54 protein-coding genes, 1 tRNA gene and 1 pseudogene (1 of these 56 running past the window's edge) are annotated in these 56951 nt (G+C 68.9%); 33 read left to right on the top strand and 23 right to left on the bottom strand.

Translation table 11 applies throughout. The annotated features are described in order from the left end of the window. Nucleotides 1-1375 carry the 3' portion of an NADP-dependent malic enzyme gene (locus Q0654_RS18255; protein ID WP_298856403.1) on the top strand. Its footprint begins 905 nt before the window's first position, so only the last 1375 of its 2280 coding nucleotides appear in the window; its start codon lies off the left edge, out of view; the stop codon is at nt 1373-1375. Between the two features lie 228 nt (nt 1376-1603). After that, nucleotides 1604-2086, top strand: a complete 483-nt coding sequence (gene bfr, locus Q0654_RS18250) for a bacterioferritin (protein WP_298856402.1) — start codon at nt 1604-1606, stop codon at nt 2084-2086. A 338-nt stretch (nt 2087-2424) separates the two neighbouring features. Here the strand turns inward: bfr and Q0654_RS18245 are convergent, their stop codons facing one another. The 19 genes from Q0654_RS18245 to Q0654_RS18155 form a co-directional block, all read right to left on the bottom strand. Then, nucleotides 2425-3879 (bottom strand): flagellar hook-length control protein FliK, encoded by a 1455-nt coding sequence (locus tag Q0654_RS18245; protein WP_298856401.1) that lies wholly within the window; start codon nt 3877-3879, stop codon nt 2425-2427. Then, nucleotides 3876-4313: a flagellar export protein FliJ gene (gene fliJ / locus Q0654_RS18240; protein ID WP_298856400.1), complete on the bottom strand. Its 438-nt coding sequence runs from the start codon at nt 4311-4313 to the stop codon at nt 3876-3878. The genes Q0654_RS18245 and fliJ overlap by 4 nt, the downstream gene beginning before the upstream one ends. 11 nt (nt 4314-4324) lie before the next feature. Next, the gene (gene fliI / locus Q0654_RS18235) at nt 4325-5638 is read right to left on the bottom strand and encodes a flagellar protein export ATPase FliI (RefSeq protein WP_298856415.1); all 1314 of its coding nucleotides are present in this window, start codon (nt 5636-5638) and stop codon (nt 4325-4327) included. Between the two features lie 44 nt (nt 5639-5682). Continuing rightward, nucleotides 5683-6375 (bottom strand): FliH/SctL family protein, encoded by a 693-nt coding sequence (locus Q0654_RS18230; protein ID WP_298856399.1) that lies wholly within the window; start codon nt 6373-6375, stop codon nt 5683-5685. Continuing rightward, on the bottom strand, nt 6372-7379 hold the full coding sequence (gene fliG, locus Q0654_RS18225; RefSeq protein WP_298856398.1) for a flagellar motor switch protein FliG: 1008 nt from the start codon (nt 7377-7379) through the stop codon (nt 6372-6374). The genes Q0654_RS18230 and fliG overlap by 4 nt, the downstream gene beginning before the upstream one ends. Further along, entirely contained in the window at nt 7372-9096 is a 1725-nt protein-coding gene (gene fliF / locus Q0654_RS18220; protein WP_298856397.1) for a flagellar basal-body MS-ring/collar protein FliF, read from the bottom strand. Before fliF ends, fliG begins: the two co-directional genes overlap by 8 nt. 16 nt (nt 9097-9112) lie before the next feature. After that, nucleotides 9113-9445, bottom strand: coding sequence for a flagellar hook-basal body complex protein FliE (fliE, locus tag Q0654_RS18215; RefSeq protein WP_298856396.1), 333 nt, complete (start codon nt 9443-9445; stop codon nt 9113-9115). 64 nt (nt 9446-9509) lie between these two features. Next, the gene (locus tag Q0654_RS18210) at nt 9510-10931 is read right to left on the bottom strand and encodes a sigma-54 dependent transcriptional regulator (RefSeq protein WP_298856395.1); all 1422 of its coding nucleotides are present in this window, start codon (nt 10929-10931) and stop codon (nt 9510-9512) included. Then, entirely contained in the window at nt 10924-11307 is a 384-nt protein-coding gene (locus Q0654_RS18205; RefSeq protein WP_298856394.1) for a response regulator transcription factor, read from the bottom strand. The genes Q0654_RS18210 and Q0654_RS18205 overlap by 8 nt, the downstream gene beginning before the upstream one ends. After that, entirely contained in the window at nt 11304-12761 is a 1458-nt protein-coding gene (gene rpoN, locus Q0654_RS18200; RefSeq protein WP_298856393.1) for an RNA polymerase factor sigma-54, read from the bottom strand. Before rpoN ends, Q0654_RS18205 begins: the two co-directional genes overlap by 4 nt. Nucleotides 12762-12992: 231 nt before the next feature. After that, on the bottom strand, nt 12993-13625 hold the full coding sequence (locus Q0654_RS18195) for a response regulator transcription factor (protein ID WP_298856392.1): 633 nt from the start codon (nt 13623-13625) through the stop codon (nt 12993-12995). Nucleotides 13626-14057: 432 nt separating this feature from the next. Continuing rightward, entirely contained in the window at nt 14058-14621 is a 564-nt protein-coding gene (locus tag Q0654_RS18190; RefSeq protein WP_298856391.1) for a PilZ domain-containing protein, read from the bottom strand. Further along, entirely contained in the window at nt 14618-14899 is a 282-nt protein-coding gene (locus tag Q0654_RS18185; RefSeq protein ID WP_298856390.1) for a hypothetical protein, read from the bottom strand. Before Q0654_RS18185 ends, Q0654_RS18190 begins: the two co-directional genes overlap by 4 nt. 59 nt (nt 14900-14958) lie before the next feature. Next, nucleotides 14959-15363 carry a flagellar export chaperone FliS gene (gene fliS, locus Q0654_RS18180; protein ID WP_298856389.1) on the bottom strand — a complete coding sequence of 135 codons (405 nt, stop codon included), beginning with the start codon at nt 15361-15363 and terminating at the stop codon, nt 14959-14961. A 17-nt stretch (nt 15364-15380) separates the two neighbouring features. Then, entirely contained in the window at nt 15381-16733 is a 1353-nt protein-coding gene (fliD, locus tag Q0654_RS18175) for a flagellar filament capping protein FliD (protein WP_298856388.1), read from the bottom strand. Nucleotides 16734-16753: 20 nt separating this feature from the next. After that, nucleotides 16754-17182 (bottom strand): flagellar protein FlaG, encoded by a 429-nt coding sequence (locus Q0654_RS18170; RefSeq protein ID WP_298856387.1) that lies wholly within the window; start codon nt 17180-17182, stop codon nt 16754-16756. 65 nt (nt 17183-17247) lie between these two features. Continuing rightward, a complete protein-coding gene (locus Q0654_RS18165; RefSeq protein WP_298856414.1) occupies nt 17248-18396 on the bottom strand; it encodes a flagellin in 1149 nt (382 codons plus the stop codon). Between the two features lie 257 nt (nt 18397-18653). After that, on the bottom strand, nt 18654-19088 hold the full coding sequence (locus tag Q0654_RS18160) for a hypothetical protein (RefSeq protein ID WP_298856386.1): 435 nt from the start codon (nt 19086-19088) through the stop codon (nt 18654-18656). 119 nt (nt 19089-19207) lie between these two features. Next, complete coding sequence (locus Q0654_RS18155; protein ID WP_298856385.1) at nt 19208-19657, bottom strand: RDD family protein; 450 nt, start codon at nt 19655-19657, stop codon at nt 19208-19210. 239 nt (nt 19658-19896) lie between these two features. On the opposite strand from Q0654_RS18155, the gene xerD reads away from it, so the two are divergent. The 26 genes from xerD to Q0654_RS18025 all read left to right on the top strand — a co-directional run bounded on the left by xerD (nt 19897) and on the right by Q0654_RS18025 (nt 49770). After that, nucleotides 19897-20874: a site-specific tyrosine recombinase XerD gene (xerD, locus tag Q0654_RS18150; protein WP_298856413.1), complete on the top strand. Its 978-nt coding sequence runs from the start codon at nt 19897-19899 to the stop codon at nt 20872-20874. A 140-nt stretch (nt 20875-21014) separates the two neighbouring features. Then, on the top strand, nt 21015-21752 hold the full coding sequence (locus Q0654_RS18145) for a thioredoxin fold domain-containing protein (protein ID WP_298856384.1): 738 nt from the start codon (nt 21015-21017) through the stop codon (nt 21750-21752). A 314-nt stretch (nt 21753-22066) separates the two neighbouring features. Then, entirely contained in the window at nt 22067-25939 is a 3873-nt protein-coding gene (purL, locus tag Q0654_RS18140) for a phosphoribosylformylglycinamidine synthase (protein WP_298856383.1), read from the top strand. Next, entirely contained in the window at nt 25939-26550 is a 612-nt protein-coding gene (locus Q0654_RS18135) for an exosortase H-associated membrane protein (RefSeq protein ID WP_298856382.1), read from the top strand. The genes purL and Q0654_RS18135 overlap by 1 nt, the downstream gene beginning before the upstream one ends. Before the next feature lie 178 nt (nt 26551-26728). Next, nucleotides 26729-28381 (top strand): type II secretion system ATPase GspE, encoded by a 1653-nt coding sequence (gene gspE / locus Q0654_RS18130; RefSeq protein WP_298856412.1) that lies wholly within the window; start codon nt 26729-26731, stop codon nt 28379-28381. A 176-nt stretch (nt 28382-28557) separates the two neighbouring features. Next, complete coding sequence (gspF, locus tag Q0654_RS18125) at nt 28558-29772, top strand: type II secretion system inner membrane protein GspF (protein WP_298856381.1); 1215 nt, start codon at nt 28558-28560, stop codon at nt 29770-29772. 5 nt (nt 29773-29777) lie between these two features. Continuing rightward, nucleotides 29778-30230: a type II secretion system major pseudopilin GspG gene (gene gspG / locus Q0654_RS18120; protein WP_298856380.1), complete on the top strand. Its 453-nt coding sequence runs from the start codon at nt 29778-29780 to the stop codon at nt 30228-30230. Between the two features lie 14 nt (nt 30231-30244). Next, a complete protein-coding gene (locus Q0654_RS18115; RefSeq protein WP_298856379.1) occupies nt 30245-30709 on the top strand; it encodes a GspH/FimT family pseudopilin in 465 nt (154 codons plus the stop codon). A gap of 421 nt (nt 30710-31130) precedes the next feature. Beyond that, entirely contained in the window at nt 31131-31490 is a 360-nt protein-coding gene (locus Q0654_RS18110) for a type II secretion system protein (RefSeq protein WP_298856378.1), read from the top strand. Then, on the top strand, nt 31487-32203 hold the full coding sequence (locus Q0654_RS18105; RefSeq protein WP_298856377.1) for a prepilin-type N-terminal cleavage/methylation domain-containing protein: 717 nt from the start codon (nt 31487-31489) through the stop codon (nt 32201-32203). Before Q0654_RS18110 ends, Q0654_RS18105 begins: the two co-directional genes overlap by 4 nt. Nucleotides 32204-32244: 41 nt before the next feature. Beyond that, nucleotides 32245-33114 carry a type II secretion system protein GspK gene (locus Q0654_RS18100; RefSeq protein WP_298856376.1) on the top strand — a complete coding sequence of 290 codons (870 nt, stop codon included), beginning with the start codon at nt 32245-32247 and terminating at the stop codon, nt 33112-33114. A 43-nt stretch (nt 33115-33157) separates the two neighbouring features. Next, nucleotides 33158-34285 (top strand): PilN domain-containing protein, encoded by a 1128-nt coding sequence (locus Q0654_RS18095; protein ID WP_298856375.1) that lies wholly within the window; start codon nt 33158-33160, stop codon nt 34283-34285. After that, on the top strand, nt 34282-34884 hold the full coding sequence (gene gspM / locus Q0654_RS18090) for a type II secretion system protein GspM (RefSeq protein ID WP_298856374.1): 603 nt from the start codon (nt 34282-34284) through the stop codon (nt 34882-34884). Before Q0654_RS18095 ends, gspM begins: the two co-directional genes overlap by 4 nt. Next, nucleotides 34884-35606 carry a hypothetical protein gene (locus Q0654_RS18085; protein ID WP_298856373.1) on the top strand — a complete coding sequence of 241 codons (723 nt, stop codon included), beginning with the start codon at nt 34884-34886 and terminating at the stop codon, nt 35604-35606. Before gspM ends, Q0654_RS18085 begins: the two co-directional genes overlap by 1 nt. A 100-nt stretch (nt 35607-35706) precedes the next feature. Continuing rightward, nucleotides 35707-37962 (top strand): type II secretion system secretin GspD, encoded by a 2256-nt coding sequence (gene gspD / locus Q0654_RS18080; RefSeq protein WP_298856372.1) that lies wholly within the window; start codon nt 35707-35709, stop codon nt 37960-37962. A 39-nt stretch (nt 37963-38001) separates the two neighbouring features. Next, on the top strand, nt 38002-38448 hold the full coding sequence (locus tag Q0654_RS18075; protein WP_298856371.1) for a hypothetical protein: 447 nt from the start codon (nt 38002-38004) through the stop codon (nt 38446-38448). A gap of 260 nt (nt 38449-38708) precedes the next feature. Continuing rightward, a complete protein-coding gene (locus Q0654_RS18070; protein ID WP_298856370.1) occupies nt 38709-40325 on the top strand; it encodes a hypothetical protein in 1617 nt (538 codons plus the stop codon). A 133-nt stretch (nt 40326-40458) separates the two neighbouring features. Then, the gene (locus tag Q0654_RS18065) at nt 40459-41604 is read left to right on the top strand and encodes a hypothetical protein (RefSeq protein ID WP_298856369.1); all 1146 of its coding nucleotides are present in this window, start codon (nt 40459-40461) and stop codon (nt 41602-41604) included. Between the two features lie 316 nt (nt 41605-41920). Continuing rightward, complete coding sequence (locus tag Q0654_RS18060; protein ID WP_298856368.1) at nt 41921-42922, top strand: peptidylprolyl isomerase; 1002 nt, start codon at nt 41921-41923, stop codon at nt 42920-42922. 22 nt (nt 42923-42944) lie between these two features. Next, nucleotides 42945-43736, top strand: a complete 792-nt coding sequence (locus Q0654_RS18055) for an ABC transporter permease (RefSeq protein WP_298856367.1) — start codon at nt 42945-42947, stop codon at nt 43734-43736. Continuing rightward, nucleotides 43733-44929, top strand: coding sequence for an ABC transporter ATP-binding protein (locus Q0654_RS18050; protein ID WP_298856366.1), 1197 nt, complete (start codon nt 43733-43735; stop codon nt 44927-44929). Before Q0654_RS18055 ends, Q0654_RS18050 begins: the two co-directional genes overlap by 4 nt. After that, entirely contained in the window at nt 44926-45801 is an 876-nt protein-coding gene (locus tag Q0654_RS18045) for a glycosyltransferase family 2 protein (RefSeq protein WP_298856365.1), read from the top strand. Before Q0654_RS18050 ends, Q0654_RS18045 begins: the two co-directional genes overlap by 4 nt. 20 nt (nt 45802-45821) lie before the next feature. Then, nucleotides 45822-46691 (top strand): class I SAM-dependent methyltransferase, encoded by an 870-nt coding sequence (locus Q0654_RS18040; protein WP_298856364.1) that lies wholly within the window; start codon nt 45822-45824, stop codon nt 46689-46691. Further along, nucleotides 46688-48532 (top strand): hypothetical protein, encoded by a 1845-nt coding sequence (locus tag Q0654_RS18035; RefSeq protein WP_298856363.1) that lies wholly within the window; start codon nt 46688-46690, stop codon nt 48530-48532. Before Q0654_RS18040 ends, Q0654_RS18035 begins: the two co-directional genes overlap by 4 nt. After that, a complete protein-coding gene (locus Q0654_RS18030; RefSeq protein WP_298856362.1) occupies nt 48529-49368 on the top strand; it encodes a glycosyltransferase family 2 protein in 840 nt (279 codons plus the stop codon). Before Q0654_RS18035 ends, Q0654_RS18030 begins: the two co-directional genes overlap by 4 nt. 30 nt (nt 49369-49398) lie before the next feature. Next, a complete protein-coding gene (locus tag Q0654_RS18025) occupies nt 49399-49770 on the top strand; it encodes a DUF971 domain-containing protein (protein ID WP_298856361.1) in 372 nt (123 codons plus the stop codon). 3 nt (nt 49771-49773) lie between these two features. Here Q0654_RS18025 and Q0654_RS18020 read toward each other — a convergent pair whose 3' ends face one another. From Q0654_RS18020 to thiS, 4 genes are all read right to left on the bottom strand, one after another. Next, nucleotides 49774-51603, bottom strand: a complete 1830-nt coding sequence (locus Q0654_RS18020; RefSeq protein ID WP_298856360.1) for an SLC13 family permease — start codon at nt 51601-51603, stop codon at nt 49774-49776. A gap of 72 nt (nt 51604-51675) precedes the next feature. Then, entirely contained in the window at nt 51676-52392 is a 717-nt protein-coding gene (trmB, locus tag Q0654_RS18015; protein WP_298856359.1) for a tRNA (guanosine(46)-N7)-methyltransferase TrmB, read from the bottom strand. Continuing rightward, nucleotides 52392-53192 carry a thiazole synthase gene (locus Q0654_RS18010; protein WP_298856358.1) on the bottom strand — a complete coding sequence of 267 codons (801 nt, stop codon included), beginning with the start codon at nt 53190-53192 and terminating at the stop codon, nt 52392-52394. Before Q0654_RS18010 ends, trmB begins: the two co-directional genes overlap by 1 nt. 66 nt (nt 53193-53258) lie before the next feature. Further along, nucleotides 53259-53459 carry a sulfur carrier protein ThiS gene (gene thiS, locus Q0654_RS18005; protein ID WP_298856411.1) on the bottom strand — a complete coding sequence of 67 codons (201 nt, stop codon included), beginning with the start codon at nt 53457-53459 and terminating at the stop codon, nt 53259-53261. Between the two features lie 116 nt (nt 53460-53575). On the opposite strand from thiS, the gene Q0654_RS18000 reads away from it, so the two are divergent. The 5 genes and pseudogenes from Q0654_RS18000 to Q0654_RS17980 form a co-directional block, all read left to right on the top strand. Then, nucleotides 53576-53649: transfer RNA gene (locus Q0654_RS18000), tRNA-Gly, on the top strand. A gap of 19 nt (nt 53650-53668) precedes the next feature. Next, complete coding sequence (locus Q0654_RS17995) at nt 53669-54112, top strand: RimK/LysX family protein (RefSeq protein ID WP_298856357.1); 444 nt, start codon at nt 53669-53671, stop codon at nt 54110-54112. Nucleotides 54113-54181: 69 nt separating this feature from the next. Further along, nucleotides 54182-55075, top strand: a complete 894-nt coding sequence (rimK, locus tag Q0654_RS17990; RefSeq protein ID WP_298856356.1) for a 30S ribosomal protein S6--L-glutamate ligase — start codon at nt 54182-54184, stop codon at nt 55073-55075. Between the two features lie 407 nt (nt 55076-55482). Next, a complete protein-coding gene (locus Q0654_RS17985; RefSeq protein ID WP_298856355.1) occupies nt 55483-56223 on the top strand; it encodes a hypothetical protein in 741 nt (246 codons plus the stop codon). A 36-nt stretch (nt 56224-56259) separates the two neighbouring features. Next, nucleotides 56260-56951 (top strand): annotated as a pseudogene (locus Q0654_RS17980) (TonB-dependent receptor); the annotation flags it as partial.

Below are 56951 nucleotides of genomic sequence, written 5' to 3'. Positions count from 1 at the left end.
CCCGGACTGCATCATCGCCACTGGCCGTTCGGACTACCCGAACCAGGTCAACAACGCGCTGTGCTTCCCCTACATCTTCCGCGGCGCGCTCGATGTCGGCGCCACCACGATCAACGAGGCGATGAAGCTGGCCTGCGTCAAGGCCATCGCTGAACTGGCGCGCAAGGAAGCCAGCGACCTCGGCGCGGCCTATGCCGGTGAGACGCCGAGCTTCGGGCCCGAGTATCTGATTCCGCGTCCCTTCGATCCGCGTCTGCTGGCCTCGCTGGCGCCGGCGGTGGCGCAGGCGGCGATGGAGTCGGGCGTGGCCACGCGCGCGATCGACCTCGACGCCTATCGCGAGAAGCTCAACACCTTCGTGTTCCGCACGGGCCTGCTGATGAAGCCGCTGGTCGAGCGCGCCCGCGCCAGCCTGCAGCGCGTGGCCTATGCCGAAGGCGAGGAGGAAGTGGTGCTGCGCGCGGTGCAGACCGTGGTCGACGAGCGCATCGCGCGGCCGATCCTGATTGGCCGCCCGGCGGTGATCGAGGCGCGCATCCAGCGCCTGGGCCTGCGCATCCGTCCGGGCGTGGATGTCGACGTCACCAACATCGACGACGACCCGCGCTTCAACGACTACTGGCAGCTCTACCACCAGATCATGCAGCGCCGCGGCGTAACGCCGGCGGCCGCGAAGGCGATCGTGCGCTCGCGCGCCACCGTGATCGCCGCGCTGATGGTCCGCCGCGGCGAGGCCGACGCCCTGCTCTGCGGCCTGGTCGGTCGCTACCAGAAGAAGGCCAAGCATGTGATCGACGTGCTCGGCACCGACCAGGGCGAGGACAAGGTCGCCGCGATGTCGGCGGTGCTGAACGACAAGGGCGTGTTCTTCTTCACCGACACCCACATGCAGGTCGACCCGACCGCCGACCAGATCGCCGAAGCGGCGCTGCAGGCGGCCTACCGGGTCAAGATGTTCGGCGTCGAACCGAAAGTGGCGCTGGTCAGCCACAGCAACTTCGGCACCCACGATTCGCCGTCGGCGATCAAGCTGCGCGAGGCGCTGAAGCGCATCCGCGTGCGTGCGCCCAAGCTCGAGGTCGAAGGCGAGATGCACGTCGACGCCGCGCTCAGCGAAGAGGTGCGCAACCATCTGTTCCCGGACTCGCGCCTGAAGGGCCGCGCCAATGTGCTGGTCTTCCCCAACCTCGACGCCGCCAACACCGCCTACAACCTGGTGCGCAGCATGACCGACGGCGTCGGCCTCGGGCCGATCCTGATGGGTGTCTCGCACAGCGCCCACGTGCTCACGCCCTCGGCGACCGTGCGACGCGTCGTCAATATGAGCGCGATCGCGGCGGTGGAAGCGCAGGTGCGGAGTGCGATGAGGGGGTGAGGAGCTGGGGTTCGGGATTGGGGATTCACAGCGCGCGCTCCCGCGGCTGAGATGCTGCTCGCTGGAGCGGTGATCGTCGAAGGCCTTCAGGCCTGACCGCCGTCCCGACCGTCGGCGAATCCCGAATCCCGAATCCCCAATCCCGGCTCTTGGCAAACGCTTCTCATCCGATCGCCTCCACGCCGGCTTGGGCATACTCCCCGGCATCGTGTGCGAGGAGACCGTCCGATGAAGGGCCATCCTGAAGTTGTCGACTACCTGAAGTTCCTGCTGCGCGGCGAGCTGGCCGCGCGCGACCAGTACCTGATCCATTCGCGTCGCTACGACGACCTTGGCCTCGCTGCGCTTTACGAGCGCATCAACCACGAGGCGGAAGAGGAGGGCCAGCATGCCGATGCCCTGCTGCGGCGGATCCTGTTCCTGGAAGGCGACCCCGACATGCGGCCCGATGCCTTCGAGCCGGGGCGCACGGTCGAGGAAATGCTGGAGCGCGACCTGCAGCTGGAGTACACGGTGCGCGGACATCTGGCCCGGGGTGTGGCCCTGTGCGAGCAGCACGGCGACTACGTGACCCGCGACATCCTGGTCGCGCAGATGAAGGACACCGAGGAAGACCACACGCGCTGGCTGGAGCAGCAGCTGCGGCTGATCCGCATGATCGGCCTGGAGCGCTATCAGCAGAGTCAGATTCGCGGTGGCAGCGCTGCCTGAGCGCGGGCTGCCGAGCAAGGCGCGTGAGAGCTGGCGGATGCGCTGCGCTTATCCGCCCTACGAGTTCGAATGACGCGATGCCTCCAACGAAGTCGACCACCGCGCTACGCGTAGGGTGGATAAGCAAAGCGCATCCACCGCAAATCGCGAGTGACGCGACGTGTTGAGAGAAGCGGCAGGCGGCTTCGCACGGGGTGCGTGCGCGGGATGGGGGAGAGTTGGACCGGGGCAGGTGCGGAGCTCCTGGTGGGCCAGGGCCCACCCTATGCTTCAGCCGATCCCGATCCCGATCCCGATTCTCGATCCCGATCCCGATCCCGGATCCCGGATCCCGGATCTCAGGCGAAATCGTCGATCAGGCCGTTGTGGTGGCGGATGGCCACCGCGGCGGGAGCTTCGGCTGCAACGCCCTCGTCCGATCCGCCCTTGGCTGCATCGCGCCGGGTGAAGCCCTCGCGCTGCTGCGGCGCGTCCTGGTAGGCGGCGCGCTCCTGTCCGACCTGGGCGTCGGCGAGGTTGAAGCCCTGTTCGGCGAGCAGTTCGCGCAGGCGCGGCACCTGGGTTTCGAGCAGGCTGCGCACGTCGGCGCTGCGGCTGGCGAACTCGGCGCGGATCTCGTCGCCGTTCATTTCCAGGCTGATCTCCAGCGGGCCGAGTTCGTCAGGCGACAGCTTCAACTCGGCGCGACCGACCTGCTGCGAAGCCATCCAGACCACCTGCTGGCTCAAGCTGGCACTGAACTGCGGCGAGCCGGGCTCAAGCCGTGCGCTGGGAAGGACCGGCAGCAGCGTCGGCGCCAGCGATTCGCGCGGGCTCGCGGCAAGTTCGGCGCGCTCTGCGCCCAGCGCTGCCTGCAGGACGCTGCTGGGCGCGCTGCGCGGAGAGGTGCGCGCCGGCAGCGCGTCTTCGCCTGTGTCCGGAAGCTGGCTCAGTCCCGCCAGATCGATGCCGGCTTCGCCCGCAGGCAGGGCCGTTGCGGCCCCTGCTGAAGGCGGTGTCAGGCCGGGCGTCTGCGGGTTGGCCGCGGCGCTGAAGTTGGCGCCGGGTCGCGGTGCTGCGGTGGTCGCGGTCTCGGCGGCGGCGAGCGCTTCCGCGCTGGCTGCCAGCGCTCCCGCGAGTGTCTGCGCTGCTGTCGACGCCGATGCTTCTGCTGCACCTGCAGCGCCGCCCGTAGCTGCTGCGGCCAAGTGGCCGTCGACGGCGTTGACCGCGGGAGCGCGCGCGAGCTGTGCGGCGATGGCAGCGGGCGAAAGCCGCGGGCCAGCGTCGCCCGTGGTTGCCGGGAAGGTCGATGGTGGGAGCATCGCCGCGGGATCCCCGCCTGCGCGAGGGTGACGCAACAAGGTGTCTGCTGGAACTTCTGTACCGACCTGCGCCGTGGCCAGGCGCTCGTAGGGCGCAGCGACGGCGCCAAGGCCCGGCAGTTGGGCCAAAGGCTCCGCCGTCAGCCCTGCACCCGCAGCGCCAGCCGAGCTCGCCTGCGCCTGTACGGCCATGCCGCCGAAGCCCAAGTCAAAGCCGGAAGCACTGCCCGGCAGCGCAGGCGGCAGCGGCGCAAGGCCCAGCGCGGCGAGCAGGGCTGGATCCGGACCCTCGGGCGCCGGCGTCTCCGCCTGTTCGACCGGCTGCGCGGCAGCAGTCGGCAGCGCGGTCGGCTCGGCCTGTGAAGTCGAGGGTTCGAGCTGGGCGAAGAGCGCAGCGAAGCCGGACGCCCCGACTGTCGATTCGGTGCGTGCGCTGGATCCGCGCGGGGCGCTGGCCGCTGCCGGGGCGGCCATGGGTGCGGCATTCATTCGGAACCTCCGCTGCCGCGCAGGTGCTGACGCACGGCGTGGTCGTCGAGTTCGCGCTGGGCGCGCTGGTTGTCGACATGGGCCTCGCGCTTGACGTACGCGGCCGAGAGTTTTTCGAGCACCGCCTTCTCGCGGCTGGCCAGCAGCAGCCGGGTGCGCTCCAGCTCGCAGTTCTCCTCGGCGCGGCGCACCGCCTGCTGCTGCTGCTTGAGCGCGTCATCGAGCTTGTCGAGGAAGGCGCGGCGGTTCAGCAGCTGCGCGGCGCTGGTCAGCTCGGCCGGCGGCTGCGCGTACTCGTGCGCGTACTTCGAGAGCTCGTCGAGGCGCTGCTGGTGCGTCGCCAGGTGCTTGCTGCGCTCGGCCAGCGCGCGTGCGCGCTCGGTCTCGCGGTCGGCGGCGATCTGCTGGATGGGGCGCAGGCGATTGCTGTCCATGAGCAGGTCCTCTAGCTACCTTCGTGGATCAGTTGCGAGAGTGCGGCGCGACTGCTGGCGATGTCTGCGGCGTCGGCCACATCCTGGTTGAGGAAGCGCATCAGCGCCGGCCAGCGCCGCAGGGCGTCGTCGACGCGCGGATCCGAGCCGCGCTGGTAGGCGCCGATCGAGATCAGGTCCTTGTGGCTGGAGTAGGCCGACATCAGCTGGCGCACCTGGCTGATCTGCGCGCGCCAGTCGGCGTCGGCGATCTCGCTGACCACGCGGCTGACCGAGCCCTCCACGTCGATCGCGGGGTAGCGCCCGCTCTCGGCCACCGCGCGCGAGAGCACGATGTGGCCGTCGAGGATCGCGCGGGCGGCGTCCGAGATCGGTTCGTGCACGTCGTCACCCTCGGTCAGCACGGTGTAGAAGGCGGTGATGGAGCCGCGTCCGGCCGCTCCATTTCCCGCCCGTTCGACCAGCTGCGGCAGGCGCGCGAACACGCTGGGCGGATAGCCACGGGTGGTCGGTGGCTCGCCCACCGACAGGCCGATCTCGCGCTGGGCCTGGGCGAAGCGCGTCAGCGAATCCATCAGCAGCAGCACGTTGCGGCCCTGGTCGCGGAAGTACTCGGCGATCGCGGTAGCGCGCCAGGCGCCGTGCAGGCGCGCCAGCGGTGGGCGGTCGGCGGGGGTGGCCACCACCACCGCGCGGTTGAGGCCCATCTGGCCCAGCGTGTTCTCGACGAAGTCGCGGACCTCGCGGCCGCGCTCGCCGATCAGGCCGACCACGACCACGTCGGCCGAGGTGTAGCGCGTCATCATGCCCAGCAGGGTCGACTTGCCGACGCCGGAGCCGGCGAACAGGCCGACGCGCTGGCCCCGGCCGATCGGGATCAGCGCGTTGATTGCGCGCACGCCGACGTCCAGCGACTGGTGGATGGGCTCGCGCTGCAGCGGATTGATGACCGGGCCGGTGAGGCTGACCGTGGCCTCGCAGCGCGGCTCGCCGCGGCCGTCCAGCGGCACGCCTTCGCCATCGATCACGCGGCCGAGCAGGGCATCGCCGACGCGCACGCCGGCGGCACCGCCGGGCACGGGGACCACGCGTGCGTTCGGCAGCAGGCCCTGCACCTCGGTGCTGGGCATCAGGAAGGTGCGATCGCCGGAGAAGCCGACCACCTCGGCCTCGACCCAGCTGCCGTCGGCGGTCTGCAGGCGGCAGCTGGCGCCCAGCGGCACCTCGCAGCCGACCGCTTCCAAAGTGAGCCCGACCACGCGCTTCAGGACACCCTCGCGGAGGAACTCGCGGGCGCCCGGAGGGGGCGGGCCATGCCGGCGCAGTCGGCTGGCGAGCCGGGCCTGGCGCTGCTGGCGCAGGCTGGCGCTCACGGCCGCGGCTCCGGCGGCGGAGTCGCGGGCTCGCCCTCCGCCTCGGCCGAGGCGTTCAGCAGGCGCGGCAGGATCTGCTCCAGTCGGCTGGCCAGGCGTGCGTCAAGGCGCACGTCCTCGGCGTGCACGCGCAGGTCGCCGCGGGCCAGGGCCGGGTCCGCCACCAGGCGGGTGCCGGTGGCCGCCGTCAGCAGCGGCTCGACCGCCTCCAGGTCTTCGGGGTGCAGGCGCACCTCCACGCTGCGCGGACGCTCGCCCAGGCTGTCGATCGCCTCGCGGGTGAGTGCGGCCAGCAGCTCCGGGTGCTCCCGGTAGTGCTGGCGCACCAGGGTGCCGGCGATCCGCGCAGACAGTTCCACCAGGGCCTGCTCGACCTCCTGGTCAAGTTCCGCCAGGGGGCGTGAGAACGCATCGAGGATGCCCTCCAGTCGCGCCTGCAGCAGGCGCATCTCGGCCTGCGCGGCAGCCAGGCCTTCCGCGCGCCCTGCCGCGTAGCCCTCCTCGTGGGCGGCACGCTGGATCGCCTCGATGTCCTCCAGCGAGGGGGGCGGCGGCAGCGGGGCGTCCTCCTCGGAGGTGGCCGGCCGGGACGGGTCGGCCGTTGGCAGGTCCAGCACCGGCATCTCCCAGCGCTGCAAGCCTTCGCCGCCAGGCGTGGGGCGGATCGGGCCCGCCGCCGCGGCGCTCACAGCAGCTCCTCGCGGCTGCCGCCGAGCTGGATCTCACCGGCGTCGGCCATGCGGCGGATGATGGTGAGGATCTCCTTCTGCGCCGCCTCCACCTCGGACAACTTGGCCGGGCCGCGCACCTCCATGTCCTCCACCAGCATGGCCGCGGCGCGCTGCGACATGTTCTTGAGGATCTTGTCCTTGACCTTGCCTTCGGCGCCGCGCAGGGCCAGCCCCAGCTTGTCGCCCTGCACCTCGCGCAGTACGGTCTGGATGGCGCGATCGTCGAGATCGGCGACGTTGTCGAAGACGAACATCAGTTCCTGGATCTTGTCGCACAGCTCGGGATCCACCTCGCGGATGCCGCCGCTGATCTGCTGCTCGGTGCTGGTGTCGAGGAAGTTGATGATGTCGGCTGCCACCTTGACGCCGCCGACCTGGCTCTGGTTCAGGCCCTGGTTGCCGGCGAAGCGCTTCTCCATGATGTCGTTCAGTTCGTTGAGTGCATTCGGCGGAATGCCCTCCAGCGTGGCGATGCGCATCAGCGCGTCCACGCGCGTGCGCGGCGGCAGCAGTTTGACCACGTCGGCGGCCTGGTCGCTTTCCAGGAAGCTCAGCACGATCGAGATGATCTGCGGATGCTCGTTGCGGATCAGGTCGGCGATCGAGCGCGGGTCCATCCACTTCAGGGTTTCCAGGCCCTTGCTGTTGCGGCCGAGCAGGATGCGCTCGATCAGGCCGCCGGCCTTGTCTTCGCCCAGCGCCTGCACCAGCACCTTGCGCACGTAGTCGTCGGCGCCCAGGCCGAAGGCGGTCTGGCTCTGCAGGTCCTCGACGAAGCCGTCGACCACCTCGATCACCTGGTCCTTGGTGACGTTGCTGATGGTCGCCATCGCCACGCCGAGCTTCTGCACTTCCTTGGCGCTGAGCTGGCGCAGCACTTCCGCCGCTTCGGACTCGCCGAGCGACATCAGCAGGACGGCGGCACGCTGGGTGCCGCTGAGCTTGTCGTTGTTGTCAGGCATCGGCGGCCACCCAGTTCTTCACCACCTGCGCCACGATCTTCGGATCTTGCGCGACCGTGCTGCGGGCAAGCTGAAGCTTCTCGTCCAGCGTGCGCGCCGAGGCCACCATGGCCTCGCGCTGCTCGCGGGTGTTGTTGACCTGGCCGGGCAGCATGCGCACGCCGGCCTCGTCCTCGCCGCCCTCGGTGTCGCCGCTCAGCAGGGGCAGGTCGCCCTCGTCGGCGGCGATCTCGTCGCGGCGGCGCGGCGCGGGGCCGAGCAGGGTGCGGATCACCGGCCGCACCACGAACAGGATCAGCAGGATCACCAGCAGCAGGCCGCCGCCGTACTTCAGCAGCGGCCAGAACCAGGGTTGCTCGGTCAGCGGCACGCTCATGTCCATGGGCGCCGGGGCCTCGCGCAGGAAGGGCGCGTTCATCACGCTGACCGCATCGCCGCGCGCGTCGTTGAAGCCGATCGCCTGCTTGACCAGCTGCTCGACCTGGGCGAGTTGTTCCGCGCTGAGCGGCTGCAGGGCGGGCAGGGCAGTGGTGGTCGCCGCGGCGGCGGCAGCCGGATCGGCGGCCGGGTCTGCCGCGGGATCGGCTGTGGGGTCAGGTGCGGCGACGGCGGCGGCCGGGTCCGGCACCGACAGCACGTGGTCGATCAGCACCGCGGCGGTGATCCGCTGCACGCGGCCGGTGTCGTTGCGGCTGTGGCTGACCGTGCGGTCCATCTCGAAATTGCGGGTGGCGCTGCGCGAAGCGCTCTGCGGACCTTCCGTGGCGGCGGTGGCCTCGGCGCCCGGCGGCGTATTCGATGTCGCCCCCGGCACGCCCTCGTTGGGCGGCGCGCTGCTGGTGCTCTCGGCGACCTGCTCGGAGCGCAGCTTGGCGGGGTCGGGCACGAAACTCTCGCGGGCTTCCTCGACCACCGAGAAGTCCATGTCGACGCTGACCTGGGCGCTGACCCGGCCCGGACCAGCGAAGGGCTCCAGCAGCTGCTGGATGCGCGCGACCAGGGTCTCCTCCAGGCGCCGGCGCTGCTCGAACTGCAGGGCCGCCAGCACGTTCGGGTCGTTGGGGTCGTTGTTGGTCAGCAGCCGGCCGGTCTGGTCGATGACGGTGACGCGCTCGGTGGCGAGGTCGGGGATGCTGCTGGCGACAAGGTGCACGATCGCCGCGACCTGGTCGCGCTCCATCTGGCGGCCGGGGTAGAGCTGCAGCATCACCGAGGCCGAAGCCGGCTGCCGCGCGCGGGTAAACGCGCTGGGCTTGGGCAGGGCCAGATGCACGCGGGCCTCGCGTACCGGGCGCAGCTCGCTGATGGTGCGGGCGATCTCCATCTCCAGCGCGTGCTGGTAACGCGCGCCCTCGACGAACTGACTGGTGCCGAAGCCGGGATTCTGGTTGATCGACTCGATGCCGGGGCGCGTGGTCTGCGGCAGGCCCTGGGTGGCCAGATGCATGCGCGCCTCGCGCACCCGCGCTTCCGGCACCTTGATGGCGCCGGTGACGGCATCGATCTCGTTGGGAATCTGCGCCGAGCGCAGCGAGCCCACCACTTCGGCGGCGTCGCGATCGGGCAGGCCCGAGTACAGGGTCACGTAGGTCGGCGACAGCGACCAGAAGAAGCCGGCGATGCCGAGCGCGACCGCTGCGGCCAGCGCCAGCAGCAGGCCGGCCTGGCGCACGGCCGGAATGTCCTTGACCTGGGAGAGCGTGATCTGGGTGTCCATGGCCGGGCGTCCGTGCTTACAGCGGCATGTTCATGACGTCCTGGTAGGCCTGGACCAGCCGGTTGCGCACCTCGACGGTGGCGCGGAAGCTGACCGAGGACTGCTGCGAGGCAAGCATCACCCGCACCAGGTCGACGTTGGGATCGCCCATCTCGAAGGCCTTCGCCAGCGCCGCCGATTCGTTCTGCTCGGCGTTGACCTGGCCGACCGCGCGCTTCAGCGTGTTGCCGAAACCGCCCTCGGCGGCTGCGGGCGCGGGCGTCTCGACCGGGTTGGGCCGCTGGGTCTGCAGCTGCCCCTGCAGACTGCGGATCTGCGAGAGGATGGCGTTGATGCTGGCGTCGCTCATGGAGGGCCTGGACCGTCCTGACGGGATTCAGGCCGATCGAGGCAAGAGCTGTGCCGCAGGGTTGTCAGGAATCTGGCGTCAAATTCAAGTCGCCGTCGCGACCGAGGCCGTACTTGCGCAGCTTCTCGACCAGGGTGGTGCGGCGCAGGCCGAGCAGCTGGGCGGCGTGTGCGACCACGCCGTCGGCGCGCTCCAGTGCCGCGCGGATCAGGCTCATCTCGATGCGCGCGATGTGGTCCTTCAGGTCGATGCCCTCGGCGGGCAGGGTGTCGACCGAGCTGGGACTTTCGTTGGCGATGGCCGCGTCGAGCTCGTTCTCTTCCGGCAGCTCGACGCCGTCGCGGTAGCGCGCCGGCAGGTCACGGGCGCGCACCAGGCCGCCGGGATGCAGCACGGCCAGGCGTTCGATCAGGTTGGATAGTTCGCGCACGTTGCCGGGCCAGGGATAGGCCTGCAGCACCTGCAGGGCCTCGGGCGACAGCCGCACGCTGCCGCGGCCGGATTTCTCCAGCTGCTTGGTCAGCGCGGCGACCAACTCGGGCAGGTCCTCGCGGCGGTCGCGCAGGGACGGCATCTCGATCGGGAAGACGTTGAGCCGGTAGAACAGGTCCTCGCGGAAGCTGCCCTTGACGATGGCTTCTTCGAGGTTGCGGTGGGTGGCGGCGATGACGCGCACGTTGCAGCGGATGGTGTCGCTGCCGCCGACACGCTCGAAGCTGCGCTCCTGCAGCACGCGCAGCAGCTTGACCTGCATCGGCATGCTCATGTCGCCGATTTCATCGAGGAACAGGGTGCCGCCCTCTGCCAGCTCGAAACGGCCCTTGCGCGCGGTGATCGCACCGGTGAACGAACCCTTCTCGTGGCCGAACAGCTCGCTTTCGAGCAGCTCGGCCGGAATCGCCCCGCAGTTGACCGCCACGAAGGGGCCGTTGCGGCGGGCCGAGCGCTCGTAGATGGCACGGGCGCAGACCTCCTTGCCGGTGCCGGATTCGCCGAGGATCAGCACGGTGGTATCGAAGCTCGCCACCTGCTCGACCATCCGCCGCAGCTTCTGCACCGAGGCGCTGCTGCCGGTGGGGCCGCCGCGCGGCACGCCGGCGTCGGCGATGTCCTCCATTTTCTTGATGGAGGCGCGACGCAGGTGCTCGACCAGCTGTGGCTGCTTGATCGGGTAGTCGAGCGGCCAGAAGTTGGCGTCGTGCAGGCCGAAGGCCTGCGGACCGTCGAGGTGATGCTCGGGCAGCGCAAGGATCGGCGGATGCAGCGGGTCGCGCTTCAGCCAGTCGAGAAAGGCTTTCCAGCTCTTGACGTCGGTGACCTCGCCGAGCACGACGGCCAGCCAGTCCTGCGGGTCGTGCCGCGACAGGTGCAGCTCGTCGGCGTCGGTGACGACGCGCGGGGTCAGATCCATGAAATCGAGGATGGTGCCGATGCGCTCGCCGCGGCCGCGGTCGGCATCGATCACCAGCACGCGTGACTCAGACATGGCCTCGCTCCCCGGCAAGCCGCGCCAGGATCGGCATGACCTCCTGGACGTAGTTGAGCTTGCTGATGAAGGCGTCGGCGCCGGCGCGGGCGGCGTGCTCGCGGTGTTCGGCGTCGTCGAAGTGGCTGGCGATCACGATGTAGGGCGGGGCGGTCTGCGCCTTGATCAGGCGCGTGGCCTGCAGGCCGCCCATCTCGGGCATGGCGAGGTCCATCAGCACCACCGCAGGCTTTAGCTGCTCGGTCTGCGAGATCGCCTCCAGCCCGTTCATCGCGCGGCCGACCACCTCCAGCCAACCGACGTTGCGGAAGTGCCGCATCGCCGCGTTGAGGAAGCCATCGTGATCATCGACCAGCAGGACGGTAAGGCGATTCATTGGGCGGTTCTCGTAAGGTGGGGGACGCGGGGCGCACGATGATCGCCCATGGCCTGCAGCCGGCGCTCCTTGGCGGCGCCGATGCCGAGCATTTCGCGGTATTTGGCGACCGTGCGGCGGGCGATGCTGACGCCCTGCCGGGCCAGCAGGCTGACGATGGTGTCATCCGCCAGCGGTGCCGAGGGGTTCTCCGCCTCGATCAGGCGCTTGACCATGGCGCGCACGGCGACGCCGGCGACCGAGGCGCCTTCCAGACGCACGGCGAAGAAGTACTTGAGCTCGAAGGTGCCGCGCGGGGTCTGCACGTATTTGCCGGTGGTGATGCGCGAGATCGAGGACTCGTGCATGCCGATGGCGTCTGCGACTTCGCGCAGGGTCAAGGGGCCCATGCCCTCCTCGCCGCGATCGAAGAAGTTGAGCTGGCGCTCGACGATCGCCTGGGTGGTCTTCAGCAGGGTGTCGTAGCGCATCGACAGGCCGCGGGTCAGCCAGCGCGCGTCCTGCAGCAGCTCGCGCATCTTCTTCGCGCCGGCGTCGTCCTGCGAGGCGCTTTCCAGCAGGGCCTCGCAGACCGGACTGATGCGCACCTTGGGGGCGGTCAGCGGGTTCAGGCTGACCACCCAGTTGCCGTTGCGCCCCTTGCGCACGATGACGTCGGGGACGACGTACTGCTGCGGCTCGGGCTGCGTCTGGCTGCCGGGCTTGGGGTCCAGCGCCATGATCAGGCGCTCGGCGCAGATGACCTCGTCGGCGCTGACGTCCAGCGCGTCGGCGATGGCGTTGTGGTCGTGCTCGGCCATCAGCTGCAGGTGCTCGGAGACGATGCGCAGGGCCAGGCCGTGGCCGGGCTCGTCATGGTCCCGCTGCTCCAGCTGCACCAGCAGGCACTCGCGCAGGTCGACCGCACCATAGCCGGCGGGCTCCAGCCGCAGCAGGCGCTGGCGGATGCCGGCCAGCCGCAGCGGGTCGATGCCGCGCGCGCGCGCGGCGGCGGCAAGGTCCTGCAGGGGCAGTTCGAGATAGCCGGCGTCGTCGACCTGGTCGATCAGCCAGGCGGCCGCTTCCAGTTCCTCGGGGGTGTGCAGCTCCAGACTGAGCTGCTCCAGCAGGCGCTGGCGCACGCCGCCGGTTTCCCGCGCCATGCAGCGCGCCAGCGGGTCGTCATCGTCGTTGCCGCTGCCGTTGACCCGGCTCAGCCCTGCCTCGATGAAGTCGCTGGGCAGGTCTTCGCGTGGGCCATCGAGCGCGTCTTCCAACTCGACCTGGGCGGCCTCGGCGGCGTCCTCCGCGGCTTCGTCGTCGACGTCGGTTTCCAGCAGAGGGTTCTCGTCGAGGGCGCGATTGACCTCGGCCTCCAGCTCGATCGCATTCAGGTGCAGCAGGCGGATCGACTGCAGCAGCTGCGGCGTCAGGCTGAGCGTCTGGCTGAGCTGCTGGCGCATGCCCTGTTTCATGGGAACCCCTCGAAGGTGTAGCGGCGCCCGACCAACGGGAACGTACTGAACATTCTCGGCGCGGAACGTCGGAAACTTAATCAGGGTGAGCCCTACACAGGTAGGGAAATCCCCCACAAAAACGGAATCCCGTCGTCGGATTCCGCGGCATCGGGGGAGTTTTGACGGAACATCCGGGCAGCAATGGGCCAGTCGGGGTCGGATGGGCGAGCCCGCGCCGGCGGACCGACATCAGGCGTCGAGCGCGCGCTGCACCGCGAAGCGCAGCAGCTCACTGGAGCGCCGGATTCCCAGCGTCTCCATCATCCGCGCACGATGCGTTTCGACGGTCTTCACGCTGATGCCGAGCAGGGCGGCGATCTCCTTGGTGACCTTGCCCTGCGCAAGCAGGCGAAGGATCTCGCGCTGCCGCGGCGGCAGCGATTCCAGGTCCTGCGCGCCGGGCACGCGCTGGTGGCTGTTGCCGAGCATGCGCGAGGAGATCTTCGGGCTGAGGAAGGTATCGCCGCGCAGGGCAGCACGCAGGGCGATCTCCAATTCGGCCGGCGCGGCTTCCTTGACCACGAAGCCGAGCGCGCCGCGCTCAAGCGCGGTGCGCACATAGGCGGGATCGGCGTGCATGGACATCATCACGATGGCCGTGTCGGGAAACAGGCGGCGCATGTCGATCAGCACGTCGAGGCCGTTGCGGCCCGGCATGGCAAGGTCGATCAGGGCGATGTCCGGTCGGTGGATGGCGGTGAGGTCGAGCGCCTCCTGGCCGTCCTGCGCTTCGGCCACGACCTCGATGTCGGGCTGCGACTCCAGCAGACGGCGGATGCCGGCGCGCACCAGGGTGTGGTCGTCGGCGAGCAGTACGCGCATGCGCAGGTCCAAGGGGGCGGGAGCGGTTGGGGGAAACTTAGCGCAGTGCGCCGGACAGCGAAAGCGTGCGTTGGTTCGCGGATCGCGCTGGATGGACTTCGCGTTGCGCGGGTTCCGAGGAATCGCCGCGGAGACGGGTGCAGGGCGCGATGTAGTCGTAGGGCGGACAAGCGCAGCGCATCCGCCAGCGATGGCGAGGGATGCGCCGGATCTGGCGCTTTCGAAGCCTGGGGCCGGGTGCTGGCACATGCGCTGTGCTTACGTACCCTACGCGGACGGCGCGCTGCGGCTTCGCTGGGTGCAAGGCGTCGATCGAGGTCGTAGGGCGGATAAGCGCAGCGCATCCGCCGGATACTCGCCACGCGCAAGGCTGGCCGCCCTGCATCACCCGCAAGCCTGACCCAATCGAAGGGGCCGAACCGCAGAGGGCAATCAGGCGCCACGCCGGCTGGCTGCGATCTGCCGGCGATGCTGGCGGAACAGGAAGCGCTCGAGCGCGGCCTCGAGGCCACAGGTATCAGGCGGGAACGCGAGCCACAGTTCGTGCTGGCCATCGGCGCCTTCGACACCGGCCAGCACCTGCACCGGCAGGCGCAGGGGCAGGCTCAGTCCGGTCGGCAGCTGCAGGCTGAGCAGATGGCGGCTGCCGACGACGCGGGCCTGAGCCACGCTGATCTGCGCGCCCAGCCGTGACCAGCGTACCGGCCGCGGCGGCGACTGCGGTTGTTCAGCGGCCAGCATCCGGCCGAGCAGCTCCAGGGCGAGGTCGACTTTGGCTTCGATCCGCAGCAGGGCAGCATCCTGCGGCGCGTGCTCCGGGTCCTCGGGGGTGGCGGTCTCTGCCAGGGTGGCGCTGCGCAGCAGGCGTTCGGCCATGGCCTGGTGGCGCTGGATCTCCGCCACGGTCTCGGGGCCTGGCGTCAGGGTGCAGGCCAGCTCGTCGCGACAGACCAGCGCCTGTCCAAACAGCTGCAGCTCGGCCTCGTCCGGGCTCATTCGCCCTGGTCCTGCAGGTAGTGATGCAGCGCGCTGTGGTGGCGACGCTGCTCGCCCAGCTGTTCGCCCAAGCGGTCGCGCACCGACAGCAGCAGCGAATGCACCTGGTGCTGCCGCGCGAGCAGGCGGCGCGCCGCCGTTTCGTCGATGGGCTCGGGGCTGGCGAAGGCGGCGCGCACTGCACGATCGTGCTCGGCCAGGGCGGCTTCGGCGCCCTCGATATCGCCGTGCTCCAGGCGCTGTGCCAAGGCTTCGAAGCGTTCGAGGATCTCGCGCATGGGGCGTCTCCGGGGTGCGTGCCGGGGCGGCAGGCTTCGACGCCAGCGAAGGCTCGGCGTCAGCCGGCCTTCTGCTGCAGCTCGGGCGGGATCGCCGCCCAGGCGGCCTGGACTTCCGCCAGAAGGCCGTCCACTTCGCTGAACGCGCCGGGGTCGTTGGCGGCATTGCCCTCGACCAGGCGGCGGGTGGCGTAATCGTAGAGCGCATCAAGGCTGGCGGCCACGTCTCCGCCCGCACTGTGGTCGAGCGAGCCGCGCAGGCTGTCGATGATCGCGCAGGCGCGGCTGATCGCCTCGCCCTTGGCGGCGATGCGGCCCTCGCTCATCGCGGCCAGGGCCAGCGCGATGCGTTCGCGGGCGCCGCTGAGCAGCAAACCGATCAGTTTGTGAGGGCTGGCGTCGATCACCGAACCTTCGAGGCCGGTGCTGCGGTACTGCTTCAGATAGGCCTGTGCGCCGTGCATGGGGATGTCCTCGTGGTTTAGCGGGCGGCAGACGGCAGCTGGCTGAGCTGGTTGGCCAGGAAGCTGCTGGTGCCCTGCAGCTGCGCGACGATCTTTTCCATCGCCGTGAACTGTGCCAGGTAGGTTTTCTGTACGCGCTCCATGCGGACGTCCAGGGCCTCGCGCTGGCGGGTCACGTCATTCAGGCGATCATTGATCGCTTTGTTGCGGCTGGTGATGACGCCGTTGGTGCCGGTGAAGCTGTCGACCAGATCGGCGACGCGCTTGCCTGTGCTGCCATCGCCGCTGAACAGCTTGGCCACGGCCTGCGGGTTGGCGTTCATCGCGGCATCGAATCGCGCGGCATCCAGCTTCAGGCTGCCGTCGGCCTGGAAGGTGATGCCCACCGAGTTCAGCGATTCGAAGCCGACCGGCTGGCCGGGCACGCTGGCGCCGATGGCATTGCGCAGCTGGCTGACCAGGGAGCGCGGCAGCGCATCGCCGGTCAGCGGCGAGGTCACGCCGGTCTGCGGATTGGCCAGGGTGGCGACCTTGACCGTGCTCATCACGCTGTTCACGGCGGTGACGAAAGCCTCGGCCTGCTTGCGCGCCGCGCCGTCGTCGCGGCCCACGGTGAGCGTGGTGCGGGTCGTGGCCGGATCGGTCTCGGACTTGGTCGCGGTGAAGCTCACGCCCGGAATCACCGAGGCGAAGGTGTTGCTGTTGGACGAAGCCAGGTTGCCGTCGACGCGCACCTGCGCATCGGCGGCCGCCGCGTTGACGGTGAACGCCGTGGCGAAGGCATCAAGATCGCCCGTGCCGCTGATCGACACGGCTTTGGCTGCGCCGGTCTCGCGGCCGGTCAGCACCAGGCGCACGCCGTCGTCGGTGGTGACCAGGCTGGCCGACACGCCGGCGTTGTCGCTGGCGTTGTTGATGGCGTCGCGCAGGCCTTCAAGGGTGATCGCGCCGCCGCTGGCATTGACCGTGAAGTTTGCGCTGCCGACGTTGAGCGTCAGGCTGCCGCTGCCCAGCGAGGTGCCTGCTGTGGCCTGCGCCGTCGAACTCAGCTTGCCGGCGCGGGCCAGGCTGACGACTTCGATGTCGTAGCTGCCCTGCTGGGCCTGTGGGCCGGCCGTCGCGCTGAGGTAATTCGCATTGCTGAGGCTGACGGTGCGCGCGCCGAAGCCGCTGGCCGTGCTGAAGGCGCTGGCTGCGGTCTTGAGCTGGGCCAGCACGCTGCTGATATTGCCCAGCGAGCTCAGCTGCGCCCGGGCGCTCGACTCGATCCGCGACAGGCGCTGCGCCTGCGGCGCGCGCTCCGCCGCCACGAGCTGGCTGACCAGGCCCTGGATGTCGAGGCCCGAACCGACGCCACCGATGCTGGACATGGCTGCCCTACTCCTTCGCGCTAGGCGCTTTCGTTGATCATGCCCGAGCCGAGCTCGGCCATGCGCTGGGCGATGCGCAGCGAAACCTCCGACGGGATCTGCTGGATCACGTCGCCGGATTCCTGGTCGACGATGCTCACCACCACGCGGTTGGAGTCGTCGTCGACGCGGAAGCGCAGCGAGGTCGGCACATCCTTCATCACCTCGTCGAGCTGGCGCTGCAGTTCTTCGCTGGACTCGCGCCGCCCTGCCGGCTCGCGCTCCTGCGCTGCCGCCTGTGCGGGCGCGGCGGTGCCGCCCTGCAATGCCTGCGCCGACGATCCGGTGGCGCTGGCTGCCGGCGCGCTGGGGGCGGCGGGCTGCGGCGGCCCGGAAAGCGACGAAGCCCCGCTGCTGCGTGGGGCAGCGGCCGGGCCGTAGGTGCTCAGCAGTGGATTGATGGTGTTCATGGCTCACCTCGGACCGAAGGGGGCAGGGTGCGACCCTGCCCCCCGGTGGAGCCCGGAATCCTGCCTTAACGCAGCAGGCTCAGGACGTTCTGCGGCAGCTGGTTGGCCTGGGCCAGCATCGCGGTGCCGGCCTGCTGCAGGATCTGGCCGCGGGTCAGCTCGGCGGTTTCCTTGGCGTAGTCGGCGTCACGGATGCGCGAGCGCGAGGCCGACAGGTTCTCGGAGCTCGTCTGCAGGTTGGTCACCACCGAGCTGAAGCGGTTCTGGATCGCACCGAGCTCAGCGCGCGAGGAGTTGACCGCCGTCAGGGCGTTGTCGATCTGGCCGATCGCCAGCTGGGCGTCGGTGAAGCTCGACACGTTGACCGAAGTGATGCCGGTGCTGGTTGATGCCGTGCCGGTGAAGGCGTTGGCGATACCGGCAATGGTGGCGTCGTTGGTCGTGCCCGTGACCGTCACCAGGGCATTGCTGACCAGGGTGATGTCGCCGGTGGTCGCATCGTAGGACGCGCCCACGCCCGACTGGGCCGACACGCGATTGATGGCTTCCACCAGCTGGCCCGCACGCTCCTGGGCGTTGGCTGCAGCTCCGATCGCACCGACGTCGGTGCCATTCAGCACCAGGCCGCCCGCTGCGATCGGGGTGGCAAAGCCGGTCAGGGCGGTCGCATTGAAGCTGCCGGTGACGCGGGTGAAGGTGCCGCCGATGGCGCCCACCTGGGCGTTGGCGATGCTGGAGATGCTGATCGTCTCGCCAGCGTTCGCGCCGACCTGGAAGGCCACCGCAGTGAACGAGCCGTCCAGCAGCTTGGTGCCGTTGAAGCTGGTCTGCTCGGCGACGCGCTGGATCTCGGCCTTCAGCTGGGTGACTTCAGCGTTCAGGGCGTCGCGGTCGGTCTGATTGTTGGTGCCGTTCGAGGCCTGAACGGCCAGCTCGCGGATGCGCTGCAGGTTGTTGCCAACCTCGGCCAGCGCGCCTTCGGCGGTCTGCGCCAGCGAGATGCCGTCATTGGCGTTGCGGGCGGCCTGATTGACGCCGCGGATCTGGCTGGTGAAGCGCTCGGAGATGGCGAGGCCGGCGGCGTCGTCCTTGGCGCTGTTGATGCGCAGGCCCGAGCTCAGGCGCTGCAGGCTGGTGGCCAGCTGGGAGCCGGAGGTCGACAGGTTGCGCTGTGCGTTCAGCGAGGCGACGTTGGTGTTGATGACTTGCATGATGACTCTCCTCGGGGTTCGGGTTCCGTTGGCCCGGTGGGCCTGGATTCCGCAGGGGGATGGCCTGTTGCCGAGGCCCCGGCGCCTGCTGAGTCATTTAACGTCCGCGCGGTCGGAATCTTTAGGGCCACGTTTCGCGCCCAACGTGTCAGGGCGGTCCTGACAGCGGGTCCGGGGCAGGTCGTTCCGGACATCCCGAAACGCCCACGGGCCCCGCAGGGCCCGTGGTGTTTGCCTGTGGACTCAAGCCGCGCCGCGCTTCAGCGCATCAGCGCCAGCACCGTCGCCGGCTGCACGTTGGCCTGTGCGCTCAGCATCTGTGCGCCCGAACTCTGCGCCTGCTCGCGCAGGCGGCCGGCGCTTTCGCCGATGCGCTGCGCGGTATCGCTGCGGGCGGCCTCCAGGCTCTGGGCCGATGCCGCATCACTGCTCTGCGCGGCGCGGGCCAGCTCGGTGCTTCCGCTCAGAGGACGGGGGCGCGCCAGGAACTCGGCGCCCAGCGCGAAGGTGTCCTGTCCGGGCTGGATACGCTGGTCGACCTGCAGCCCGAGGTTCGGCGCCGGCTGGCTGGCGGCCGAGCCGGTCGGATTCAGGGCTTGGCCCGCGTCCAGACGCTGGCTGGCGCGCGACTGGGTGTCGAGGTCGAGCGCGCGGGTGGTCTGCGCGGCGAAGGTGGGTTTGGCGTTGATCTGCATGGCGATCCTGCGGCGTCATTGCCGCGGGTGGCTTGAGTCCGCCGAGTGTAGGCGCGTTGCGGCTCGCGTTAAGTCAACGCGGGCACGCTCTGCAGTCAGGAAAAGCCTGACAGCCGGGTTCAGCGCTTGGGCAGGCGCACGGTCAGGGTGCCGGAGGCCAACTCGTGCCAGCTGCGGCGTTCGCGGTCGATCAGCACCCAGGCGAAGCCGAAGCCCGCGGCAGCGAGGGATACCGCGCCGACGCCGAAGCGCAGTGCGATGGCGGGCCAGCCTGGGGGGTTGCCTTGGGCATCCACGGCGCGCAGGCGCCAGGCGCGCATCCCCAGCGTCTGCCCGCCGAAGCGCCAGGACAGCCCCGCGTATAGAAAGGTCGCGCCGACCAGGGCGACGAACTCCAGCCAGGCGCCCAGGCTGCCGGGGGTGACCGGCTCGCCGCCGTTTGCGGCGTAGCTCAGCACCGCCACGGCGAACCAGATGCCCAGCACCGGGAAAAAGTCGTAGACCAGGGCGAACAGGCGCGGCCACAGGGTGGCGGCTTCGACTTCGAGGCGGGCAGGGGCGGTGCTCATGGGCAGCAAGGATACCGGGCCGACTCGCCAAGGAAGCGCTGAAGAATCCAGCGTTGCCGCGCGCCAAGGAAGGCGCGCCCGCGGATCGAGCACGCACGTGCTTGATCCAGCGTGACCCAGCGAAGCGAAGGCGTCGCCGCGTAGTGGCCGAGCGAGTCCGGACATGTGCCGGACTCGCGACCACTGATCAAGCCCAGGCGGGGCTTGATCAGTGTTGCCCTAAGCTTGCGCGCATGCCCATGTCGTCGACGCCCACGCCCCGACCCAAACCCGCCTCGGCCGCCGAGCGTCGTGAGCGCACGCTCGCCCTGCCGCCCGCTCGCGAGGCCGACCAGCGCCTGATCGAGGCCTTCATCGAGCGCGCCTGGGCCGAGGACGGGCTGTCGCGCAACACCCAGGACAGCTACCGGCGCGACCTTGAAGGCTTTGCCCGCTGGCTGGTGGATCACGGCCCCGGCCTGTTCGAGGTCGGGCGCAGCGAGGTCTACGCCTATCTGGCTTGGCGCAGCGCCCAGGCCTACAGCCCGCGCAGCGGCGCGCGACTTCTATCCAGCCTGCGCCGCTTCTACGCCCAGGCCCTGCGCCTGAACCGCATTGCCAGCGATCCGCTGGCCCTGATCGAGAGCCCCAAGCTGGGGCGGCCCCTGCCCAAGGCGCTGACCGAGGCCGAGGTCGAGGCCCTGCTGGGTGCGCCCGAGCTCGACACGCCGCTGGGCCTGCGCGACCGGGCGATGCTGGAGCTGATGTACGGCACCGGCCTGCGCGTGTCCGAGCTGGTCGAGCTGCCGGCGGCAGCGGTCAACCTGCGCCAGGGCGTGCTGCGGGTGATGGGCAAGGGCAGCAAGGAGCGCCTGCTGCCGATGGGCGAGGAGGCCCAGCACTGGCTGCAGCGCTATCTGGACGAGTCCCGCCCGCTGCTGGCGCGCGGCCGCCAGCCGCTGGCCCTGTTCCTGTCGCGGCTGGGCGAGGGCATGAGCCGGCAGATGTTCTGGCACGGCGTGAAGCAGTTGGCACTGCGCGCCGGCATTCCGGGCGAGCGCGTCAGCCCGCACACCCTGCGGCACGCGTTCGCCACCCATCTGCTGAATCACGGCGCCGATCTGCGCGCCCTGCAGATGCTGCTGGGCCACAGCAGCCTGTCGACCACGCAGATCTACACCTTTGTCGCGCGTGAAGGCCTGAAGCGCCTGCACAGCCAGCACCATCCGCGCGGCTGAGGGCGCCGCCGGCAGGGCGGTCGGCTCGGGTACACTCGCGCCGCCCGCGTCTGGCGCGGCACTGAACTTTCCGGCCCGGGGCACGGTCGCAGCGCGACAGGCCCGCAGTCCGCCGGCCCCATCCAGCTTCGAGGAACCGCATGACCCGCATCCTTGCCGGCGCCGTGATCGCCGCCCTGAGTTTCGTGGCCACCGCCACGCCCGCCTTCGCGCAGTCCGGTGAGTCCGCGGTGCGCGGTGCCATCGAAACCCTGGTGCCGAATGCCAAGATCGACAGCGTGTCCGAGTCGGTGGTGCCGAACCTCTACGAGGTCACCATCGAAGGTCGCGTGGTCTATGTGACCGCCGACGGCCGCTACCTGATCCAGGGCTCGCTGTTCGACATCCCCAACCGGGTCGATGTCACCGAAGCCAGCCGTTCCAAGGTCCGTCGCGAGGCGCTGGCCCAGGTCACCACCGGCCGCATCGTGTTTGCGCCGCCGAACCCCAAGTACACCCTCACCGTGTTCACCGACATCGACTGTGGCTACTGCCGCAAGATGCATGAGCACATGACCGAGTACAACAGCGCCGGCATCGCCATCGAGTACCTGTTTTTTCCGCGCGCCGGCATCAATTCCGAGAGCTACCAGAAAGCGGTTTCGGTGTACTGCTCGACCAACCAGCAGAAGGCCATGACCGACGCCAAGGCCGGGCAGCCGCTGGACCGCAAGGAGTGCGAGAACCCGATCGCCGACCAGTACACGCTGTCGCAGCAGATCGGCGTGACCGGTACCCCGGCGGTGTTCACCGAGGACGGCACCCAGCTCGGCGGCTACATGCCGCCGGACCAGCTGCTGCAGCGCCTGGAGGCGATGGCGGCCGCGCCGAAGCAGTAAGTCGCGCCACCCAGGGCGTGGGATCGAACGGCGGCTCCGATGTAAGGCAACACTGATCAAGTCCATCCTGGTCTCGATCAGTGATCGCGAGTCCGGCGCAGGTCCGGACTCGCTTGCGCTGGATCAAGTGCTTACGCGCTCGATCCGCGGGCGCGCCCTCCATGGCGCGCGACAACGCTGAATTCTTCAGCGTTGTCTTTAGGGGTCGCCGTTCTTCGTTTGGCGTCTGGGCGCTCGTGGCCGGTCATCAGTGAGCAAGCTGGTAGAATTCGCGCCCCGCATTCCTCGCGCCGCGCGCGCGTGACAAGGTCAGCATGATCGTGTTCGAGGGCCAGGCGGCCCTGTCGTCCTTCCGTCTGGCGGCGCTCGCCGCCCGCGTTGGCAGCCTGGCACCGGGCCTCGGCCCTGTCTCCACCCGCTGGCTGTACTTCATCGAACTGGAGCCTGGCCTTGCCCTGGGTGAGGCCGACAGCCTCCGCATCGGCCGCATCCTCGAAGCTCGTCCCGGCAGCGCGCAGCCGGCGCCGACCTCGCCCTGGGTGCTGCCGCGGCTGGGCACGCGCTCGCCCTGGTCGACCAAGGCCACCGAGATCCTGCGCGGCGCCGGCCTGCCGGTGGCGCGGGTCGAGCGCGGCCTCGCCTATGCGCTGAACGCCGAGCTGCCGGCCACACCGGGCCTGGCCGCGCTGCTGCACGATCCGATGACCCAGAGCCTGGTGGTCGAGGGCTCCCGTCTCGCCGGTCTGTTCGCCGCGCAGGCGCCGGCCCGCGCCGAGCGCATCGCCCCGGCCGAGCTGCCGGCGGCCAATGCGCGCCTGGGCCTGGCCCTGTCCGAGGACGAGATCGAGTATCTGCAGGCGCGCTTCGCCGAGCTGGATCGTGCGCCCTCCGACGCCGAGCTGATGATGTTCGCGCAGGCCAACTCCGAGCACTGTCGGCACAAGATCTTCAATGCCAGCTGGCGGATCGAGGGCGAGGACAAGGCGATCAGCCTGTTCGGCATGATCCGCAACACGCAGAAGGTGTCGCCGCAGCTGACCCTCTCGGCCTACAAGGACAACGCCGCCGTCGTCGAGGGCTTCAGCGCGCGTCGCTTCGCCGCCGGCCCCGATCGCGTCTATGTCGAGCGACCGACTGCGCCCTCGGCGTTCGCGATCAAGGTCGAGACCCACAACCACCCGACCGCGATTTCGCCCTTTCCGGGCGCGGCCACCGGCTCCGGCGGCGAAATCCGCGACGAAGGCGCCACCGGTCGCGGCGGCAAGCCCAAGGCCGGGCTCACCGGCTTCACCGTCAGCCATCTGCGCATTCCCGGCCTGCCGCGCCCCTGGGAGAGCGCGCGCCCGCTCAATCCGCGCATGGCCACGGCCTTCGAGATCATGCGCGACGGCCCGATCGGCGCGGCCGCCTTCAACAACGAGTTCGGCCGGCCGGCCCTGACCGGCTACTTCCGCAGCTTCGAACTGCCCACTGAGCAGCCTGGCGTGTATCGCGGCTACGACAAGCCGATCATGCTGGCCGGCGGTGTCGGCAGCATCGAGCGCGACCAGGTCGAGAAGCGCCGCCTGCGTCCCGGCGATGCCGTCGTCGTGCTCGGCGGGCCGGGCATGCTGATCGGTCTCGGCGGTGGTGCGGCCTCCTCGGTGGCTTCCGGCCAGAGCAGCGAGGACCTCGACTTCGCCTCGGTGCAGCGCGACAACCCCGAGATGCAGCGCCGCTGCCAGGAAGTGATCGACCGCTGCTGGCTGCTGGGCGAAGCCAATCCGATCCTGTCGGCGCATGACGTCGGCGCGGGCGGCCTGTCGAATGCGCTGCCCGAGCTGCTCAACGACTCCGAGGTCGGCGGCGAGATCGACCTGGCCCGGGTGCCCTCCGACGATCCCGGCCTGTCGCCCATGCAGCTGTGGTGCAACGAGGCGCAGGAGCGCTATGCGCTGGGCATCGCCGCCGAGCGCCTGGCCGAGTTCGAGGCCCTGTGTCGGCGCGAGCGCTGCATCTACGCCGTGGTCGGCCGGGTCACCGCCGAACGCCATCTGCGCGTCAGCGATTCGCGCCCGCAGGCGCTCGCTGTCACTGGCACGCCGGAGGCGGTCATCGACCTGCCGATGGATGTTCTGTTCGGCAAGGCGCCAAAGATGCACCGCGACACCCGGCCGCCGCGCGCGGTGGCCTGGCCGCGGCTCGATCCAGCCACGATCGAGCTGCGCGACGCGGGCCTGCGCGTGCTCTCGCATCCCAGCGTGGGCGCCAAGCAGTTCCTGGTCACGATCGGCGACCGCACGGTCGGCGGCCTCTCGGCCCGCGACCAGATGGTCGGGCCCTGGCAGCTGCCGCTGGCCGATGTCGCCGTCACCCTGGCTGACTTCGAGGGCTATACCGGTGAGGCGATGGCGCTGGGCGAACGCAGCCCGCTGGCCCTGATCGATGCCGCCGCCTCGGCGCGCATGGCGGTCGGCGAGGCCCTGACCAATCTCGCCGCCGCTCCGGTGGCCTCGCTCAAGGAAGTGAAGCTCTCGGCCAACTGGATGGCCGCGGCCGGCTTCGATGGCGAGGACGCCCTGCTGTTCGACGCGGTGCAAGCGGTCGGCATGGAGCTCTGCCCCGCGCTCGGCATCGGCATCCCGGTCGGCAAGGACTCGCTGTCCATGCAGGCGCGCTGGCAGCACGGCGAGGACACCCAGACCGTGGCTTCGCCGGTGTCGCTGGTCATCAGCGCCTTTGCCCGCGTCGAGGATGTTCGCGCCACCCTGACCCCGGTGCTGGCCACCGACCAGGGCGAAACCGAGCTGTGGCTGATCGGCCTCGGCGCCGGCAAGCAGCGCATGGGCGGCTCGATTCTGGCGCAGTGCTTTGATCGCTTCGGCGGCGCCAGCCCCGATATCGAGGACGCCGATACCTTGCGCGAATTCTTCGACCTGATCCAGGCCGCGCGCGCGGAAGGTCTGATCCTCGCCTACCACGACCGTTCCGACGGTGGCGCGTTTGCCGCCGCCTGCGAGATGGCCTTCGCCGGCCACTGCGGCCTGCAGCTGCAGCTGCAGGGCTGGTCCGAGCAGGTGTTGCCGGCCCTGTTCAACGAAGAGCTGGGCGCGGTCGTGCAGATCCGCACCGAGGACCGCGCCGCCTTCGCCGATCTGGTCGAGCGGCATGGCCTGATCCACTGCGCGCAGCGCATCGGGCGGCCCAGTCGCCGGCCCAGCGTGCGCGTGCTGGACGGCGACGAAACCTTGGCCGAGTGGGCCTGGAAGGATCTGTTCGAGGCCTGGTGGTCGACCAGTCATGCCATCCAGCAGCGCCGCGACGAACCTGGCTGTGCCGATGCCGAACGGGCCCTGGCCAGCGACTTCGAGGCCGCGCCGCTGGAAGCTGCACTCAGCTTCGATCCCGCGGACGACATCGCCGCGCCGTACGTCAACGCCGGCGCGCGGCCGCGGGTGGCGATCCTGCGCGAGCAGGGCGTCAACGGCCAGATCGAAATGGCCGCGGCCTTCCACCGCGCCGGCTTCGAGGCGGTCGACGTGCACATGAGCGACCTGCTCGAGAACGGCGGCTCGCTCGAGGGCTTCCGCGGCCTCGCCGCCTGCGGCGGCTTCAGTTACGGCGACGTGCTGGGGGCAGGCCGCGGCTGGGTCACGTCGATCCTGGAGCACGCCCGCCTGCGCGCCGAGTTCGAACGCTTCTTCCATCGCACCGATGCCTTCGCGCTGGGCGTCTGCAACGGCTGCCAGATGCTGAGCCAGCTGAAGGACCTGATCCCCGGCGCCGAGGACTGGCCGCAGTTCCAGCGCAATGCCTCCGAGCAGTACGAGGCGCGGCTGGTGCAAGTCGAAGTGCTCGACTCGCCCTCGATCCTGCTGCGCGGCATGGCCGGTTCGCGCCTGCCGATCGTGGTCAGCCACGGTGAGGGGCGCGCGGTATTCGCCTCGGCCGAGCAGCAGGGCAGGGCAGCGGTGGCCTTGCGCTATGCGACCCACGGCGGTGGCGCGGCGACTTCCTATCCGCTGAACCCGAACGGCTCGCCCGGGGGCATCACCGGACTCACCAATCGCGACGGCCGGGTCAGCCTGATGATGCCCCATCCCGAGCGCGTGTTCCGCACGGTGCAGATGAGCTGGCACCCGGCCGGCTGGGGCGAGGCCTCGCCCTGGCTGCGCCTGTTCCGCAACGCGCGCGCCTGGGTGCAGTGATGCAGCTCTCGCCGCTGCGCCAGTTCATCCTCGCCTCGGCCCTGTGGCTGCCGGCCTGCTTCTTCCTGTGGGCGGTGCTGATCTCGCCGATCCTGCTGCCGGTGGCCAAGATCGCCCAGGCGGTGCTGCTGCAGCTGCTGCCGCAGACCGTGGAGCTGATCGAGCAGGACGGCCAGAACTTCGAGGTGGTCACGCGGCTGTTGACCGAAGCCGACGCCAGCGGCCGTGTCGGCCAGCTGGTGCTGACGTCCACCCCGATGATCTACGCCTGGTGCCTGCCGCTGTTCGCCGGGCTGGTGATGGCGGCGCCGATCGCCGGGCGCGAAAAGCTCAAGCAGTTCGCGATCGGCATCCCCGTGCTGTGGCTGGTGGTCAGCTGGGGCGCGATCTTCGACGCCCTCTATCTGCTGCAGTTCCAGGCCGGCCCGCTCGGCGAAGCCGCCCTGCAGCAGGCGGGGCTCGCGCCGAACCTGGTGGCGATGGGCTACCAGTTCGGCTACCTGATCCTGCCGCCGGTGGTGCCGATCGTGATCTGGATCGGCCTGAACAGCGCCTTCCTGCAGGAACTCGTCGAGTTCACCCGGGAACCACCGGAGCCGCCCGCAGTCTGAGGCAGGCTTCCGCGCTGCGGCAGCCCTGCAGCCGGCCTTGGGGTTATCCTTGCCGGCCCCACCGTCCTGGCTGACCGAGGCATACCGTTTGAACGCAGTGCTGGCCGACACCACGTCCGTCCAAGACGCGTCCGAAGAGGGCCTGGTCGCGCTCGAGAACCGCATCAGCGAGGCCCTCATGGCCCGCGGTCGGCTCAAGGAAGCCGACCTGCTGCGCGCCCGCCGACTGCTGGAAGAGTCCGGCGGTTCGCTGATCGCGCTGATCACCCGCATCGGCCTGGCCTCGGAGCGCGATGTCGCCGAAGCCAGCGCGGAAGTGCTGGGCCTGCCGCTGGTCTCGACCAAGGATGTGCCCGAGCAGCCGCCGCAGAACGTGCAGCTGTCGCTGCGCTTCCTGAAGCAGCAGCACGTCTGCCCGATCGGCGAAAGCGACACCCATATCGACCTGCTGACCGCAGACCCGCAGGACCACTATCTGGTGGAAGCCGTGCAGCTCGCGACCGGCAAGGACGTGAAGCTGCATGTGGGGCTGCGCTCGGAGATCGACGACCTGATCGAGCGCTACTACGGCGCCGGCCGCTCGGCCATGGGCACGATTGTCGAGAACCTCGCCGAAGGTGACGTGCGCAGCGAGGACGACGTCGAGCATCTACGCGACCTCGCCTCCGAGGCGCCGGTGATCCGACTGGTGAACCTGGTCATCCAGCGCGCGGTCGAGCAGCGCGCCTCGGATATCCACATCGAGCCCTTCGAGAGCCGCCTGAAGGTGCGCTACCGCATCGACGGCGTGCTGCACGAGGTCGAATCGCCGCCTTCATCGAGCACGGCGGCGGTGATCTCGCGCATCAAGATCATGGCCAAGCTCAACATCGCCGAGCGCCGCCTGCCCCAGGACGGCCGCATCATGCTGCGCGTGCAGGGCAAGGAGCTGGACCTGCGCGTCTCGACCGTGCCGACCGCGCACGGCGAGTCGGTGGTGATGCGTATCCTCGACCGCGAGTCGATCGTCTTCGACTTCCACCGGCTCGGGTTCACCGACAACTTCCTCGACAAGTTCACCAAGGTGCTGGAGCTGCCGCACGGCATCCTGCTGGTCACCGGCCCGACCGGTTCGGGCAAGACCACCACGCTCTACACCGCGCTGTCCAAGCTCAACCGCCCGGACCTCAAGATCATCACGGTCGAGGACCCCGTCGAGTACCAGATCGAAGGCATCAACCAGATCCAGGCCAAGCCGCAGATCGGCCTCGACTTCTCGCACGCCCTGCGCTCGATCGTCCGCCAGGACCCGGACGTGATCATGATCGGCGAAATGCGCGATCTGGAGACCGCGAAGATCGCGATCCAGTCGGCGCTGACCGGCCATCTGGTGCTGTCGACCCTGCACACCAACAACGCCGCTGGTGGCATCACCCGACTGCTCGACATGGGCGTCGAGGACTACCTGCTGACCTCCACCGTCAACGGCATCCTCGCCCAGCGCCTGGTCCGCCGCCTGGTGCCCGAGCATCGCGAGGCCTATGCCGCGATGCCCGAAGTGATCGAGGAGTTCGGCCTGCGCCGATTCACCAGCACCGACCCGGTGACGCTGTATCGCCCGGTCGCCAGCCCTGGCTCCAGCACCGGCTACCACGGCCGCACCACGATCATGGAATTCCTGGTCATGAACGACCCGCTGCGCCGGCTGGTGATGCAGCACGCCGGCATGGGCGAGTTGGAACAGGCGGCGCGCGACAGCGGCATGCGCACCATGTACGAGGACGGCCTGGTCAAGTCCCTCGAAGGCGTGACCACGATCGAGGAGGTCCTGCGGGTGACGCAGGAGGGCTGATGGAGAGCCGGGATTCGGGATTGGGGATTCGGAATTCGGCGGAGCCGCGCTCGGCGAGAGCCGTGCTCGCGCCTGGGTCGCTGGTCGACAGCGTTTGGGGATTGCCGCTGCGTGGTGCCGTGCCGTACCGCCTTTGCGAATCCCGAATCCCGATTCCCCAATCCCGGCCCTAACCCATGCCCCAATTCCGCTACAAAGCCCTGAGCCCCGCCGGCGAGGCGCTGGACGGCCTGATGGAGGCCGCCAATGCCGAGGAGGTGATCGCCAAGCTGCAGGACGCCGGCAATATTCCGCTGAAGGCGCTGCCTGCGGATCAGGCGCAGGGCGCAGGGCTCGGCGCGCTGTTCCAGCGTTCGCCGATGGGGCCGAACCAGGTGCTGCAGTTCACCCAGCAGCTCTCGACCCTGCTCGGCGCCGGCCAGCCGCTGGACCGCGCGCTGCAGATCCTGCTGGATCTGCCGGAGTCCGAGCAGGCGCGGCGGGTGATCGACCGCATCCGCGAGGCGGTGCGCGGCGGCACGCCGCTGTCTCAGGCGCTGGAAGCGCAGAGTGGGGTGTTCTCGCGGCTGTACGTCAACATGGTGCGGGCCGGCGAGATCGGCGGCGCGCTGGATGACACGCTCAAGCGTTTGGCCGACTACCTCGAGCGCAGCAAGGCGCTCAAGGAAAGCGTGATCAACGCGATGATCTACCCGACCATCCTGGTGGTGCTGGTGCTGGGCGCGATCGGCCTGCTGGTCGGCTACGTGGTGCCGCAGTTCCTGCCGCTGTTCGAGGACATGGGCGCCGAGATCCCTTGGCTGACCTCGGTAATCATGAGTCTTGGCCTGTTCGTGCAGGGCTGGTGGTGGCTGCTGCTGGCCGGCGTTGCAGCCGCGGTCTGGGGGACCATGAAGTCGCTCGCGGATCCAGCGCGACGCCTGAAGTTCGACACCTGGATCCTCGGGCGCGGCCTGATTGGCCAGCTGCTGGCCAAGCTCGACACCGCCAGGCTCGCGCGCACGCTCGCGACGCTGGTGCACAACGGCGTGCCCCTGCTGACCTCGCTGGCGATCGCCCGCAACGTGCTGACCAACAGCGCGCTGTCGGAGGCCGTTGGCCAGGCCGCGGAAGAGGTGAAGACCGGTGGCGGGCTGGCGATCGCGCTGGCGCGCAGCAAGCTGTTCCCGCGTCTGGCCGTGCAGATGATCAGCGTCGGCGAGGAATCCGGGGCGATGGACACCATGCTCGGCAAGGTCGCCGACACTTTCGACGTCGAAGTGCGGAACACCATCGACCGGCTGCTGTCTGCGCTGGTCCCGGTCATCACCGTGCTGATGGCGCTGACCGTCGCTGTCATCATGATGGCGATCCTGGTCCCGATCTTCGAACTCACCAACACTGTGGGATAACGCTCATGAATGCTGCAAACGCGCGCTCCACCGATACGGCGCTTCGTCTCACCCGGAACCGCCAGACGGGCTTCAGCCTGATCGAAATCCTGATCGTGATCGTGATCATCGGCGGCATCATGGCGCTCATCGGCACGCAGATTTTCGGCGGCAAGGATCGCGCCGACGTGCGCCTGACGCAGGCGCGGGTGGACGTGGTCGCGCAGAAGATCGAGCAGTACCGCACCGATGTGGGCAGCCTGCCCGGCACCCTGACCGACCTCGTCCAGCAGCCCTCCGGCGTGCGCGGCTGGCTGGGTCCCTATGCCAAGGCCACGGACCTGAAGGACGCGTGGAACCGGGATTTCCAGTACTCCGCGAGCGGCTCGGGCGCCACCGACTTCGCGCTGTCCAGCTTCGGCAAGGACGGTCAGTCGGGCGGCACCTCGGTGAACGCCGACATCACCTACGAGCCCTGAGAGCTCGCGCAGCGGTGAGGCCTCGCACGCCCAGCGCCGAGCGTGGCTTCACGCTCGTCGAGATCCTGGTGGTCATCATGATCATGGGCGCGGTTGCTGCCATGATCGGCAGCGCCATGGGCTACAGCCTCACCGGCCAGCAGATGCGCAGCGCGAGTCGGGATCTGATCGCAGCCCTGCGCTACACCCGCGGCCAGGCCATCGTGAAGCGCGAGCCGCAGGTGCTGATGCTCAACGTCGACGAGAAGTCCTACCGTGCGGCCAGCCGTGCCCCGGTAAGGCTGCCGGAGCAGTTCGACCTCGCCATCGAAACCGCGCGCCAGGAGATGGTGAGCCAGGGCGAGGCGGGCATCCGCTTCTACCCCGATGGCTCTTCCACCGGCGGCAATATCGAACTCTCGCGCGGCGACACCGTCTGGCGCATCGACATCAACTGGTTGACCGGCGAGGTGACCCTGCGTGAACCCGGCAGCCGCTGAGCCAGTCTTTGCCCTGCATGCTGACGCGGGCGTCCGAGCGGAGGCTTGCCGCTCGTCATCCCCGCGCAGGCGGGGATCCAGTGGACGTGCGACAGCGTCGAATCCGCTGGCGATTGCAGCGCTGCGGGTGCAGCGGGCTTGCCCGGAGGCGACGGCATTCGCGCCTGCAGAGCAGTGTTTCCGCGAAAGCTTCGTGGCCCCGCCTTGCGAGCCAGCGGTTCTAGAAGAAACCCGGATTCGTCATCCCCGCGAAGGCGGGGATCCAGGGTTCAGGGCCAGGCATCTGGGCCCCCGCCTTCGCGGGGGCGACGGTGACAGAGGTCGGAAGAGCGTTCTGTTTCCTGGCAGGCGCCAACAGGGCTTCACCCTGATTGAAGTGGTGATCGCGTTGGCGGTGTTTGCCGTCGCCGTCGGCGTGTGCATGCAGATCGCCACCGCCGGCCTGCGGCAGACGCGGATCGCCGCCGAGCAGACCCAGGCCGCCCTGCTGGCACAATCGCTGCTGGACCTGCATGGGGTCGGTGAGCGGCTGCAGCCGGGCCGCAGCAGCGGTCGGCTGGAAGGCGACTACAGCTGGGAGATCGAGGTCAGTCCGTACGAGCCCGATCTGCAGTCGGCCAGCCCTCTTGCGCCGGGCCTCAGCGCGGTGCAGCTGTTCAAGCTCGATCTGACCATCCGCTGGCCGGCGGGTCGCGGCGAGCGCAGCGAGCGCTTCAGCACGCTGCGGGCGATGTCGCCCGACCCCAATGTGCCGGTGAACCCGGCGGGAGCCGGCGGATGACTCGACAGCAGCGCGGCTTCACCCTGGTCGAGATCCTGGTCGCCACCAGCCTGCTGGCGCTGATGATCCTGGGCGCCATGGCCGCGCTGACCAGCAGCGTGCGTTCGGTCCGCTCCGGCGAAGCCCTGGTCAGCCGCACCGACAGCGTGCGCATCGCCCAGGAGTTCATGCGTCGCCAGCTCTCGCAGGCACTGGCGCTGCCCTTCGAGCGTACCGACGACCTCGGCATGGTGTTCGTCTTCGAGGGCGGCGACCGCGACATGAAGTTCGTCGCCCCGATGCCCGGCCATCTCGCCCGCGGCGGTCCGCACGTGCAGCAGATCAGCATCGGCAGCGGCGAGCGCGGCCTGAAGCGCATCGAGTTCACGCATACCCTGCTGAACGGCTATGACGATCCGCAGAATCGCAGCGACGAGCGCCCGCCGGTGGTCGTGCTGGACGGCCTGCAGGACGCCTACTTCGAGTACCGCTCGGTCGATGAGAACGGCCAGCTGCTGCCGTGGTCGCGCAACTGGGACTATCCGCAGTTCCTGCCGATGATGGTGCGGCTGGTCGCCGAGTTCCCGCGTGACCGTCCGCAGCAGTGGCCGCAGTTCGAGGTGCCGGTGCATGCGGGCGCAGCCGGCTCGGTCGGCAGTTTCTACAGCCGGCTGCAGTTCTCGCGCCAGCGGCGCGACCGCGACAGCGACACCCCGAGCAGGCCGCCGCAGTGAGCCGGCACCTCGCGCCTTGCACAGCCCGCCGCAGCCGCGGCGTGGCCCTGATCTTCGTGCTGTGGCTGCTGGCCCTGCTGACCCTGCTGCTCGGCAGCTTCGCGCTGATCAGCCGCACCGAGTCCCTGCAGGCGCGGCATCTGTTTGATACCACCCGCGCCCGCTACGCGGCGGAAGCCGGCATCAACCACGCGGCCTGGGCGCTGTCGCTGCCCGATCCGACCCTGCGCTGGCTGCCGGACGGCCGCGACTACCGGCTGCAGTTCGATGATGCGGAGCTCTCGGTACGGATCACCGACGAGTCCGGCCTGATCGACTTGAATGCGGCCGACGCCCAGACCTTCGTCAACCTGTTCGTTGGCGCCGGCGTCGAGCTGGTGCAGGCAACCGCCATTGCTGACGCCATCCTCGACTGGCGTGATGGCGATGATCTCAAGCTGCTGAATGGTGCGGAGGACGCCGACTACCGCGCGGAAGGCTATCCCTATGGCGCCAAGGACGCGCCCTTCGACCTGGTCGCCGAGGTGCAGCAGGTCATGGGCATGAGCTACGAGCTCTACCAACAGATCGCGCCGGCGCTGACGGTGTACTCCGGGCAGGCGGTGCCGAACCTGGCCTACGCCCCGATCGAGGTGATGCGCGCCTTCCCCAACATCGATCCGGCCATGGCGCAGTTGCTGATCGAGCAGCGCCAGGCCTGGCTGCCCGGGCTCGGCCTGCCACCCCCGACCCTGCCGGACGGCACCCCGCTCGTGGCGGAGGGTGGCACCGGGACGTATAGTATCGAGTCGCGTGCCACCCTCCCGAACGGTGCCTACACGGAACTTCGGGTGACTCTGCGACTCGGAGGCTCCGGCATTTCCGGCCGCGCTTTCAGCGTCCTGCGCTGGCAGGACAGAAGCGCGCTGTGAGGGCCCCGGTCCTTTCCCCGATCAACCCACGTGAAGCTGGCGCATGACCCTGGCGGACGCCCTCAACCCGCTGCTTGCGCGACTGCGGTCGCGCCTGGCCCACACCCCGCTGCCGCAGTTCTGGCAGTGGTGGACGGCCGAGCTGCTGTCCTTCCTGCCGCCGCGCTGGCGTGAGGCGCTGGCGGTCGAGCACGCCTGCCTGCTCCTGAGCCGCAGCCCCAGCGGACTGGATATCCAGGTCGAGCGCGCGGGCACCTGCAGCCTGCTGCTGCAGCTGGAGGACGAACAGCGCGAAGACTGGCGCGATCTGCTGTCGCGCGGCCTCGACGAGAACCTGCGCGGCCTGCCCCAGGTGCTGGGCCTGCCCGCCGCCAGGCTGCTGCGCCGCAGTCTGTCGCTGCCCGCGGCGGCGCTTGAGAACCTCGACGCCGTGCTGGGCTTCGAGCTGGACCGGCAGACGCCCTTCAAGCCCGACCAGGTCTACTTCGCCAGCCGCGTGCTGAGGCAGGACGCAGGCAGCAAGCAGGTCCAGGTCGAACTGCTGGTCGTGCCGCGCCCCGTGCTGGATGAAGCGGTCGCCGCGCTGGGCCCGCTGTCCGACACCCTCGCTGGCGTCGACGTGCTTGACGCGCGTGGCCGCCGGGTCGGGGTCAATCTGCTGCCGGCGGAGCGCCGCGCCAGCCAGCCGCGCACCCAGCCGCTGATCCAGGCCGGGCTGTTGCTGGCCAGCATCGTCCTGGTGTTCTTCGGCCTGGGTCAGATCGTCGACAACCGCGTCGCCGCGGTCGAGTCGATCCAGGCCGAGTCGGAAGCGCAGCGCGAGCGCGCCCGCGAGGTCAGCGCGTTGCGCAGCCAGCTTGAGGATTCAGCGGCCGCCGCCAACTTCCTCGCCGTGCAGAAGCAGACCCAGGCCTCGATGGTGCTGCTGCTCGACGAACTCACCCGGCGCCTGCCGGACGACACCTTCCTGACCCGCCTGTCGGTCAGCGGCAACCAGGTCAGCTTGAGCGGCTACAGCGCGCAGGCGCTGAAGCTGGTCGGCGAACTGCAGAAGTCCGAGCTGCTGAAGGATGCCGCGCTGAACGGCGGCGTGCAGCAGGAGCCGCGGGTCTCTCGCGACATGTTCACCATCAACGCCACCTACGGCCCCGACCCGAAGGCGACGCCATGAACCTGGCCACGCTGAGTCCGCAGCAGAGCCGCTGGCTCGCCTTGGGCCTGCTTGGCCTGGTCCTCGGGCTGTTCTACCTGCTGTTCGTGCACTGGTGGTTCGTGGTGCCCTTCCTGGAGGCGCGCGAGAGCTTCATCGAGGAGCGCGCCCAGGAGCAGCGCCTGCGTGCGAATGCCTCGCAGCGCGAGGAGATCGAGGCGCGCCTGGCCGAGGTCCGCGCCTTCGAGGCGGGCAACCCCGGCTTCCTGTCCGAGGCCAGCTTCGACCTCGCCGCGCCCTCGCTGATCATGCGCATCCAGAGCGCGGTCGAGCGCCAGGGGCAGCCGGAGCGCTGCCTGACCATCAACAGCCAGCCGGTCCGCGGGCAGCAGTCGGAGAAGTTCGAGCGCGTCACCATCCAGGTGCGGCTGCGCTGCGAGCTGGAGCACCTGTACCCGGTGCTGCACGAACTGGAGAGCGGCAGCCCGCAGCTGTTCCTCTCCGAGCTCAACATCGTCGCCCGCCGCATGCCCTCGCATCCCGGTGGCGAGGTGTTCATCGGCTACGTGGACGTGTCCTTCAATGCGCACGGCTATCTGCGCCCGCAGGGAGGTCGCTGATGGCCAGTCGCTCGCAGATCCTGCTGACTGCCGCCCTTGGCGCGGTGACCGCCTGGAGTGCGCTGTTCGCGCTGGCCGGGGTGTTGGGCCTGGGCGGGCGCTACGGCCTGCTGCCGGATGACCCGTCGCTGGTCGGCGAACTGCCGCAGATCAATCTGGAGCAGGCCGTGAGCACGCTTGAAGGCGCCGGCACCTACGCCGCGATCGGCGATCGCCCGCTGTTCAACTTCGACCGCCGGCCGCTGCCGCCGGTGGCTTCGCCGGATGCCGCGCAGACGGCCGAGGCGGCGCCGCCGGCGCCCCCCGAGTTCATCCTCACCAGCGTCATCAAGAGCGGCGACAAGCAGATCGCCATCGTCCAGCACACGCCCTCGGGCAAAAGCCAGACCGTTGCCGTCGGCGCCGCCCTGCAGGCCGAGCTGGCCGGCTGGACGCTCATCGAATTGGCGCCGCGCGGGGCCGTGTTCGAGGGCGGCGGCGGCCGCAAGTCCTTCGAGCTGCGCGTGTTCGACGGCACCGGCGGCCAGCCGCCGACACCCATTGATGTCGCGCCTGCGCAGGCTGCGGCCCCGCAGGATGGCTCCGCCCCCGTGGTCGGGGCCGACGGTCAGCCGCAGCAGGCGGCCGCAGATACCCCGGAGGCGCGCGCCGAGATGATCCGACGTCGGATCGAAGAGCGGCGTCGGCAGATGCGCGAGGAGGCCGAGCGTGCACGCCAGTGATTCCGCCCTCGCCGGTGGGAACCTTTACCAGGGCGCGCGTTCTGTCGCCGTCCCCAAGTCCGGGGCAGCGCTCGCTGCTCCCGCAGCAGGAGTCTTTCGCGTGAGCCAACGCATCATCGGACTGCTCGCCTGTGCGAGCCTCGTGTTCCTCGGCGGCTGCGCCAGCACCGGCGGAACCTATGCGCCCCTGCAGTCCCGGCCGCAGCCCAGCCAGCCGGTCGCACAGTCGCTGCCTCTGCCCGAGGGGCTGGAGGAATCAGAGTCCGGAAGCGCTGGCGAGTCGAAGGAAGAGCAGGCCAAGGAGGCCGTGCGCCTGGGGTCCGGCAGCTTCATCAACCGGGATCTGGCCAGCCGCGGCCCGGCCGGTGCCGGCGCCAGCGGCGAAGTGACCTTCAACTTCGAGGGCGAGTCCCTGCATGCGGTGGTCAAGGCCATCCTCGGCGACTTCCTGCAGGAGAACTACGTCATCGCGCCCGGCGTGCAGGGCACGGTCACCTTCTCGACCGCCAAGCCGCTGCGCGGCGACCAGGCGCTGTCGATCCTGGAGATGCTGCTGCGCTGGAACAACGCCACGGCGGTCTGGCAGGACGGCCGCTACACCATCCTGCCGGTGGCGCAGGCGCTGCCCGGCAACCTGACTCCGCGCACCGGCCCGGCCGGCAGCGCGCGTGGCTATGAAGTCCGCGCCGTGCCGCTGCAGTTCATCTCGGCGGTCGAGATGGAGAAGCTGCTGAAGCCCTACGCCAAGCCGGAAGGCATCATCAACGTCGACCCCGCGCGCAACATGCTGGTACTGGCCGGTACGGCCGCCGAGCTCGCCAACTACCTGCAGACCGTCGAGATCTTCGATGTCGACTGGCTGGCCGGCATGTCGGTGGGCACCTATCGCCTGGAGCAGGCCGAGGCCGCGAAGGTGGTCACCGAGCTTGAGAAGGTGTTCGGCGAGGGGGCGGGCACACCGCTGTCCGGAATGTTCCGCTTCATTCCCCTGGAGGGGGTGAACTCGATCATCGTGATCACCCCGCAGCCGCGCTACCTGACCCAGGTCCAGGAATGGATCGAGCGGCTTGACGCCGGCGGCAGCCAGAGCGGATCGCGCCTGTACGTCTATGACGTCAAGAACGTCAAGGCGACCGATCTCGCCGGCACGCTGGGCGAGATCTTTGGTGGTCAGCCTCGCCAGCCGCGCGCCAGCCAGTCTGGCTCGGTGGCTCCAGGTCTTGACCCCGTCCGCGCAAGCACCCTGGGCCGCGGCGAGCAGCCGCGCTTCGACAATAATCCGCAGCCGGCACGCGTGGATGCCACCGAGCTCGCCTTCGGCACCGCCAGCCCGCCCTCATCCGGCGGCGGCAGCGGAATTCCGGGCGTGGACGGCGTGTCAGGGCCGGTGGTTGACGCTGCCGGCGGCATTGCGCTTGGTTCCGAAGAGAACGTGCGGGTCTCGGCGATCGAGGAGAACAACCAGCTCCTGGTCAAGGCGACCAGCCAGCAGTGGGAGTCGATCCGTCGAGTAATCGAGCGCCTGGACCAGATCCCGCTGCAGGTGCATATCGAGGCGAAGATCGTTTCGGTCACCCTCAACGACGCGCTTGAGTACGGCGTGAGCTCCTTCTTCGAGGGCCTGGTGCCGGAGGCCTTCGCGGAAGCTGCAGCTGCGCGCAACAGTTGGAGCAGCGTGAGTGGACGCATTCAGGGCGGGCGCTCGCTGTGGAACTTTGTTGGACCAAATGCTTCGGCCGCTCTGGACCTGCTGCAGACGGTTACCAATGCCAAAGTTCTGTCCTCCCCTTCGCTGCTGGTGCTGAACAACAAGAGCGCGACCATCAATGTTGGCCAACAGATCCCGGTCAACAGCGTGTCGATCGGCGTACCCGGCGGCGGCGTCGGAGGAAACCTCGGTACCAGCAGCTATACCCAGTACCTGCAGACCGGCATCACCCTCAACGTCACCCCGCGCGTTAATCCCGGCGGCCTCGTGTTCATGGAGGTGCAGCAGGAGGACAGCTCGCCCGGCGCAGCCACGGAAGGTGGCAATCGCGAGATCTCGACTCGCAACATCTCCAGCGAGATCGCCGTGCAGTCGGGCGAGACCATCATCCTTGGCGGCCTGATCCAGCAGACCGATACCCGCAGTTCCAACGGCCTGCCTTTCCTCAGCCGCATTCCTGTGGTGGGTGGTCTGTTCGGCAACAAGAAGCGCGAAGACCTGCGCACCGAGCTGTTGGTTGTGATCACCCCGCGCGTGGTGACCAATTCCGACGACGCGCGCAAGTTGACGGATGACTACATGCGCCAGTTCCGCGGCCTGCAGCCGCTGCGCGTGATCAACGACACCCCCGCCGCCGATCAGCCTTGAGCCGGCGCGTACCGACACACCTATCTATAAGGAGCACGAATGTCCCCCCTGCGTCTTGCCACCCTCGCCCTGTTGCTACCCCTGCTGGCCGCCTGTGCGGCCGGCGGCGGCACCAAGGCCACGCCTGCTGCCCTGAGTGACGAGGAACAGCTGACCACGCGTCCGATCGAGCGCTGGGAGCACCTCATCGCCAAGCGCGCCGACCAGGCCTGGGAATACCTGAGCCCGGGCTACCGCGCCACACGCGTGCGCGAGGATTACGTGACGCAGATGACCACGCGTCCGGTGACCTGGCTGAGTGCCACCTACGACTCGCACCGCTGCATCGACGAGGGCAGCTTCTGCGAGGTCAACCTCAAGGTGCTCTTCAAAGTGATGTCGCGGCAGATCGGCGTCGGCGAACTGCAGTCCCATGGGTTCGTCACCGAGCGCTGGATCAAGTCCGGCGACACCTGGTACTACGTGCCCGAAGACGTCTCGGGCTGAGTTCGCGGGTCGCGCCGTTGGCGCGGCCATGGTTCTGGAAGCCGGCTCCCGGGCGGGGCGGAGCCGGTGTCAGACACATCGTTCCACCCCTGCAGCGCCGCCCTCAGGCGGCGTTGCGCGTGCTGGATCGATGTGGCAGACTGCCAGCGCTCTTGTCTAACCTCGCCCATGTAAGGCGGGTGGAACACCGCCGTCATGGCGTGCGGTTGGTCGGTTGGCAAAAGCACAAAAGCCCTGTGGTTGAATTTAGGAGTGTTGTGATGAAAAAGAGTTCTCTGACCACCGCCGTGGTCGCTGGTATCGTTGGCGCCGCCGGTCTGGTGAGCGTGTCCAACGCCGTCAACATCAACCCGGACGGTCTGGGCCAGGCCCTGATCTACCCGTACTACACCGTGAACAAGGGCAACAACACCCTGATCTCGGTCGTCAACACCACCAACCAGACCAAGGCCGTCAAGGTCCGCTTCCTGGAAGGTCGTGACTCGCAGGAAGTCCTCGACTTCAACCTGTACATGTCGCCGTTCGACGTGTGGACCGCGGCGATCGTCTCCGACGGCGCCGAGGGCACCGATCCGGCCGCTGCTCCGCCGGCACGCATCTTCACCAGCGACACGAGCTGCACCGTGCCGGCCATTCCGGCCGCCGGCGAGCCGTTCAAGAACTTCCAGTACGCCACCGGCGACGTGAAGGTCACCGGCCCGTGGGAGCTGAGCCGTACGCGTGAAGGCCACCTCGAAATCATCGAGATGGGCTATCTGACCGCTGGTGGTTCGTTCGCCAACGCTGCCAAGCACAGCCCGGCTGGCGTCCCCGCCAACTGCAACGTGCTGGACAGCGCCTGGTCGCCGGGCGGCACCGGCATCTGGCTGGCCGACGCTTCCGTGCAGATGAACCCGCCGTCGGGCGGTCTGTTCGGTGGCGCCGAAATCGTCAACCCGGCGAACGGCACCAACATCAGCTACAACGCTGATGCGATCGAAGGCTTCTACATCTCGGCCACGGGCAACCTGCACACCAACCCGGGTTCGGTGCTTCCCAGCCTGGCGCAGGCGCAGACCAACGATTTCGGTGACGCCACCGCCATCGTGTTCAGCAACGGCACCCTGACCCAGTTCCCGTTCGTGGGCGCTGGCGCGGGCCTGAAGGCGGTCTCGGCTGTGTTCATGCACAACGAGATCTACAACGAGTTCGCCAGCCGCACCTCGGCCAACCTGTCGGTGCAGTCGGAGTGGGTGATCACCTTCCCGACCAAGCGTCTGCACATCCGCCAGGCTCAGCCGGCGCGCCTGCCGTTCCGCACCGCTTACAACATCACCAACGGTGGTGCGTGTGAGACTGTCCAGATCACCTTCTGGAACCGCGAAGAGAGCGCCGTGGCTCCGGGCGGCACCGGCTTCTCGCCGCCCCCCCCGGGCCAGACCTCGACCAACCCGCAGCTGTGCTTCGAGGCTCAGGTCGTGACCTTCAACCAGACGAACATTGGTGATTACCGCACCAATGGCAACCGCACCGGCGTGCTGGGCTCCTACTACGGCCGCAACATCGCCACTGGTAACGCTCTCGAGGGCTGGGCGCGCATCCGTCTGGGCGACCAGGATCCGGCTTCGTTCACCCAGAACTTCCTGCCGCTGGCCACCCCGACCGCGACCGCGCAGAACACCATCGCTCTGGTGGGTCTGCCGGTCACCGGCTTCTGGGCTGCCAACTACGCCGGTACGGGTACTCCGGGCGTGCTGGCCAACTACTCGATCGTGCACAAGCACCGCGCCGATCGCCTGGTTGCCGACATCTCGACCCAGATCGTGAACGTGCCGGGCTCCACCACCACCCCGCCGGCGACCACGCCGGTGTGGCGCGCACCGACCTCCGCGCTGTAATACGGCGGTCAACGCGTGACTCACAAAGGGGGCCCTCGGGCCCCCTTTGTGTGTATTCAGTGCGGATTAAGTCCGCAGGAACAAGCTAGCGTACGTCCGGCGCACCACCGTGCCGGCTCAATCGGAGTGCTTCATGAGCTTTAAATTCAGCGTGCTCGCCACCTCCGTCGGGCTCCTCTTCGGAGCGACGGCAGTGCAGGCGCAATCTTCCCTGACCTTTCGTGGCTCCAGCCTTTCCCCTATTCCCCTTGACGTGTCGCAGCCTGTGACGGTCGCCGACGACGGCTCGGTGCAGGCGACCTGCCTGTTCCAGACCGGAACCACCGTCTGCCAGGGCGTCAGCCCCCCTGTGAACCAGCAGGTGCCGGCAGTGACGCTCAGCGTGACCGGGCTGACCCAGGATTCGCAAGGTCGTTTCGAGGTCAATGCCGGCCAGCAGGTCGCGGTGACTCGCGCGATCACCAACTCCGCTGATGTCTGCATCGCCAGCGCAACGCCTGCTTCAGGAGCCAGTGGCTGGTTGAATGTGTTCGCACCGGCGGCAAGCAGCGTCGCCAATGTGCAGTTCTCCGGCAGTGGCGAGGTCACCCTGGGGCTGCGCTGCTACAACCAGGCGGGCGCAGCACCCACCGCAACCCAGCTCCGCTTCGTGGTTGCGGCAGCGGTAGGTGTCAATCCCGACCTGTGCGAGTTGCCCCCGGATCCTTTGATTCGGCCCCAGGGCTTTACCCGCTATGTGTTGACCTGGAATGACCTGTTCCGGGTGGGGCCGTTCCCGAACGCACCTGGCTACCTCAATCCGGTCGGCTCCTATACCATCGGTCGCTCTTTCCCAGGCGCGAGCGCCGCTGCGATGTATATCACGGTGCCCATCGTGCCTGAGCCGGGCAAGACCTACGTGTTTAACCACGCCACTGCACAGGCAGTGGCCGCGGCGGGCTACTTCGGAGATCCATCGCGCGCGGGCGGCAACTTCATGTCGATCAGCCCCTGCGCAGGCGATGTCCGGCCGATCGCCCCGGGCTCCCCCGATCAGCTGCTGCGCGTATGCAGATCGGCGCTGCTTTACGAGGACGTGTTCCGCTTCACCACCTTGGCTAGCGCACCAGCATCGGCCTGCAAGGTGACGCCGGGCCAGACCTACTGGCTCACGTTCATGATGAATAACCCGGCAACGCTTCTGAATGGCGGTGAACTGAACCTGACTCAGACGGCCTGTGACGGTGGTCGCCAGTACTGTGAAACCATGATTCAGGTCAGCGTACTCAGCACGCCCTAAGCCAGCAGCCTTGACCGACCGGGCCGCGTGATGACGCGCGGCCCGGTATGCGTTGGAAGACGGCTTCAACAGATGCGGCTGTGGCACCGCACTGCCGCAGCGTCAGCGTCAGGACCTCGGCGCTGACTGTTAGATCCAAGGTTCGGCTCGCTCGTACCACTTGGTCTTGCAACGACGAGCGTCACCCTCGTGAACCTGGCCAGCAGCAGCACGCTGCCGTCGAGTCTCATGGGCGCAAGGCATGCACCACGCCCGCAGATTGCGCATTGCGCATCGCGCACTTGAAACACATCAGACAGAAAGAACAGGCACATCCATGCTTCGCAATGCACTGCTGCTCTTCGCTACTCTGGTTCTTGCTTCCGCAGGATCGGCATACGCCCAACCGATTGCGCCCAAGGATCCGCGTGAGGTCGTCGTGGTCGCGCGGGGCGGCGTCAGCGTCACCCTCCATGAGGTCGATGCACAGGTGATGGCACTGCCCAAGGCCTTGAGGGCACGCTACCTGGACAATCCCGAGCGTCTTGAAGAGGTCGTTTACGGCTTGTTGATCAACAAGCAGCTCACCCAGCAAGCGCTGGCCGCAGGCGTCGATACCGATCCCTTCCTTGATACCCAGCTTGCTGCGGCCCGCGAGGATTGGCTCGCCAGAAGGGCGCGCAATCTGCACGAAGACAAACTGCTGGAGAACCTACCCGATTTCGAGGTGCTGGCCGAGGAGATCTATCGCTCGCACCCGCATCGATTCAGGCGTCCAGTCACCCTCCAACTGGAGCATATCCTGGTCCGGATCGGAGGCCGAGGTGAAGCAGCAGCGCGGGAGCGCGCGCAGGCCGCCCGTGCAGCTCTGGTCGCGGGTGAGCGCGATTTCCAGGAGCTGTTCATGGAGTACAGCGATGAAGCCGCTGATCCCCGGATAGTGGGGGGCGGCATCCTGAATGACATCATCCCGGGCGTGACCGAAAAGCCATTCGAAGAGGTGGTATTCAAACTGACCGAAGTCGGGCAGGTCTCAGAGCTCATTCAGACCAACTACGGGTTCCATGTGGTGCGCCTGATGAAGCGGACGGAACCGAAGCTCCAGACATGGGAAGAAGTCAAGACAACCCTTGTCGAGGAGCAGCGCCAGCGCTTCCTCAACGAGCGTCGTGCCTCCCAGCTGGCGGAACTGCAGAGCCTGCCTGTCGAGGCGAATCCGCTGGTCGTTGCCCAGCTGCGTTCCCGCTACGAACGCGCCGCCGAAGGCATCCTTGCGCCAGCCCTTGATGGCAGCGAACCGCAGCCGGAAGACGCCACGCCCGACGCTGAAACCCCCTGAGCGAGGTGACGCGGGCCGAGCCGTGAGCCTCACTACGCTGGCACTCAGCGAGCGTCTCGCGCTGTTCCGACTGTTCGTCCGCCAGGACCTTCGGCAGCGCTTCTCCGGCAACCTGCTCGGCATCGCCTGGGCGGTTCTGGCGCCGCTTCTGCAGCTCGCCGTGTTCAATCTGGTCTTCGTGCACATCCTCAAGGCCCGCGTGCCGGGTCTTGAGGGCAGCACCTACCTGGTCTTCCTCGCGCTCGGCTTCTGGCCCTGGTTCGCTTTCTCCGAAGCGGTGACCCGCGGCTGCACGGCGATTACGGATCACAGCGGCCTCGCCGGCAAGGTTGCGGTACCGCGCGCAGTGCCGGTGCTGGCGGCCGTCGGCACCGCCTTCCTCCTGCACGGGCTGGGCTACCTCCTGGTGCTGCTGGCTGTAGCCCTGTTGGGGCCGGGCCTCGACTGGGCGCAGCTCGGTTACGCCATGCTGCACTGGCTGCCGCTGCTGGCCATGGCGGGCGGACTCGCGCTGGCGCTCGCCGCCGTACAGGTCTTCATCCGTGACCTGGCGCAGACCATCGGGCTGCTGATCACCCTGTGGTTCTTCCTCACGCCGATCATCTACGCGCCTGAAACCGTCCCCGGCGGCCTTTCGCAATGGCTGGCGCTCAATCCGGTCACCGGCATCGTCGACGCCCAGCGCACGCTGCTGCCGGGTCTCGCCGCACTGCCCGGCAGCGCCGTGGCCACCTGGATCGGCGCCGTACTGATCCCTCTGCTGGGCTGGCTGGTGTTCCGCCGGCTGCGGCCGCACCTCGAGGAATTCGAATGAGTGCGCCCCTGCTGCGGGTCGAGGGGCTGGGCAAGAGCTGGCCCATCGATGCCAGCCCGCGCGCGCGCGCCTCGGCCCTGCTGCGCGCACTGGTCGGGCGACCGATCGCGCGCACGCCGGTGCTGCGCGACATCGGCTTCGAGATCCGGTCCGGCGAATCGCTCGGCATCATCGGCGAGAACGGCGCCGGCAAGTCGACCCTGCTGAAGCTCATCGCCGGCGTGCTGACGCCCAGCGAAGGCAGGGTGCAGCTCAACGCAACGGTCGGTGCCCTGCTGGAGCTCGGAGCGGGTTTCGAGCTGGAGCGCACCGGCCGCGAGAACATCGGCATCGCCGCCGGCCTGATGGGCTGGTCGCGTCGTGAGATCGAAGCGCGCACGCCCGAGATCGAGGCCTTCGCCGACATCGGCCGCTACCTCGACGAGCCGGTCAAGCACTACTCCTCGGGCATGGTGGTGCGCCTGGGCTTCGCCATCATCGCCACGGTGCGGCCGCAGCTGCTCATCACCGACGAAGTGCTGGCGGTGGGCGACGAGAGCTTCCAGCGCAAATGCATCCGCTGGATCGAAGACTACCTCGAGCACGGCGGCACCCTGCTGCTGGTCTCGCACTCGACCTACCACATCCAGAAGCTCTGCAAGCACGCCCTGTGGCTGCGGGAGGGCAGGGTGCAGGCCTACGGCGACGTGTTCGACGTGACCCAGGATTACCTCGCCTACCACGAGCGCAAGAGCGCCGCCGAGCGTGGCCCCGAACTGGATGCCAGCTATGCCGGCAATGAGTACCGGCTGGTCCGCGTGGCCATCAACGACAGCGAGGACGAGGGCGCGCGCCTGCTCGCGGAAGGCGCGTCGCTGCGCGTCGAGGCCCAACTGCACAGCCCGGATGGCCGCAGCCCGCAGTTCAGCTTCGGCGTGATCCGCGCCGATGGCACCGCGCTGTACGGCCAGGTGGCCGAGATCGAAGGCGTGCGCGGCGAGCCCATTGGCGGCAATCGCAGCCGCTACGCGCTGGAAATCGATCCTTCCGCCCTGCTGCCCGGCAGCTATGTGCTGCGCCTGCATGCCATGGACCCGGAGGGACTGCGCGTTTTCGACACGGTCGAGCGCGCCTTCACCCTGCGTGGCGCCAGCCGCGAGCTCGGCTGCGTGCGCCTGCCACACCGCTGGCTGCATGCGGGAGCCCATCCGTGAGTGCGCCCGCCATGCAGGTCATCGTGCCGGTCTATCGCGCGCTGCCGGCGCTGCAGCGCCTCGTCGAAGGCCTGCGCCGCACCCTGGGCGCCGGCGAGCGCGTGCTGTTCTGCGATGACGCCTCGCCCGAGCCCGAAGTCTCCGCCTATCTGCAGGGCCTGCCGGGCACGATGCACTTCGAGGCGCGCGTGCTGCGGCGTGAGCGCAACCTCGGCTTTGTCGGCAACGTCAACGCCGCCTTCGCGGAAACCGGTGCGGACGATGTGGTGCTGCTCAACAGCGACACCCTGCCCGGGGTCGGCTGGCTGGATCGACTGCGGACCTGCTTCGCGGCGGATGCCCGCATCGCCACCGCCACGCCCTGGTCGAACAATGCCGAGATCTGCTCGCTGCCGCATCTGTGTCGACCCGGGCCGCTGCCCGATGATCCCGACCGGTGGGCGCGCGCCTGCCTCGACGCCTGTCGCGATGCGTACCTCGATCTGCCGACCGGCGTCGGCTTCTGCATGGCGATCCGCCGCGCCTGCCTCGACCGCATCGGTGTCTTCGATGCCGAGACCTTCGGGCGCGGCTATGGCGAGGAGAACGACTTCTGCCTGCGCGCCGAGGGCCACGGCTGGCGCAATGTGCTCTGCGCCGACGCGTTCGTCGGTCATGAGGGCGGCGCCTCCTTCAGCCTTGAAGGGCTTGCGCCCGGAGGCGGCAATCTCACGCGGCTCCTGAACCGCTACCCGGACTACAACCGCCGCGTTGCCGAGTTCATCATGGCGGACCCGATCAAGCCCCTGCGCCTGCGCGTGGTCGAGCGCTACGCCGCGCTGGCCGCCGGTCAGCCCGACGCTACCGGCCTGCAGGGTCAGTTGTTCCAATAACCAATCCGAGGTTGTCCGCGATGAGCGAATCGACGCCGGCGCTGGAATTCACCGGCGAACGCTTCACGCCTGAATGCGTGCGTGAGATCTGGTACGAGCACTACCACCGCTACGCCTTTGCGCAGCCGCTGGCGCGCGGCAAACGCGTGCTTGATGCCGCCTGCGGCGAAGGCTATGGCTCGGCCCTCGTCGCCAGCGTTGCGGAATCCGTGCTGGGCCTCGATGTATCCGAGCAAGCCATCGCACATGCCCGCGCCCGCTATGCGCAGCCGAACCTGCGTTTCGAACAGGCCGACGTCACCGCGCTGGAGCACCTGCCCGCCCAGAGCTTCGACCTGATCCTGAGCTTCGAGACGCTGGAGCACCTGCACGCCCAGGACACCATGCTGCAGGGCTTCCGCCGCCTGCTGGCGCCCGGCGGCCTGCTGCTGGTGTCGACGCCGGACAAACGCAACTACACGGATATCCCTCAGTTCCACAACGAACACCACGTGCGCGAGCTCTACCGCGAGGAGTTCGAGGCCCTGTTGGCCGGCCTCTTTCCGCACCGTCGCCTGTACGCGCAGAAGCTGCTGTTCCAGTCGGCGCTGTGGGCGCTGGATGCGGATACCGGCAGGCCGGCCGCGGCCACCCTGGCCCGCGAGGGCGGCTTGAGCGAGGGCATGGCCTATCCGCCGCTGTACTACATCGCCGCCTGCGCGCTGCAGCCGCTGCCGGCGCTGCCGGCCCTGCACCTGTTCGGCGACGCGGAAGAGAGCGTCTACGCCCACTACAACCAGGAGATCCGCAAGAACATGGCGGCCGGCCATCGCATCCAGGCGCTGGAGCGTGAGGTCGAAGCGCTGAGGCGGCAGCTTGCCGGTATCGAGGGGCACGGAGATCGCGTGTGAGCTGGGGCAGCTATGGCCTCGATCTCGGGCAGACGCGCAGTGCCGCCGATGCACCGCTGTACGCCGCCGCGCCGCTGGACGCGCATCCCCTCGGCAGCGACCAGTTCGTGGTTCGCGAGCGCGAAAGCGGGCGCACCGCGGTACTGGCCGCGAACGTGCTGCAGGCGCTGCAAGCCTGTGCCGCATTCGCGCCGATCGAGCGCCATGTGCAGAACGTCTGCGCTCGGTTCGGCGGCCTGCACGGACAGGAGTCCGCGGTGCGCGGTGTACTGCAGGATCTGGCGCAGCGAGGCCTGCTGCTGCGCGCCGATGCCTGGCTGGACGCACTCCGCGCGGCGCCAGCCGCCAGCGCGGCCCCGTTCCGCACCCTGATCATCCGCACCTGCGAGCGTCCGCGCGCGCTGTCCGCGCTGCTCGACAGCCTGCGTGACCACGCGCTGCGCTGGCGCAGCGGGCATCGCTACGTGCTCGTGGACATGAGCCGCGACCCGCAGGCTGTCGCCCTCAATCGCGAAGCCCTCGCGGCCTTCGCCGCGTCCTCGGGCTGCGCGGTCGCGCATTTCGATCGCGCCCGCCAGACACGTCATCTGCAGGAGCTGGTCGACGCCCTGCCCGAACATGCCGAGGGACTCGGCCATCTGCTCGGCGACTGCGGCGCCGAGCTTGGCTACCACGGCGATTACGGGGTGAGCCTCAACTGGATGCACCTGCTGGGGGCCGGCGAGCGTTACGCGCTGCTGGACGATGACCACCTGTTCCCGCTGCGCTGGCATCCACATTGGAAGCCCGGGCTGCAGCTGCTTGATCAGGCCGAGACGCCGGCCTTCTTCGCCAGCGTTGACGAGGCGCTGGGGTCCGGCCGCGAGTCCGACACCGATCCTCTGGCTGCACATTCCGCACTATGCGGCGCCACGCTGTCGCAGCTGCTGAGCGCGCCCTCCACGCGGATCGACACCGCGGCGCTGGCGGGGCTTGCGCCCGCTGCGCTGCCGCGGCTGGGGCCACAGGGACGCGTGACGGCCAGCACCCATGGGCATCGCGGTGACACCTGCGCGATGGGCCTGCTGTGGCTGCTCAGTCTGCCCGCCGGCGCCCGGCCGGCCGCGTTCGCCAGTCACCACGCCTATGCCGCCGCGATGCAGCGCCCGGCGGTGGCGCAGGTGTCCTCGCGCTTCCGTCGGCTCGACAGCTGCGGCGTCACGCCCTTCATGATCGACGGCAGCCAGCTGATGCCGGCGGTGCCGCCGCGCGGCCGCGGCGAGGACGGCGTGTTCTGCGCGCAGCTCGGCTGCGTGCACCGTGAGGGCATGCTGGTCGAGCTGCCGCTTGGCATCGGCCACCGGCGCCCTGCGCCGCCCGACCGCAGCGGCTATACGCACAGCCCCATCACGCCGGCATTGGCCCACGTCCTCGCTGAGCAGTTGCGCCAGGCCGCCCGTGGACTGGCGGGTGCGGATCCGACGCTGCGCCTGCGCGCCACCGCCGCCCTGCTGCAGTCGATGGCGAGCGTCAGCGATGCCGAAGCCGCCGAATTCCTCAAGTCCAGCCTCATCGAATTGCGCGCCGGCGCGATCCACGGCCTGCGCCACGCGCTGCAGGACGCGCCGACACCGCCGCCGCACTGGGCACTGGACCAGACGACGCTGATCGAGGCCAACGGACGCGCGCTGCTGGATGATGCCCCCGCGCGATTCGCGGAATGGCCGGCGGACACCGACGCGCAGACGGGTGCCGGCATCTGGAAAGGCTATCTGTCGCGCTACGCGAGCGGTCTGCATGGCTGGCCCGACGCGATCGGGATCGCCAGGGCGCGTGCGCCCGCCTGGATCGCAAGCTCTTGAGCGCGCCGCAGCTCGCCGTGTTGGTGGTCACACACGACAGCGAGGATGTGCTTCCGCGCTGCCTTGAGGCCTTGGCCACACAGCGCGGGGTCCGACTGCAGCGGGTGCTGGTCGACAATGGTTCGCGCCAGCCGCCCGGGCCTGATCCGCGCATGGACGTGTGCATTCTCAATCCGGATAACCCGGGCTTCGCGGTCGCCTGCAACCAGGCGGCGGCGGCCTCCGAGGCGCCCTGGCTGCTGTTCCTCAACCCCGACTGTTTTCCCGGTCCCGACGATCTCGCGCAGCTGCTCGCGCTCGGCGAGGCTGCGCAGCGCGACGGCCCGCTGGGGGCTCTGGGCGTGCAGCTGCTGGACGCCGATGGCAGCGCGCAGGCAGCGTCGCTGCGCCGCGACCCTGTACCCGGGCGGCTCATCAGCGCTGTGTTCAAGGGCCGCTCCGCGATCGAGCCGGTGCCGCCGACGCCGCAGGGCATGCACGAGGTGGAGGCCATCTCCGGCGCGCTGATGCTGGTTCCGCGCGCGTCGTTCGAGGCGGTTGGCGGGTTCGATGAGGGCTATCGCCTCCACTTCGAGGACCTCGACCTGTGCCGCCGACTCCGCCAGCAGGGCCTGCGTATCGTGTTCGCGCCTGCGCTTCGCATCACGCACCTCAAGGGCACCAGCAGCCGCCGGCGTCCGCTGTGGGTGGCCTGGCAGAAGCATCGCGGCTGGCGGCGCTACTTCGAGCGCTTCGATGCGCAATCGCTCGCAGCGCCGGCGCGCTGGGGCTTCCGCCTGCTGATCTGGCTGGCGCTGCCCCTGCTGCTGCTGCGCGCGCTCAAGCCCGCTTCCTGATCCGACTTCCAGGCATCGACCGGCATCGCCATGAGTACCACGCCCACGCCCACGCCCACCGACATCGTCCTGCACCAGCGCTCGCGCGTCCTCGAAGTCGCTTTCGAGGACGGCAGCCGCTTCGAACTGCCCTGCGAGTATCTGCGGGTGGAGTCACCCTCGGCCGAGGTGCAGGGCCACGGGCCGGGCCAGAAGGTGCTGGTCTCCGGCAAGCGCGGCGTCGGTATCCGCGCGATCGAGCCGGTGGGGCATTACGGCGTGCTGCTGCGCTTCGATGACGGGCACGACACCGGCATCTACAGCTGGTCCACCCTGTATGCGCTGGGCACGGAGCAGCGCACACGCTTTGACGCCTACCTGCAGGCGCTGGCGGCTGCAGGCCTGTCGCGCGATCCGGCCTGAGCTTCAGAACAGCAGGAAACTTACCGCCAGCACCCAGCCGACGTACAGCGCCGACAGCGGCAGGCCGACCTTGAGCAGGTCCACGAGCCGATAGCCGGCCGGGCCCGCAACCATCGACAGCACCGGATTGCTGCCGGTGAGGAAGTTGTTGGAGGCCGACAGCGCCACCACCACCGCGAACTGGATCGGTGCTGCACCCGTCGAGATCGCGATGTTGATCGCCATCGGCACCATGATCACGGTGGCGCCGACATTGCTGATGACCATCGCGAGACCCGTGGTGATGAGCCCGAGCACACCCAGCAGCGCCCAGTGGGGCAGGGCGCCGAAATGCTCCAGGGTCTGGCTGGCGACGAAGTTGGCGACGCCCGAGCTGTCCACCGCCCAGCCGAGCGGAATCAGGCTGGCCATGATGAACACGGTCTTCCAGTTCACCGAGGCGTAGGCCTCGTCCATGTTGATCACGCCCAGCAGCAGCATGCCGACCACGCCGGTCATCAGCGCCACTGGCACCGCGACCTCGCTGGACAGCGCCAGCGCCAGCGCCAGCGCGAAGCAGAACAGCGCGTGCCAGAGCTTGTGCGGGCGCTGTTCGTCCTTGGGGTAGTCGGTCACCACCACAAAGTCGCGGCTGCTGGCGGCCGAGCCGAGATCGCGCCAGAAGCTGTGGAAGACCAGCAGGTCGCCGGCGCGCAGCGGCGTGCGGCGGATGTCCTCGCGGTAGATCTCGTTGCCGCGGTTGATCGCGAGCACGCTGATGCCGAGGCGCTTGCGCAGATGCAGCTGCTCCAGCGTCTGCCCGATCAGCTGCGAGTTCGGCGGAATCACTGCTTCGGAAATGCCGGCGCGGCTGGGGTTGAACAGGTCGGCGAAGTTGCGCAGCCGCGCCTGCATGCGCAGCAGCTGGTTCTGCGCGAAATCCGCCACCAGTTCGCGCGGACCCATCACGCCAAGCACGCTGCCCACCCAGATCATCTCGTCGGCGGGTGGCGCAAGACGCGCTTCGTTACCGCTCTTCAGCGCCAGCAGCAGGGGCGCGCCGCGCATGGACTCCGCTTCCAGCACCGACATGCCGACCAGCGGACTGTCCGAGGTCACCGTCAGTTCGTAGACGTCGCCCTCGATGCCGTAGGCGCGGGCGAAATAGCTCTCCGTGCGGCCGGGTGCGACGCCTTTGTCTTCGCCCTGGCCCAGGAGGCGCGCGCCGAACAGCCGGAAGAAGGCCAGCGTCAGCACCAGCAGGCCGAGCCCGATCGGCAGCGGCGCGAAGATCGGCAGCGGCGCCAGCGAGGCCACGCCCGAGGGCAGGTTGCGGTTGGCCGCGACCAGCAGGTCATTGAGCAGGATCAGCGGCGAGCTGCCGACCATGGTCAGCGCCCCGCCCATCACCACGCAGACGGCGATCGGCAGCAGCAGACGGCCCAGCGACACGCCGGTGCGCGCCGACAGGCGCGCGGCCACCGGCAGGAACAGGGCGGTGACCGAGGGGTTCTGCATCACCGAGGACACCAGGCCCGCGACGCTGCTCGTCAGCAGCACCAGCCGCTCCTCGTAGCCCTTGCTCTTGCGCAGCAGCCACACCGCCACGCGATTCAGCAGCCCGGTGCGATCGAGCCCTGCACCCAGGATCATGGTAGCGATCACGCTGATCACCGCGTTGCCGGCGAAGCCATCGAACAGCTGTTCCACCGGTACCAGCCCGAACAGGCCGAGGCAGACCAGCACCAGCAGCGCGGTGACGTCCTGGCGCACGCGCTCCCACACGAACATGGCCATGGTGAAGACCATCAGGCCCAGCACCAGCCACATGTCGGTGGACAGCGCCGTCGTCATTCAGTCCGTTCCCGGGCAGTGGGACGGCGTGTGCCGATCGGGTGGCGCTGCACGGGTGGCGTCCATGAAGGCTCAGACCCTGCGGTAGAGCAGGTCCCAGACGCCGTGCCCGAGGCGCAGGCCACGGCGCTCGAAGTGGGTCTCGGGTCGCCAGTCCGGGCGCGGCACATGGCCCCGCGCGCCCTCGCTGTTGCGGAACTGCGGGCTGGCATCCATCACCTCCCACATCTGCTCGGCGTAGGGCTCCCAGTCGGTGGCGAGGTGCAGCAGCCCGCCCGGCGCGATCCGGCTGGCCAGCAGCTCGACGAAGCCGGGCTGGATCAGCCGCCGCTTGACGTGGCGTTTCTTGTGCCAGGGGTCGGGGAAGTAGATCCGCACTTCGTCGAGCGCGCGCTCACCGATGCACTGCTTCAGCACTTCGACGGCGTCTTCGGCGTACAGGCGCAGGTTGGTCAGCGCGTTCGCTTCGATCGCGTTGAGGGCGCGACCGACGCCGGGCTTGTGCACCTCGATGCCGATGAAGTCGCGCTCGGGCGCGTGCAGGGCGCCGTGGATCACCGCCTCGCCGTTACCGAAGCCGATCTCCAGCACCAGGGGCGCGGTGCGGCCAAAGCGGGCAGGGGCATCGAGCCTGCCCTGGGCGATCTCCAGCCCGTACTTCGGCCAGAGCTCGTCCAGCGCGCGCTGTTGCGCCGGGGTCAGCCGGCCGGCGCGCTGCACGAAGCTGCGCAGCACGCGCGTGGCGGCCTCGGGAAGAACGCGTTCGGCCTTGTCTTCCAGCTCGCTCATCAGAAGAACAGTCCGTCCACCGGCGAGGACGCGCTGGCATAGCGCTTGCGCGGGATACGCCCGGCCAGGAAGGCCTCGCGACCGGCTTCGACAGCCTTGCGCATCGCGCTGGCCATCAGCACCGGCTGCTTGGCGCTGGCGATCGCGGTGTTCATCAGCACGCCGTCGCAGCCGAGCTCCATGGCGATGGCGGCGTCCGAGGCCGTGCCGACGCCGGCATCGACGATCACCGGCACGCTCAGGCTCTCGATGATCTCCAGCAGGGTGTAGCGGTTCTGGATGCCCAGCCCCGAGCCGATCGGCGCGGCCAGCGGCATCACTGCCACGCAGCCGATCTTCTGCAGCTCGCGCGCCACGATCGGGTCGTCGCTGGTGTAGACCATCACCTCGAAGCCGTCGCGCACCAGCACTTCGGCAGCGCGCAGGGTCTGCACCACGTCAGGGTAGAGGGTCTTCTCGTCGCCCAGCACCTCGAGCTTGACCAGGTTGTGGCCGTCCAGCAGCTCGCGCGCCAGCCGGCAGGTGCGCACCGCATCGTCGGCGCTGTAGCAGCCGGCGGTGTTGGGCAGCAGGGTGTAGCGCTCGGGCGGGAGGAAATCGAGCAGGTTGGGCTCGCCGGCGTTCTGGCCGAGGTTGGTGCGGCGGATGGCGACGGTGACTATCTCCGCACCGGCCGCCTCGCTGGCGCGGCGGGTCTCGTCGAAGTCGCGGAACTTGCCGGTGCCTGTCAGCAGGCGGGAGGAGAAACTGCGGGTGCCGATCTTGAGCCGGTCGGCGGCGGGCTGGGCTGCGCTGTCCATCGCCGGATTATCGACCGAACCCGCAGGCGCTGTCGCGACGATCGCTGCGATTGCGTCGGAATCGCTTCAGCCGCCGCCGAGCGCGTGCACCAGTTCGACCACATCGCCATCGGCCAGCGCGTGCTCGGCATGGCGGCTCTTCGGCACGATCTCGCGATTCACTTCCACGGCGATGCGGCGACCGGCGTGGCCGAGCTGTTCGATAAGGGCGGCGACGGTGGTGCCGGCGGGCAACTCGCGCGCCTCGCCGTTCAACTGGATCTGGATCATGGGTGCTCTGAGTTCGGAGCGAGGGGCGGATCCGAGGGGTGCAGCGCCACGTGTGCGCCTTCGTGCGGCATTGCCTGCGCGAGGCCAGCGGAGCTAAGCTCTCGCACCGCAGCGCGGGTGTAGCTTAATGGTAAAGCAGCGGCTTCCCAAGCCGCCGACGTGGGTTCGATTCCCATCACCCGCTCCACTCGAACGCCGCCCGGGCCATGGTTGATCCACTCCCCATCGTGCTCGGCTGGTGCGAAACACTCGCCCTCCCCGACCTGTCCATTCCGGCGATCGAAGCCAAGATCGATACCGGTGCGCGCAGCTCGTCCCTGCATGTCGACAGCCAGCAGGGCTTCACGCGCGACGGACGCGACTGGGTGCGCTTCGCCCTGCATCTCGATGGCGCCGCCGCGCGGCTCTCCGCACACGCCGAAGCGCCGGTGCACGACCGCCGCGCCGTGCGCGACTCCGGTGGCCATGAGACCGAGCGCGTGTTCATCCTGACCACGCTGGCCATCGCCGGTATCCGCTATCCGATCGAAGTGAACCTGGCGGCGCGGCGCGGGCTGAAGTTCCCCATGCTGCTGGGCCGCACCGCGCTGGCCGGCCGCTTCCTGGTCGACCCCGCCCGCAAACACGCCCTGACCGACACGTCGCAGTAACCCGCGCGACCCGCGCGATCGCTAGGCTGTCGGCGAATCGCCAATCCCCAATCCCGAATCCCGGCTCAGATGAAACTCGCCATCCTCTCGCGCAACTCCAAGCTCTACTCCACCCAGCGCCTGGTGGAGGCCGGTCGCGTGCGCGGCCACACGGTGCGCGTGCTGGATCCCTTGCGCTGCTACATGCGCATCGCGCCGGGCAGCTTCGAGATGCACTACAAGGGGCGCGAGCTGACCGACTTCGACGCGGTGATTCCGCGCATCGGCGCCTCGGTGACCTTCTACGGCACCGCGGTGCTGCGGCAGTTCGAGATGATGGGCAGCTACACGCCGAACAGTTCCGAAGCAATCCTGCGCGCGCGCGACAAGCTGCACTGCCACCAGCTGCTGGCGCGACAGGGCATCGGCCTGCCCAAGACCGTGTTCGGCGACAATCCGGATGACACCGCCGATCTGCTGGCGATGCTCGGCAAACCGCCGCACGTCATCAAGCTCACCGAAGGCACCCAGGGCACCGGCGTGATCCTGGCCGAGCGCGCCTCGTCCTCGCGCAGCGTCATCGAGGCCTTCCGCGGCCTGTATGCGAACTTCATCGTGCAGGAGTTCATCGGCGAGGCCAAAGGCGCCGACCTGCGCTGCTTCGTGGTCGGCAGCCGGGTGGTGGCCGCCATGCGCCGCCAGGCCAAGCCCGGCGAGTTCCGCTCAAACCTGCATCGCGGCGGCACCGCCAAGGCGGTGGAACTGAGCGAGCAGGAGCGCGAAATCGCAATCCGCGCGGCACGGGTGATGGGGCTGGGCGTGGCCGGCGTCGACCTGCTCCGCTCGAAGCGCGGGCCGCTGGTGCTCGAGGTGAACTCCTCACCCGGCCTGGAAGGGATCGAAGGCGCCACCGAGATCGACGTGGCGGGACACATCATCGACTACATCGACCGCCGCCTGCGCGCGCGTCGCAGCAAGAGCTGAGCCCAAGCCGTCCACCCTTGTATGCCGGTGCGGCGTCGAGGCCTTCGAGCGCCGCGGTTTAACGCGGGCCCAAGCCGTCCTTAACTCCGATTTAATTGCTGCTGCCGCAGCCTATGCCGACCGTGTCCTCTGCTCGGCACTCCTAAGTCTTCGTGACTGGCAGATCCATCGGTATCGGGGCAGTACCTCTTCAACCCGCCGTGCGCAGTTCCCCCTGTACCGGCGGGTTTTCTTTTGGCTGCGATAGGCCGCCGGCCGCCAGCCGCGCACCTGAGAGCGGAGGCTGCACGGTGCGAGGCTCGCACAAGCCGCTGCGTAACCGCCGCCCCGTGCTGCAGGGCGACCGGCCCTTCGGTCAGGTATCGCGCAGCTCCACCGCGGGCGCTGCGGCGGGATCGCCCACCGGCGTGCCCACCACCATCAACATCGCCGGCATCGGCAACCGCGGTCTGTGCCCGGATGGCTCGCTGGCGGCGAGCTGCGTGGGCTCGTTCAACTTCAACCCGCTCAACCTGTTCCAGACGCCGCTGGATCGCGTCCAGGCCAATGCGCTGGCCTCCTTCGACATCACCGAGGACCACGAGGCGTACGCCGACCTGATGTTCACCCGCAGCGATGTGCGGACCCAGCTGGCCGAGTCGCCGGCCGGTGGTGTGCCGGTGAGCCTGCCGATCGGCAACCCGTTCCTGCCGAATGCGGCCCGCCAGCAGATCTGCGCCGAGCGCAACATCCCGGCGGCCCAGTGCGTGGTCGGCAACGGCACCCTCGTGCCGGTCACCATCGGCCGTCGCCTGGTCGAGCTCGGGCCGCGTCTGAACAACTTCGAGAACCGGACCTTCCAGGGCACCGTCGGTCTGCGTGGATACCTGACCGAGACCTGGCAGTACGACGCCTACTACAGCTTCGGCGAAGCCGATCAGACCACCACCCGTGGCAACTGGGGCTCGCGCTCGCGCTTCATCCAGGCGCTGGGTGCGACCAACACGAGCACCTGCATCAACCCGGCCAACGGCTGCGTGCCGCTCGACATTTTCTCGGGCGCGCCGATCACTCCGGCCATGCTGCGCTTCATCAACCTCGACAGCCTGGCCACCCAGTTCGTCGCGCAGGATGTTTTGGCTGGTAACGTGAACAGTGACCTCGGCTAAGGGCTGCAGAGCCCCTGGGCGGCGTATCCGATCGCTGTGTCGGCAGGTGTCGAGCAGCGCTCCGTCGCCGCTGGCACCAAGTCCGACCAGGCTTCCCAGATCCAGAGCGAGGTCATCGGCACCGGTGCGCCGACCCCGGACCGTCGCGGTGACTTCGAACTGTTCGAAGGCTACGCGGAAGTGATCGCGCCGATCATCAACTACGCAGCCGGCGCTTACTCGCTGTCTTTCGAAGGTGGTTTCCGTCGCAGCCGTTTCGAGACGGCGGGCAATCCGACGACCTACAACACCTACAAGCACGGCGGTGAGTGGGCCCCGATCGAAAGCCTGCGTTTCCGCGCCCTGCAGCAGCGCGCAAACCGCGCGCCGAACGTGAACGAGCTGTTCGCGCCGCAGGTGACCGGCCTGAGCAACCTTGCGGTTGATCCTTGCGCCGGCGCGAACCCCACCGCCTCGCAGGCGCTCTGCGCGCTGTCCGGCGTTCCCAGTGGTTCGTACGGCACCGTCGATCAGCCGGCGGCCGGTCAGGTCAACGTGCTGACCGGCGGCAACCCGCTGCTGTGGGAGCTATCCTGTCAACTTAGACTTGGTCCGAAAATCGCCGGGCAGGTCACGTTCAACCCCGTCAGACAGCGTTCGGCGCAAACCAGCGCTAGGATATCCTTACAAGCCGGGCGGATTCAATTCCGAATCGCAACACGCTTCTTGAGGGCTTCGGCGAAGACCTC

Source organism: uncultured Aquimonas sp., from assembly GCF_937888285.1.
Taxonomy (GTDB): domain Bacteria; phylum Pseudomonadota; class Gammaproteobacteria; order Xanthomonadales; family Xanthomonadaceae; genus Aquimonas.
Note: the sequence above shows the minus strand (reverse complement) of the source record. Positions and strands in the feature narration are given on the sequence as shown.

Coding starts and splice junctions, on each gene's coding strand:
- bfr (WP_298856402.1), top strand. CDS start 1,604: ATGAAGGGCCATCCTGAAGTTGTCGACTACCTGAAGTTCCTGCTGCGC.
- Q0654_RS18245 (WP_298856401.1), bottom strand. CDS start 3,879: ATGAATGCCGCACCCATGGCCGCCCCGGCAGCGGCCAGCGCCCCGCGC.
- fliJ (WP_298856400.1), bottom strand. CDS start 4,313: ATGGACAGCAATCGCCTGCGCCCCATCCAGCAGATCGCCGCCGACCGC.
- fliG (WP_298856398.1), bottom strand. CDS start 7,379: ATGCCTGACAACAACGACAAGCTCAGCGGCACCCAGCGTGCCGCCGTC.
- fliF (WP_298856397.1), bottom strand. CDS start 9,096: ATGGACACCCAGATCACGCTCTCCCAGGTCAAGGACATTCCGGCCGTG.
- fliE (WP_298856396.1), bottom strand. CDS start 9,445: ATGAGCGACGCCAGCATCAACGCCATCCTCTCGCAGATCCGCAGTCTG.
- Q0654_RS18210 (WP_298856395.1), bottom strand. CDS start 10,931: ATGTCTGAGTCACGCGTGCTGGTGATCGATGCCGACCGCGGCCGCGGC.
- Q0654_RS18205 (WP_298856394.1), bottom strand. CDS start 11,307: ATGAATCGCCTTACCGTCCTGCTGGTCGATGATCACGATGGCTTCCTC.
- rpoN (WP_298856393.1), bottom strand. CDS start 12,761: ATGAAACAGGGCATGCGCCAGCAGCTCAGCCAGACGCTCAGCCTGACG.
- Q0654_RS18195 (WP_298856392.1), bottom strand. CDS start 13,625: ATGCGCGTACTGCTCGCCGACGACCACACCCTGGTGCGCGCCGGCATC.
- Q0654_RS18190 (WP_298856391.1), bottom strand. CDS start 14,621: ATGAGCCCGGACGAGGCCGAGCTGCAGCTGTTTGGACAGGCGCTGGTC.
- Q0654_RS18185 (WP_298856390.1), bottom strand. CDS start 14,899: ATGCGCGAGATCCTCGAACGCTTCGAAGCCTTGGCACAGCGCCTGGAG.
- fliS (WP_298856389.1), bottom strand. CDS start 15,363: ATGCACGGCGCACAGGCCTATCTGAAGCAGTACCGCAGCACCGGCCTC.
- fliD (WP_298856388.1), bottom strand. CDS start 16,733: ATGTCCAGCATCGGTGGCGTCGGTTCGGGCCTCGACATCCAGGGCCTG.
- Q0654_RS18170 (WP_298856387.1), bottom strand. CDS start 17,182: ATGAACACCATCAATCCACTGCTGAGCACCTACGGCCCGGCCGCTGCC.
- Q0654_RS18160 (WP_298856386.1), bottom strand. CDS start 19,088: ATGCAGATCAACGCCAAACCCACCTTCGCCGCGCAGACCACCCGCGCG.
- Q0654_RS18155 (WP_298856385.1), bottom strand. CDS start 19,657: ATGAGCACCGCCCCTGCCCGCCTCGAAGTCGAAGCCGCCACCCTGTGG.
- xerD (WP_298856413.1), top strand. CDS start 19,897: ATGTCGTCGACGCCCACGCCCCGACCCAAACCCGCCTCGGCCGCCGAG.
- Q0654_RS18145 (WP_298856384.1), top strand. CDS start 21,015: ATGACCCGCATCCTTGCCGGCGCCGTGATCGCCGCCCTGAGTTTCGTG.
- purL (WP_298856383.1), top strand. CDS start 22,067: ATGATCGTGTTCGAGGGCCAGGCGGCCCTGTCGTCCTTCCGTCTGGCG.
- Q0654_RS18135 (WP_298856382.1), top strand. CDS start 25,939: ATGCAGCTCTCGCCGCTGCGCCAGTTCATCCTCGCCTCGGCCCTGTGG.
- gspE (WP_298856412.1), top strand. CDS start 26,729: ATGGCCCGCGGTCGGCTCAAGGAAGCCGACCTGCTGCGCGCCCGCCGA.
- gspF (WP_298856381.1), top strand. CDS start 28,558: ATGCCCCAATTCCGCTACAAAGCCCTGAGCCCCGCCGGCGAGGCGCTG.
- gspG (WP_298856380.1), top strand. CDS start 29,778: ATGAATGCTGCAAACGCGCGCTCCACCGATACGGCGCTTCGTCTCACC.
- Q0654_RS18110 (WP_298856378.1), top strand. CDS start 31,131: ATGCAGATCGCCACCGCCGGCCTGCGGCAGACGCGGATCGCCGCCGAG.
- Q0654_RS18105 (WP_298856377.1), top strand. CDS start 31,487: ATGACTCGACAGCAGCGCGGCTTCACCCTGGTCGAGATCCTGGTCGCC.
- Q0654_RS18095 (WP_298856375.1), top strand. CDS start 33,158: ATGACCCTGGCGGACGCCCTCAACCCGCTGCTTGCGCGACTGCGGTCG.
- gspM (WP_298856374.1), top strand. CDS start 34,282: ATGAACCTGGCCACGCTGAGTCCGCAGCAGAGCCGCTGGCTCGCCTTG.
- Q0654_RS18085 (WP_298856373.1), top strand. CDS start 34,884: ATGGCCAGTCGCTCGCAGATCCTGCTGACTGCCGCCCTTGGCGCGGTG.
- Q0654_RS18075 (WP_298856371.1), top strand. CDS start 38,002: ATGTCCCCCCTGCGTCTTGCCACCCTCGCCCTGTTGCTACCCCTGCTG.
- Q0654_RS18070 (WP_298856370.1), top strand. CDS start 38,709: ATGAAAAAGAGTTCTCTGACCACCGCCGTGGTCGCTGGTATCGTTGGC.
- Q0654_RS18065 (WP_298856369.1), top strand. CDS start 40,459: ATGAGCTTTAAATTCAGCGTGCTCGCCACCTCCGTCGGGCTCCTCTTC.
- Q0654_RS18060 (WP_298856368.1), top strand. CDS start 41,921: ATGCTTCGCAATGCACTGCTGCTCTTCGCTACTCTGGTTCTTGCTTCC.
- Q0654_RS18050 (WP_298856366.1), top strand. CDS start 43,733: ATGAGTGCGCCCCTGCTGCGGGTCGAGGGGCTGGGCAAGAGCTGGCCC.
- Q0654_RS18040 (WP_298856364.1), top strand. CDS start 45,822: ATGAGCGAATCGACGCCGGCGCTGGAATTCACCGGCGAACGCTTCACG.
- Q0654_RS18025 (WP_298856361.1), top strand. CDS start 49,399: ATGAGTACCACGCCCACGCCCACGCCCACCGACATCGTCCTGCACCAG.
- Q0654_RS18020 (WP_298856360.1), bottom strand. CDS start 51,603: ATGACGACGGCGCTGTCCACCGACATGTGGCTGGTGCTGGGCCTGATG.
- trmB (WP_298856359.1), bottom strand. CDS start 52,392: ATGAGCGAGCTGGAAGACAAGGCCGAACGCGTTCTTCCCGAGGCCGCC.
- Q0654_RS18010 (WP_298856358.1), bottom strand. CDS start 53,192: ATGGACAGCGCAGCCCAGCCCGCCGCCGACCGGCTCAAGATCGGCACC.
- Q0654_RS17995 (WP_298856357.1), top strand. CDS start 53,669: ATGGTTGATCCACTCCCCATCGTGCTCGGCTGGTGCGAAACACTCGCC.
- rimK (WP_298856356.1), top strand. CDS start 54,182: ATGAAACTCGCCATCCTCTCGCGCAACTCCAAGCTCTACTCCACCCAG.